The 53,920-nt window shown below is 72.7% G+C and carries 57 protein-coding genes and 1 pseudogene (1 of these 58 running past the window's edge); 31 read left to right on the forward strand and 27 right to left on the reverse strand.

Features of this window, described 5'->3' with window-relative positions; genetic code table 11:
- Positions 1–429: the 3' end of an MDR family MFS transporter gene (locus tag AAW13_RS21570; protein WP_052768458.1), read on the forward strand. The gene continues 1,044 nt to the left of window position 1, outside the view; the window shows 429 of its 1,473 coding nt (coding positions 1,045–1,473); its start codon lies off the left edge, out of view; its stop codon occupies positions 427–429.
- A 34-nt stretch (positions 430–463) separates the two neighbouring features.
- Here the strand turns inward: AAW13_RS21570 and AAW13_RS21575 are convergent, their stop codons facing one another.
- A complete protein-coding gene (locus AAW13_RS21575) occupies positions 464–1,189 on the reverse strand; it encodes an IclR family transcriptional regulator (RefSeq protein WP_046727298.1) in 726 nt (241 codons plus the stop codon).
- Between the two features lie 114 nt (positions 1,190–1,303).
- On the opposite strand from AAW13_RS21575, the gene AAW13_RS21580 reads away from it, so the two are divergent.
- From AAW13_RS21580 to dmpG, 3 genes are read left to right on the forward strand one after another with little or no spacing between them, the layout of a single operon-like run.
- Positions 1,304–2,182, forward strand: coding sequence for a 2-keto-4-pentenoate hydratase (locus AAW13_RS21580; RefSeq protein WP_046727282.1), 879 nt, complete (start codon positions 1,304–1,306; stop codon positions 2,180–2,182).
- Positions 2,179–3,174 (forward strand): acetaldehyde dehydrogenase (acetylating), encoded by a 996-nt coding sequence (locus tag AAW13_RS21585; protein WP_052768457.1) that lies wholly within the window; start codon positions 2,179–2,181, stop codon positions 3,172–3,174. The genes AAW13_RS21580 and AAW13_RS21585 overlap by 4 nt, the downstream gene beginning before the upstream one ends.
- Entirely contained in the window at positions 3,171–4,187 is a 1,017-nt protein-coding gene (dmpG, locus tag AAW13_RS21590) for a 4-hydroxy-2-oxovalerate aldolase (protein WP_046727281.1), read from the forward strand. Before AAW13_RS21585 ends, dmpG begins: the two co-directional genes overlap by 4 nt.
- Before the next feature lie 268 nt (positions 4,188–4,455).
- Here dmpG and AAW13_RS21595 read toward each other — a convergent pair whose 3' ends face one another.
- The 3 genes from AAW13_RS21595 to AAW13_RS21610 all read right to left on the reverse strand — a co-directional run bounded on the left by AAW13_RS21595 (position 4,456) and on the right by AAW13_RS21610 (position 7,129).
- On the reverse strand, positions 4,456–5,202 hold the full coding sequence (locus AAW13_RS21595) for a dienelactone hydrolase family protein (RefSeq protein WP_046727280.1): 747 nt from the start codon (positions 5,200–5,202) through the stop codon (positions 4,456–4,458).
- Between the two features lie 206 nt (positions 5,203–5,408).
- Positions 5,409–6,149, reverse strand: a complete 741-nt coding sequence (locus AAW13_RS21605) for a polyprenol monophosphomannose synthase (RefSeq protein WP_046727279.1) — start codon at positions 6,147–6,149, stop codon at positions 5,409–5,411.
- Between the two features lie 134 nt (positions 6,150–6,283).
- Positions 6,284–7,129, reverse strand: coding sequence for a CAP domain-containing protein (locus AAW13_RS21610; protein WP_338059057.1), 846 nt, complete (start codon positions 7,127–7,129; stop codon positions 6,284–6,286).
- 522 nt (positions 7,130–7,651) lie between these two features.
- Between AAW13_RS21610 and AAW13_RS21615 the strand changes: the two genes are divergently transcribed.
- The 4 genes from AAW13_RS21615 (at position 7,652) to AAW13_RS21630 (ending at position 11,532) form a co-directional block, all read left to right on the forward strand.
- Complete coding sequence (locus AAW13_RS21615) at positions 7,652–9,412, forward strand: hypothetical protein (RefSeq protein ID WP_107483379.1); 1,761 nt, start codon at positions 7,652–7,654, stop codon at positions 9,410–9,412.
- A gap of 41 nt (positions 9,413–9,453) precedes the next feature.
- Entirely contained in the window at positions 9,454–9,609 is a 156-nt protein-coding gene (locus AAW13_RS21620) for a hypothetical protein (protein ID WP_240528675.1), read from the forward strand.
- 65 nt (positions 9,610–9,674) lie between these two features.
- A complete protein-coding gene (locus AAW13_RS21625) occupies positions 9,675–9,881 on the forward strand; it encodes a hypothetical protein (protein WP_046727277.1) in 207 nt (68 codons plus the stop codon).
- A 157-nt stretch (positions 9,882–10,038) separates the two neighbouring features.
- Entirely contained in the window at positions 10,039–11,532 is a 1,494-nt protein-coding gene (locus AAW13_RS21630; protein WP_420855481.1) for a hypothetical protein, read from the forward strand.
- Positions 11,533–11,615: 83 nt separating this feature from the next.
- Here the strand turns inward: AAW13_RS21630 and AAW13_RS21635 are convergent, their stop codons facing one another.
- Positions 11,616–12,359, reverse strand: coding sequence for a TetR/AcrR family transcriptional regulator (locus AAW13_RS21635; protein ID WP_046727276.1), 744 nt, complete (start codon positions 12,357–12,359; stop codon positions 11,616–11,618).
- A 312-nt stretch (positions 12,360–12,671) separates the two neighbouring features.
- Here AAW13_RS21635 and AAW13_RS21640 point away from each other — a divergent pair, with 312 nt between their 5' ends.
- From AAW13_RS21640 to AAW13_RS21645, 3 genes are all read left to right on the forward strand, one after another.
- Entirely contained in the window at positions 12,672–13,334 is a 663-nt protein-coding gene (locus tag AAW13_RS21640) for a hypothetical protein (RefSeq protein ID WP_046727275.1), read from the forward strand.
- A 187-nt stretch (positions 13,335–13,521) separates the two neighbouring features.
- Positions 13,522–14,616 (forward strand): C40 family peptidase, encoded by a 1,095-nt coding sequence (locus tag AAW13_RS44255; RefSeq protein ID WP_046733239.1) that lies wholly within the window; start codon positions 13,522–13,524, stop codon positions 14,614–14,616.
- Between the two features lie 4 nt (positions 14,617–14,620).
- Positions 14,621–15,631, forward strand: a complete 1,011-nt coding sequence (locus AAW13_RS21645) for a hypothetical protein (protein ID WP_046733240.1) — start codon at positions 14,621–14,623, stop codon at positions 15,629–15,631.
- 24 nt (positions 15,632–15,655) lie between these two features.
- On the opposite strand, the gene AAW13_RS21650 is transcribed toward AAW13_RS21645, so the two are convergent.
- The gene (locus AAW13_RS21650; RefSeq protein ID WP_046733241.1) at positions 15,656–16,579 is read right to left on the reverse strand and encodes a class I SAM-dependent methyltransferase; all 924 of its coding nucleotides are present in this window, start codon (positions 16,577–16,579) and stop codon (positions 15,656–15,658) included.
- 230 nt (positions 16,580–16,809) lie between these two features.
- On the opposite strand from AAW13_RS21650, the gene AAW13_RS21655 reads away from it, so the two are divergent.
- The 3 genes from AAW13_RS21655 (at position 16,810) to AAW13_RS44980 (ending at position 19,021) form a co-directional block, all read left to right on the forward strand.
- A complete protein-coding gene (locus AAW13_RS21655) occupies positions 16,810–17,793 on the forward strand; it encodes an SDR family NAD(P)-dependent oxidoreductase (protein WP_046733242.1) in 984 nt (327 codons plus the stop codon).
- A gap of 180 nt (positions 17,794–17,973) precedes the next feature.
- Positions 17,974–18,720, forward strand: a complete 747-nt coding sequence (locus AAW13_RS21660; RefSeq protein WP_046733243.1) for a class I SAM-dependent methyltransferase — start codon at positions 17,974–17,976, stop codon at positions 18,718–18,720.
- A gap of 31 nt (positions 18,721–18,751) precedes the next feature.
- Positions 18,752–19,021, forward strand: a complete 270-nt coding sequence (locus tag AAW13_RS44980; RefSeq protein WP_240528676.1) for a hypothetical protein — start codon at positions 18,752–18,754, stop codon at positions 19,019–19,021.
- A 67-nt stretch (positions 19,022–19,088) separates the two neighbouring features.
- Here the strand turns inward: AAW13_RS44980 and AAW13_RS21665 are convergent, their stop codons facing one another.
- The 5 genes from AAW13_RS21665 to AAW13_RS21685 all read right to left on the reverse strand — a co-directional run bounded on the left by AAW13_RS21665 (position 19,089) and on the right by AAW13_RS21685 (position 23,656).
- The gene (locus AAW13_RS21665) at positions 19,089–20,090 is read right to left on the reverse strand and encodes an isopenicillin N synthase family dioxygenase (RefSeq protein ID WP_046733244.1); all 1,002 of its coding nucleotides are present in this window, start codon (positions 20,088–20,090) and stop codon (positions 19,089–19,091) included.
- A gap of 167 nt (positions 20,091–20,257) precedes the next feature.
- Positions 20,258–21,178, reverse strand: coding sequence for a homocysteine S-methyltransferase (gene mmuM / locus AAW13_RS21670; protein WP_071659630.1), 921 nt, complete (start codon positions 21,176–21,178; stop codon positions 20,258–20,260).
- Positions 21,175–21,924, reverse strand: a complete 750-nt coding sequence (locus AAW13_RS21675; protein WP_046733298.1) for an amino acid ABC transporter ATP-binding protein — start codon at positions 21,922–21,924, stop codon at positions 21,175–21,177. Before AAW13_RS21675 ends, mmuM begins: the two co-directional genes overlap by 4 nt.
- Complete coding sequence (locus tag AAW13_RS21680; RefSeq protein ID WP_046733245.1) at positions 21,924–22,754, reverse strand: amino acid ABC transporter permease; 831 nt, start codon at positions 22,752–22,754, stop codon at positions 21,924–21,926. Before AAW13_RS21680 ends, AAW13_RS21675 begins: the two co-directional genes overlap by 1 nt.
- Complete coding sequence (locus AAW13_RS21685) at positions 22,751–23,656, reverse strand: ABC transporter substrate-binding protein (protein WP_052768722.1); 906 nt, start codon at positions 23,654–23,656, stop codon at positions 22,751–22,753. The genes AAW13_RS21680 and AAW13_RS21685 overlap by 4 nt, the downstream gene beginning before the upstream one ends.
- Before the next feature lie 170 nt (positions 23,657–23,826).
- On the opposite strand from AAW13_RS21685, the gene AAW13_RS21690 reads away from it, so the two are divergent.
- Positions 23,827–24,654 carry an IclR family transcriptional regulator gene (locus AAW13_RS21690; RefSeq protein WP_063777105.1) on the forward strand — a complete coding sequence of 276 codons (828 nt, stop codon included), beginning with the start codon at positions 23,827–23,829 and terminating at the stop codon, positions 24,652–24,654.
- A gap of 23 nt (positions 24,655–24,677) precedes the next feature.
- Here AAW13_RS21690 and AAW13_RS21695 read toward each other — a convergent pair whose 3' ends face one another.
- The 4 genes from AAW13_RS21695 to AAW13_RS21710 are packed head-to-tail and all read right to left on the reverse strand — an operon-like array spanning position 24,678 to position 28,490.
- Entirely contained in the window at positions 24,678–25,427 is a 750-nt protein-coding gene (locus AAW13_RS21695) for an IclR family transcriptional regulator domain-containing protein (RefSeq protein WP_046733246.1), read from the reverse strand.
- A gap of 59 nt (positions 25,428–25,486) precedes the next feature.
- Positions 25,487–26,320 carry a carbohydrate ABC transporter permease gene (locus AAW13_RS21700; protein WP_046733247.1) on the reverse strand — a complete coding sequence of 278 codons (834 nt, stop codon included), beginning with the start codon at positions 26,318–26,320 and terminating at the stop codon, positions 25,487–25,489.
- Positions 26,321–26,322: 2 nt separating this feature from the next.
- A complete protein-coding gene (locus AAW13_RS21705) occupies positions 26,323–27,249 on the reverse strand; it encodes a carbohydrate ABC transporter permease (RefSeq protein WP_046733248.1) in 927 nt (308 codons plus the stop codon).
- The gene (locus AAW13_RS21710) at positions 27,246–28,490 is read right to left on the reverse strand and encodes an ABC transporter substrate-binding protein (RefSeq protein ID WP_206306263.1); all 1,245 of its coding nucleotides are present in this window, start codon (positions 28,488–28,490) and stop codon (positions 27,246–27,248) included. Before AAW13_RS21710 ends, AAW13_RS21705 begins: the two co-directional genes overlap by 4 nt.
- Before the next feature lie 164 nt (positions 28,491–28,654).
- Here AAW13_RS21710 and AAW13_RS21715 point away from each other — a divergent pair, with 164 nt between their 5' ends.
- A complete protein-coding gene (locus AAW13_RS21715) occupies positions 28,655–29,464 on the forward strand; it encodes a DUF427 domain-containing protein (protein ID WP_046733249.1) in 810 nt (269 codons plus the stop codon).
- A 36-nt stretch (positions 29,465–29,500) separates the two neighbouring features.
- On the opposite strand, the gene AAW13_RS21720 is transcribed toward AAW13_RS21715, so the two are convergent.
- Positions 29,501–31,462 (reverse strand): PAS domain S-box protein, encoded by a 1,962-nt coding sequence (locus AAW13_RS21720; RefSeq protein ID WP_079178898.1) that lies wholly within the window; start codon positions 31,460–31,462, stop codon positions 29,501–29,503.
- A gap of 230 nt (positions 31,463–31,692) precedes the next feature.
- Between AAW13_RS21720 and AAW13_RS21725 the strand changes: the two genes are divergently transcribed.
- A complete protein-coding gene (locus AAW13_RS21725; protein WP_046733250.1) occupies positions 31,693–32,718 on the forward strand; it encodes a 6-phosphofructokinase in 1,026 nt (341 codons plus the stop codon).
- Between the two features lie 76 nt (positions 32,719–32,794).
- Here AAW13_RS21725 and AAW13_RS21730 read toward each other — a convergent pair whose 3' ends face one another.
- The 4 genes from AAW13_RS21730 to AAW13_RS21745 all read right to left on the reverse strand — a co-directional run bounded on the left by AAW13_RS21730 (position 32,795) and on the right by AAW13_RS21745 (position 35,803).
- Positions 32,795–33,712 (reverse strand): universal stress protein, encoded by a 918-nt coding sequence (locus tag AAW13_RS21730; protein ID WP_240528677.1) that lies wholly within the window; start codon positions 33,710–33,712, stop codon positions 32,795–32,797.
- A gap of 130 nt (positions 33,713–33,842) precedes the next feature.
- Positions 33,843–34,544, reverse strand: a complete 702-nt coding sequence (locus AAW13_RS21735) for a response regulator (protein WP_046733251.1) — start codon at positions 34,542–34,544, stop codon at positions 33,843–33,845.
- Between the two features lie 84 nt (positions 34,545–34,628).
- Entirely contained in the window at positions 34,629–35,324 is a 696-nt protein-coding gene (locus AAW13_RS21740) for a CBS domain-containing protein (RefSeq protein WP_046733252.1), read from the reverse strand.
- A 14-nt stretch (positions 35,325–35,338) separates the two neighbouring features.
- Positions 35,339–35,803 (reverse strand): cyclic nucleotide-binding domain-containing protein, encoded by a 465-nt coding sequence (locus AAW13_RS21745; RefSeq protein WP_046733304.1) that lies wholly within the window; start codon positions 35,801–35,803, stop codon positions 35,339–35,341.
- Positions 35,804–36,078: 275 nt separating this feature from the next.
- Between AAW13_RS21745 and AAW13_RS21750 the strand changes: the two genes are divergently transcribed.
- The 5 genes from AAW13_RS21750 to AAW13_RS21775 all read left to right on the forward strand — a co-directional run bounded on the left by AAW13_RS21750 (position 36,079) and on the right by AAW13_RS21775 (position 40,430).
- Positions 36,079–36,990 carry a universal stress protein gene (locus tag AAW13_RS21750; RefSeq protein WP_046733305.1) on the forward strand — a complete coding sequence of 304 codons (912 nt, stop codon included), beginning with the start codon at positions 36,079–36,081 and terminating at the stop codon, positions 36,988–36,990.
- A gap of 143 nt (positions 36,991–37,133) precedes the next feature.
- Complete coding sequence (locus tag AAW13_RS21755; protein ID WP_046733253.1) at positions 37,134–38,201, forward strand: zinc-dependent alcohol dehydrogenase family protein; 1,068 nt, start codon at positions 37,134–37,136, stop codon at positions 38,199–38,201.
- Positions 38,202–38,220: 19 nt separating this feature from the next.
- A complete protein-coding gene (locus tag AAW13_RS21760; protein WP_046733254.1) occupies positions 38,221–38,895 on the forward strand; it encodes a helix-turn-helix domain-containing protein in 675 nt (224 codons plus the stop codon).
- A 182-nt stretch (positions 38,896–39,077) separates the two neighbouring features.
- A complete protein-coding gene (locus tag AAW13_RS21770; RefSeq protein WP_046733256.1) occupies positions 39,078–39,788 on the forward strand; it encodes a CBS domain-containing protein in 711 nt (236 codons plus the stop codon).
- A 12-nt stretch (positions 39,789–39,800) separates the two neighbouring features.
- Positions 39,801–40,430 (forward strand): Rv1733c family protein, encoded by a 630-nt coding sequence (locus AAW13_RS21775; protein WP_476756030.1) that lies wholly within the window; start codon positions 39,801–39,803, stop codon positions 40,428–40,430.
- Between the two features lie 249 nt (positions 40,431–40,679).
- Here the strand turns inward: AAW13_RS21775 and AAW13_RS21780 are convergent, their stop codons facing one another.
- The gene (locus AAW13_RS21780; RefSeq protein ID WP_046733257.1) at positions 40,680–41,345 is read right to left on the reverse strand and encodes a CBS domain-containing protein; all 666 of its coding nucleotides are present in this window, start codon (positions 41,343–41,345) and stop codon (positions 40,680–40,682) included.
- Between the two features lie 192 nt (positions 41,346–41,537).
- On the opposite strand from AAW13_RS21780, the gene AAW13_RS21785 reads away from it, so the two are divergent.
- Positions 41,538–42,389 (forward strand): universal stress protein, encoded by an 852-nt coding sequence (locus AAW13_RS21785; protein WP_079178901.1) that lies wholly within the window; start codon positions 41,538–41,540, stop codon positions 42,387–42,389.
- Positions 42,386–43,234: pseudogene (locus tag AAW13_RS21790) on the forward strand (glycoside hydrolase family 65 protein); the annotation flags it as partial. The gene AAW13_RS21785 and the pseudogene AAW13_RS21790, both read left to right, overlap by 4 nt.
- On the opposite strand, the gene AAW13_RS21795 reads toward AAW13_RS21790, so the two are convergent.
- Complete coding sequence (locus AAW13_RS21795) at positions 43,233–43,604, reverse strand: STAS domain-containing protein (protein WP_052768723.1); 372 nt, start codon at positions 43,602–43,604, stop codon at positions 43,233–43,235. The pseudogene AAW13_RS21790 and the gene AAW13_RS21795 sit on opposite strands and share 2 nt — an antisense overlap.
- Before the next feature lie 235 nt (positions 43,605–43,839).
- Between AAW13_RS21795 and AAW13_RS21800 the strand changes: the two genes are divergently transcribed.
- Together AAW13_RS21800 and AAW13_RS21805 are read left to right on the forward strand one after the other, a co-directional pair.
- A complete protein-coding gene (locus tag AAW13_RS21800) occupies positions 43,840–44,355 on the forward strand; it encodes a DUF2231 domain-containing protein (protein ID WP_046733308.1) in 516 nt (171 codons plus the stop codon).
- A 122-nt stretch (positions 44,356–44,477) separates the two neighbouring features.
- Positions 44,478–45,224 carry a phosphotransferase family protein gene (locus tag AAW13_RS21805; RefSeq protein WP_046733259.1) on the forward strand — a complete coding sequence of 249 codons (747 nt, stop codon included), beginning with the start codon at positions 44,478–44,480 and terminating at the stop codon, positions 45,222–45,224.
- A 76-nt stretch (positions 45,225–45,300) separates the two neighbouring features.
- Here AAW13_RS21805 and AAW13_RS21810 read toward each other — a convergent pair whose 3' ends face one another.
- Positions 45,301–46,080 (reverse strand): MBL fold metallo-hydrolase, encoded by a 780-nt coding sequence (locus tag AAW13_RS21810; protein ID WP_046733260.1) that lies wholly within the window; start codon positions 46,078–46,080, stop codon positions 45,301–45,303.
- A gap of 222 nt (positions 46,081–46,302) precedes the next feature.
- Here AAW13_RS21810 and AAW13_RS21815 point away from each other — a divergent pair, with 222 nt between their 5' ends.
- A complete protein-coding gene (locus AAW13_RS21815; RefSeq protein WP_046733261.1) occupies positions 46,303–46,713 on the forward strand; it encodes an alpha/beta fold hydrolase in 411 nt (136 codons plus the stop codon).
- A 158-nt stretch (positions 46,714–46,871) separates the two neighbouring features.
- Here the strand turns inward: AAW13_RS21815 and AAW13_RS21820 are convergent, their stop codons facing one another.
- On the reverse strand, positions 46,872–47,753 hold the full coding sequence (locus AAW13_RS21820; protein WP_046733262.1) for an SDR family oxidoreductase: 882 nt from the start codon (positions 47,751–47,753) through the stop codon (positions 46,872–46,874).
- Between the two features lie 89 nt (positions 47,754–47,842).
- On the opposite strand from AAW13_RS21820, the gene AAW13_RS21825 reads away from it, so the two are divergent.
- On the forward strand, positions 47,843–48,421 hold the full coding sequence (locus tag AAW13_RS21825; RefSeq protein WP_046733309.1) for a TetR/AcrR family transcriptional regulator: 579 nt from the start codon (positions 47,843–47,845) through the stop codon (positions 48,419–48,421).
- A gap of 89 nt (positions 48,422–48,510) precedes the next feature.
- Here the strand turns inward: AAW13_RS21825 and AAW13_RS21830 are convergent, their stop codons facing one another.
- A complete protein-coding gene (locus AAW13_RS21830) occupies positions 48,511–49,044 on the reverse strand; it encodes a GNAT family N-acetyltransferase (RefSeq protein WP_046733263.1) in 534 nt (177 codons plus the stop codon).
- A 241-nt stretch (positions 49,045–49,285) separates the two neighbouring features.
- Entirely contained in the window at positions 49,286–50,161 is an 876-nt protein-coding gene (locus AAW13_RS21835; protein WP_240528678.1) for an alpha/beta fold hydrolase, read from the reverse strand.
- A 209-nt stretch (positions 50,162–50,370) separates the two neighbouring features.
- Here AAW13_RS21835 and AAW13_RS21840 point away from each other — a divergent pair, with 209 nt between their 5' ends.
- A complete protein-coding gene (locus AAW13_RS21840; protein WP_046733265.1) occupies positions 50,371–50,943 on the forward strand; it encodes a TetR/AcrR family transcriptional regulator in 573 nt (190 codons plus the stop codon).
- A gap of 71 nt (positions 50,944–51,014) precedes the next feature.
- On the opposite strand, the gene AAW13_RS21845 is transcribed toward AAW13_RS21840, so the two are convergent.
- Entirely contained in the window at positions 51,015–51,584 is a 570-nt protein-coding gene (locus AAW13_RS21845; RefSeq protein WP_046733266.1) for a TetR/AcrR family transcriptional regulator, read from the reverse strand.
- Between the two features lie 305 nt (positions 51,585–51,889).
- Here AAW13_RS21845 and AAW13_RS21850 point away from each other — a divergent pair, with 305 nt between their 5' ends.
- Together AAW13_RS21850 and AAW13_RS21855 are read left to right on the forward strand one after the other, a co-directional pair.
- Positions 51,890–52,909, forward strand: coding sequence for an alcohol dehydrogenase catalytic domain-containing protein (locus tag AAW13_RS21850; protein WP_240528679.1), 1,020 nt, complete (start codon positions 51,890–51,892; stop codon positions 52,907–52,909).
- A gap of 86 nt (positions 52,910–52,995) precedes the next feature.
- Positions 52,996–53,832, forward strand: a complete 837-nt coding sequence (locus AAW13_RS21855) for an alpha/beta fold hydrolase (protein WP_046733267.1) — start codon at positions 52,996–52,998, stop codon at positions 53,830–53,832.
- Positions 53,833–53,920: the final 88 nt, after the last annotated feature.

The raw sequence follows: 53,920 nt of genomic DNA on the forward strand, positions 1-53,920 counted from the left end.
GTCATCGGCGGTCTGGCGGTCCTCACCGCCGTCCCGAACGCCCTCGTGCTGTACCCGGCGATGTACCTGCTCGGCGCATCCGTCGGCGTCCTCTTCGCGAGCGCCCAGAACGCCGCCTTCGTCACCGTCCCACCCTCCCGTACGGCCGACGCCACGACCCTCCTCAACGTGCAGCGGCAGACCGCGGGCGCTTTCGGGGTCGCCCTGGCCGGCACCCTGGCGGCATCCCTGCTCCCATCGGCCGGCCCCGGCGGTGACGGCACCTTCGCCTACCGCACCGCCTTTCTGACCTTGGCCGCCCTGTGCCTGGGCGCCGCGCTCCTCGCCCTCCGCGTGAACGACCGTCCCGTGCGGGAGGCGTACGCCGCGGCCGGCCCGGATCACCGCCCCGCCGACACGGAGCGGCCGGGACTGACCGCGGGTTCATGAGCACCCCGCGCCGCTCGTGGCGGGCGGGTGACGTTCACATGCCGCCGCGCAGCGTCCGGGACAGGCCCAGTGCGGCGGTGCGCACCGCCGGGGCCAGCCGGGCCGGATGGAAGCCGGCACGGGGTACGGCCACCGACAGGGCCGCGACCGCCTTGCCGCCCGCTCCGAACACCGGGGCTGCGATGCAGCTGACCCCCTCGGCGGCCTCCTGTTCCTCGTAGGCGAGGCCCGCCACCTGGGCCTGTTCGAGCGCCGTGCGGAGTCGGGCCGGGTCGGTCACCGAGTAGCGGGTCAGCCGGGGCAGCCGCGTCGCGAGCACCTCGTCGGCGAGTTCGGGGGGCGAGAAGGCCAGCAGCGCCTTACCCACGCCGGTACAGGTCAGGGGCAGGGTGCCGCCGATGCGGGAGGGAAGGGCCAGGGAGTCGTGGCCGTGGATCCGCTCGACGTAGACGACCTCGTGCCCCTCGCGCACACCGAGGTGCACCGTGGCGCGGGTCGCCTCGAACAGGTCCTGGAGGAACGGCAGCGCCGCCTCGCGCAGGTCACGGCGGCGCGGCACCAGCGATCCGAGTTCGAAGAGCCTGCCACCGAGGTGGTAGCCGCTCTCGCCGCGTTCGAGCAGGCCGAGTTCCACCAGTGAGCCGACCAGCCGGGACGTGGTGCTCTTCGAGAAGCCGGCCCGTGCCGCGAGTTCCGTGAGACGGAACGGACCACCACTCGGAATGAAGACATCGAGGAGGACCACCGCCTTCTCCAGCATGGTGCCGTTCGAGCTGTTCCGTGTCATGGAACGGATTTTGCCGCGCCCAGGGTCCGTCGTCTATCCAGGAGGTGCCGCATCCGATTGCCGCAGCCGCACGTCCGGAGGTCGCCCATGCCACCCCAGCCGCCCCACTCGTCGCGCCCGCCGTCCCCGGAGGCGGAGAAGACGGCCCACGTCCTCTGGGAGGCCGAGCGGTCCGGTACACCGTGTCCGCCCGTACGGGACCGGCTGCCCGCCGGAGACGTGAGCGCCGCCTACGCCGTGCAGCGCCTCAACATCGAGCGCAGACTCGCCCGGGGCGGCCGCCTCGTCGGCCGTAAGATCGGGCTGACCTCGTCCGCCGTGCAGGCGCAACTCGGCGTCGACCAGCCCGACTTCGGGGCGCTGCTGGCCGACATGGCGGTACCCGACGGCGGGACGGTACCGCACGGGCGGCTGCTCCAGCCCAAGATCGAGGCCGAGGTCGCGCTCGTGCTGGCGGCCGGCCTGCCGCACCCCGACACGACGGTCGTCGACGTACTGCGGGCCGTGGACTTCGCCCTCCCCGCCCTGGAGATCGTCGACAGCCGGATCGCCGACTGGGACATCGGCCTGGTCGACACCGTCGCCGACAACGCCTCGTCCGGCCTGTTCGTCGTCGGTGCCACCCCGGTGCCGCTGACCTCGGTCGACCTGCGCGCCGTGACCATGACGCTCAGCCGCGACGGCGAGGAGGTCTCGCACGGCACCGGTGCCGACTGCCTGGACGGCCCCCTCAACGCGGCCGTGTGGCTGGCTTCCACGCTGGCCCGGACGGGCGATCCGCTGTGCGCCGGTGACGTCGTGCTGACCGGCGCCCTCGGCCCCATGGCCGTCGCCACCCCCGGCAGCCGCTTCGAAGCGGTCATCGCCGGACTCGGCTCCGTACGCGTCGGGTTCGCTTCCGCGTCCGAATCCGCTTCCGCGTCCGAATCGGCGTTCGTGTCCGGCGGGAAGGCGGGGCAGCGGTGACCACCACGACGTCCCCTCCCCGTACCAGAGTGGCCGTCATCGGCTCGGGGAACATCGGCACCGACCTCATGATCAAGGTCCTGCGGCTCTCGGAGAGCCTGGAGATCGCCGCCATGGTGGGCATCGACCCCCGGTCCGACGGTCTCGCCCGCGCCAAGCGGCTCAAGGTCGCCACCACGCACGACGGCATCGACGGCCTGGTCGCCATGGACGAGTTCCAGGACATCTCGCTCGTCTTCGACGCGACCTCCGCCGGCGCCCACCGCCGTCACGACGAGGTGCTGCGCGCGCACCGCAGAACAGTGGTCGACCTCACCCCGGCCGCCCTGGGCCCGTACGTCGTACCGCCGGTCAACGGCGCGGACCACCTGGACGCCCCGAACGTCAACATGGTCACCTGCGGCGGCCAGGCCACGATCCCGGTCGTCGCCGCCGTCAACGCGGTCACCCCCGTGCACTACGGCGAGATCATCGCCTCCATCTCGTCCCGCTCCGCAGGTCCCGGCACCCGCGCCAACATCGACGAGTTCACCGCGACCACGTCCGGTGCCATCGAGAAGGTCGGTGGCGCCGCGCGCGGCAAGGCGATCATCATCCTCAACCCCGCCGAACCCCCGCTCGTCATGCGGGACACCGTGCACTGCCTGGTCTCCGACTGCGCCACCGAGGCCGTCACCGCCTCCGTCGAGGAGATGGTCCGGAGCGTGCAGGCGTACGTGCCCGGCTACCGCCTCAAGCAGAACGTGCAGTACGAGCGGGTGGCCGCCGACGACCCGCTGCGCGCCCTCGCCCCCGGCCGCGGCGACGCGCTGAAGGTCTCCGTCTTCCTGGAGGTGGAGGGCGCCGCCCACTACCTGCCCGCCTACGCCGGCAACCTCGACATCATGACCTCGGCCGCGCTGCGCACCGCCGAACGCATGGCCGCACTCCCGCACTCCCGGCTGTGCCCGAGCGGGGGGACCCCCAGTGCCCCGGAGGTGGCGTCCCGATGACCCGTCTGTACGTCCAGGACGTCACCCTGCGGGACGGCATGCACGCGGTCCGGCACCGCTACACCGTCGACCAGGCGCGCACCATCGCCGCCGCCCTCGACTCCGCCGGCGTGGCCGCCGTCGAGGTCGCCCACGGCGACGGCCTGTCCGGCTCCAGCATCAACCACGGCGTCGGCGCGCACACCGACTGGGAGTGGATCGAAGCGGTCGTGGGCGCCGTGCACCGGGCGGTCCCCACCACTCTGCTCCTCCCCGGCATCGGCACCGTCCACGACCTCCGGCAGGCCCACTCCCTGGGCGTCCGCTCGGTCCGCGTGGCCACCCACTGCACCGAGGCCGACATCTCCGCCCAGCACATCGCCGCCGCCCGGGAGCTGGGCATGGACGTAGCCGGATTCCTGATGATGTCCCACATGGCCGAACCGGCCGAACTGGCCCGCCAGGCCGAGCTGATGGAGTCCTACGGCGCCCACTGCGTCTACGTCACCGACTCCGGCGGCCGCCTCACCATGGACGGCGTCCGCGACCGCCTCCGCGCCTACCGGGACGTCCTGGACCCGGCCACGGAGCTGGGCATCCACGCCCACCACAACCTCGCCCTGGGCGTGGCCAACTCGGTCGTCGCCGTCGAGAACGGCGCCACCCGGGTCGACGCCTCCCTCGCCGGTCAGGGCGCGGGCGCGGGCAACTGCCCGCTGGAGGCCTTCATCGCGGTCGCCGACCTGATGGGCTGGGAGCACGGCTGCGACCTGTTCCCGCTGATGGACGCGGCCGACGACGTCGTACGACCGCTGCGGGACCGCGAGGTGCGGGTGGACCGCGAGACCCTCACCCTCGGCTACGCGGGCGTGTACTCCAGTTTCCTGCGGCACGCCGAGAAGGCCTCCGAGCGCCACGGCGTGGACACCCGGGCCATCCTCGTGGAGGTCGGCCGCCGCAGGCTGGTGGGCGGCCAGGAGGACATGATCACGGACATCGCCCTCGACCTGGCGTCCGAGGCCGAGCCGGCCTGACGACGGGGGAGCGGCGGGGCGGCCGGTCCGCGCGTCGTGCCCCGGGTCAGGGTCGCGCGGAGCAGGGGGTGCCGCCCTCGCGACGGGCGAGACAGGAGTCAGCGTGGCCGATAGATCGATAGGCCGATAGGCCGGTAGGTCGACAGGCGGAACGGTCGCCGGGGCCGGCGGGCCCCCGCCGGATCGGCAGGGGCCCGCGGCCGGGGCACGGAGGAGCGCCGGGACCTGCGGCACCCTCACCGTCCGCCGGTGGCCTGACGGCCGGGTCTCACCTCAGGTGCCGGCGGAAGAACCGCGCCGCGTCGTCCCCCGCGGACTGCGGGACCCCGGTGTGCCCGCCCATGTTGGCGTGCAGGGTCTTCTCCCTGGAGCCGAAGGCGTCGAACAGGTCCAGGGCCGCCTGACGGTCGTTCACCTCGTCGTCCCACTGCAACAGGACGTGCAGGGGAATGGTGACCTCGCGGGCCTGCTCGAGGATGGCGCGCGGCACGAAACTCCCGGCGAAGAGGCCGGCGGCCACGATGCGCGGCTCGACCGCCGCCAGTCGTACGCCGACGGAGATGACCCCACCCGAGTAGCCGACCGGCCCGCCGAGCCCGGGCAGCGGCAGCAGGGCGTCGAGGGCGACCTGCCATTCCGGGACCGCCTTGTCCACGAGCGGGAGGACGAGGGCGTCGATGATCTCGTCGCTGACCTGTTCGCCGGCTTCCACCGTCCGGCGCAGGTCGGCGCGGGCCTGGTCGATGGCGTCCCAACGGGGCCGGTCACCGCTGCCGGGGAGTTCGATGGTGGCCGTGGCGAAGCCGTCCGCCGCGGCGTGCCGGGCCCGCCCCACCAGCCGCGGGTACATCTTGCGCAGTCCGAGCGGGGGCTGGCCGAGCAGGATCAGTGGTGCCGGCTCCGGCGCGGGTGCGGACGCGGGTGTCCACAGGATGCCGGGGATCTCGTCGAGGGTGAATGCGCGCTCGAGGACGCCGTCGTCGAGGCGCTGTTCGGAAGTGAAGCGAAGGGCCATGGTCGTGCCTTTCGGGAGAGCTGCTGAACGGCGCTCCCGGACGACCTATCGCCCGACCGTGACCCCGGAGGAGAGCACCCACGTCGAAACGTTCACGGGTACCACCTCCTCTTTCTCTCGCACGGCCGCCGTGAAGGTAGCAGGGCCCGCCGCGGTCCGCCAAACGGTTTCCCGGGCGCACACCACCGCGAGGATCCTCCGGGGGCTCAACCGGGCGGCGTCCTGCCGAAGCGCAGCCGCCACGGAGTGAGGGCGGATTCGAGCTGCACCGCCAGGCTCATCTTCGATGCCCCTCGCGTGCGTTCCTCGAACCGGATCGGCACCTCGCGGATGGTCAGCCCCCGTCTGACGGTGCGGTAGTTCATCTCGACCTGGAAGGAGTAGCCGTTGCTGTGGACCGACGGCAGGTCGATCGCCCGCAGTGTCCCGGACCGCCATGCCTTGAATCCGGCGGTGGCGTCCTTCACGTGCAGGCGCAGGATCGCGTTGACGTAGGCGTTGGCCCAGGCGGACAGGGCCTTGCGGTGCCATGGCCAGTCGGCGGCGGTCGAGCCGCCGGTGACGTAGCGGGAGCCGAGGACGACGGCGGTGTCCGTCGTCAGCAGGGTGTCGACCATGGCCGGGATCACGGCGGCCGGATGCGAGAGGTCGGCGTCCATCTGGATCACGACGTCGGCGCCCTCGTCCAGGGCGCGGGTCATGCCGGCCAGGTAGGCGCGGCCGAGTCCGTCCTTGGTGGTGCGGTGCAGCACGCCGACGGTGCCCGGTGCCTCGGCGGCGAGTCCGTCGGCGACCTCGCCGGTGCCGTCGGGTGAGTTGTCGTCGACGACGAGCAGGTGCAGGTCCGGCACCGGCAGGTCCGCGAGCAGACGGGCCAGGACGGGCAGGTTGTCCCGCTCGTTGTAGGTCGGCACGACGACAACGACCTTGGGCGACTCGGCGGTCATCGGCAACTCCGGGGTCGGGCGGCCGGGACCGGTTCAGCGGTACCGGTCCCGGCCGAGATGGCGGGCGGACACAGCCTCGCGCATCTGACGGTGCCCGTCCCCTTGACGGTGCCCGTCCCCTCCCGCGCGGCCGATCAGCGGGCGGTGCCGAAGTCCTGGGTCCAGTAGCTGTTCGGCTGTGCGAGACCCACGCCGATCTCCTTGAACGCGCAGTCGAGGATGTTGGCCTTGTGGCCGGGACTGGCCATCCAGGCCGCCATGACCTGCTCGGGAGTGGCGTAGCCGTAGGCCACGTTCTCGCCGTAGGTGCTCCAGGTGTACCCGGCCCTCGTGATCCGGTCTCCGGGCGAGGAGCCGTCGGACCCGGTGTGCGACATGTTCTGGTGGGCCGCCATGTCGTCACTGTGCGCCTGTGCGACCTTGGACAGGGTCGCGTTCAGGGTCAGCGCCGAACAGCCGACCTTGGCGCGCTCGGCGTTGACGAGTTCCACGATGCGGGCGACGACTCCGGACGCCGTGGCGGTGGCCTTCGGGGTGCTTGACGGCTGGGGGACCGCGGAAGCGGCGGCGGCGGCGGTGGTGTTCCGGGTGCTGGAGGGCGCGGTCGTGGTGTTCCGGGTGCTGGGCGGCGCGGTGGTGGTGCTCGGCCTGGGAGGGGTGGTCCGCACGGTGTGCCGAGGCGCCGTGGCCTTCGGCTTCCGCTTGGGCTTCGGCGCGGTCGTCCTCCCCGCGCTCGCGGCGGCACGCGGCGTCCTCGTGACGCGCTGCGTCGGGGACGCGGTCCACGAGGGCTCACCGCTCTGGTCGGCGTTCCAGGGGCGGGCCCAGTTCGCCTCGTTCCACCAGTCCTGCCCGTTCTGGGGGTCCTCGGTGGCGCTGCTCGCGGCGCTGCGTTGTCCGCCGCTGCCGGGCCAGTCGGTACAGGCCATGGCGGCGGACGGTATCCCCACGGCGCCCACGGCGGCGGCAGCGATCACCATGCGCCGGTATTGCGTGTTCCTACGATGTCTACCCATGCGTAACCCGCTCCTGAGCTGCGGCGGCGTCTGCGGGTCGTCATTCTTAGGACGCCTTCACAAGGAGCGCAAAGGGCCTCGGCACTAACTCGGTTAGTAGGTCCGGGAGGCCCTTGCCAGGGGGGTGGGAGGCGCCGGTCCGGTTTCCCGGGGTCGCCGCGGAGTCCTGTCGCCCCGTCAGGACCCGTACGTGCGCGCAGGGGGAGACGAAGCCGACTCGCGGGCGGAAAGCCGTGGGACCGATCGCGATACCCGTGCGCCTCAAGCCGTACAAATCCCCTATGTCGTCAGAGTGTCCTCTACTATCCGGCACGCCTAGGTCCCGAATGTGCTGTGACGGACCTCACGGAATCGGGTCCGGCGGGCGATCCGCGGCGCGCTCCCGGGAATGCAACCCGGTTCCTGTCGCGCTCTCACCGTATGCCTACCTCTACATGATGTAGTTGCCGTTCGGGACGGGACCGGGAGGCGAGGGAGGTGGGCGTCATGGCCGACGCCTACGGTGTCGGCACGGGCGCCGGTACGGGGACGCGGTGGCCGCGGACGACGGGCCGGGTGGCGGCGTCAGCGGCTACCGTCGCCACTGGTTCCGGACCACGGCAGACGCACCGCGGGATGACGCTGCTGGCGACGATCAGCCTGTTCATCGGTACGCGTGCCGCCTGGACCACCGCGATGGGGTCCGCCCCGGCCGTCGCCGCGGTCATCTCCGCCTGCTACGCCTCGATCCTGGTCTGCGGGGTCCTCGCCCTGACGGTCCGCGAGCGACGCTCCCTGATCAGGGTGGACGCCCTCGTGCTGGTGACCGCCGTCGCCCTGGTGACCTGCGGCTACCTGCTCGACCACGCGGGCAGCGACGAAGGTGTCCTGACCGCCCAGGCCGCGAGCGAGATCCTGCGCGGCCACCCGGTCTACGGCCAGTCCTGGCCCTGGCTCTTCGGCACGGCACGGGTCGGCATCACCAAGACCATGTCCGGCGGCGCCGACTACACCTACGGTTATCCGCCGCTGACCGCCCTGCTCGCCGCCCCGGTGCACGCCGTCGTCCACTCGACGGCGGCCGCCACCCTGGTGACCACGGTGTCGCTGCTCGTCTCGTCGGTCCTGCTGTGGACCCTGCTCCCGGCGGTGTGGCGGTCCGCGGCCACGGCCGTCTGCCTCGGCTTCGGCCTGCTGCCCCAGTACGCGTACGACGGCTATCCGGCCGTCACGGCCCTCGCCCTGCTGGTCCCCGTGGTGGTCCGCTGGCCGGACACCGGCGCGGGCGGCTCGCTCGGCTCCCGGGGCATGCTGCGGGCGGCCTGTCTGGGCGCGGCCTGCGCGGCTCAGCAACTCGCCTGGTTCCTCACCCCGTTCCTGCTGCTCGGCCTGTACGCCGTCCGGCGCGGTGAACTCGGCGGCCGGCAGGCCCTGGCGGTCACCGCCCGCTACACCGCCACCGCCGCGCTCACCTGGGCCGCCGTCAACGCGTACTTCGCCGTCGAGGACCCCTCCGGCTGGCTGCACGGCATCCTGCTGCCGCTCACCCAGAAGGCGATCCTGCACGGCCAGGGCCTGATGGGCATCTCCTACTACTTCACCGCCGGCAGCAGCCGTCTCGACTACTACTCCTACGGCAGCACGCTGCTCCTGCTCGGCCTGCTCGGCGCCACCGTGCTGTTCGTCCGCCGGCTCGGGCCGGCCCTCACCGTCCTTCCGTGGACCGTGTTCTACCTCGCCACCCGTTCGCAGGACGGCTACTTCCTGACGATGACCCCGCTGTGGCTGGCCGCCGCGGCCACCGTCCCCGCCACCGCGTTCGCCACCGCCTGGCAGCCGGGCTTCGGCCGGCTGTCCGGCCGCCGGGCCAAGGCCGCCCTGGCGGCGGCGCTGGTCACCCCCGCCCTCCTGTGCGTCGTGGTGGCCGCCGCCGGCCCGCCACCCCTGCGCCTGACCCTCGCGGCGCGTCTCGTCACCCGCCACGCCCGTGTCGGTGTCACCGCTGTCGACGTCCGCGCCGTCAACACCACGGGGACACGCCTCGCCCCGCACTTCGCCAGCCGCACCGGCCAGGGTGCCTCCGACTGGTGGACGGTCGTGGACGGCCCCGCCACCCTCGGCCCGCACGCCACCGCCGAGTACGTGGTCACGCCACCGGGCGGGTTCCGCGCGCTGCGGTCCCGGACCTACCTCATCGCGGTCACCGGCACCCCGATGACGATCACGACGGCCCGCATGCCGTCCGCCCCCCTCGCGTCGGCCCGCTGACGGTCCCGGCCCGGGACGAGGCGTCGCACACCGCCCAGCGCATGCACTCGCTGCCGGAGGGCGGCTCCGACCGGCAGGCGGTGCTGGCCCGGTTCGTCTCGGAACTGTCCGAGCACGACGAACACCTCCTGCACCAGCTGTTGTCCGGAGACCCTGACACGCCCCCCGAGAGCAGGCGCCCGCGCGGGAAGCGCTGATCCGGCGCGGGTCGACTCCGCGTCCCGCTCCCCGGCACCGCCGCGCCGGACCCCTCCTGAGGCAGGTGGCCGTCGCGGCCGGCATCGCCCTGGAGCGCCGGGCCGAAGAGGAGACCGCCGAGCGGGTCGGGGACCGGCGGGCCGCCGCCCACGCCGTCGGCGCGGTGCCTCGGCCGGTACCCGCCCTCATGGCCCCGCCGCCCACCCGCCGGCGCCTGCCCGCGTGCGGCCCGCTCACCCCGTATGGCGGAAACCGGTCGTACCAGGGCTGAAACCGGTCGTACCGGAACTGAAACCGGTCGTGCCGGAGTGCCGTCGTGCACTGAGGGGACCGGTCCGCCGAGCATGGCGGATGCTCCCTGCGCGCCGTCGACACTACGCCGTGTAGGGTGGCGGTTGTTCTACATCATGTAGTAGACAGGGGGGTCCATGACCGGGACTTCGTACGACACGTCCGTCCGCTCCGTACGGCCGTACGATCACGACGGCGCGCGGTGGGACCGGAGAGGGGACGCGTGGCTCGCCGCGGTGGGAGTCGCGTTCACCGTGGCCCAACTCGTCCTCGTACGGCCGGGGATGGGGCTCGGCTGGGACGAGTCCGTATACGTCAGCCAGGTCAGCGGGCACGCCCCGGCCGCGTTCTTCAGCGCGCCGCGGGCCCGTGGCACCTCCCTGCTGGTGGCGCCGGTCGCCGCCTGGTCGTCGTCCACGGCCCTGCTGCGGGTGTACCTCGCGGTGCTGGCCGGCGCGGGTCTGTTCCTGGCACTCCGCGCCTGGCGCGGCCTGCTGGCGCCCAGGGTGGTCGTGCTGGGCGGAGCGCTGTTCGCCTCGCTGTGGGTGACGCTGTACTACGGCCCGCAGGCCATGCCCAACCTCTGGGTCGCGCTCGCCGCCCTGGCGGCGGTGGGCTGCTTCCTGCGGGCGCAGGCCGGCCGCGATCGTCGTCCCGGACCGCTCTGGGGGCTCGCCGGCAGTGCCGCGCTGCTGGCGCTGATGCGCCCGACGGACGCGGCCTGGGTGTGCCTGCCCCTGCTGGTGGCCGCGGTCGCGGTGCGCCCGTGGAGACACGTGTGGCCGCTCGTCGCGCTCGTCGGCGGACTGGCGGCGGGCGCCGCCGAATGGGTGATCGAGGCGTTCGTGTCGTACGGCGGCCTCGGCCGGCGACTCTCCGACGGCTCACGCATCCAGGGCGGGCTCGGCTGGCACGACGCCGTGGCCGACCAGCTGCGCAGCCTGAGCGGCCGGACGCTGTGCCGTCCGTGCACGGGGGCGATGCCGCACCCGGCCGTCACGCTGTGGTGGTACGTGCTGCCCGTCCTCGCGGTGCTCGGGCTGGCGCTCGCCGTCCGGGCGCGCCGCGCCGCCGCCACCGCGCTGCTCTGCGCCTGCGCGGCCACGGCGGCCTTCCCCTACCTGTTCCTGATCGGCTACGCGGCCCCCCGCTTCCTGCTGCCCGCCTACGCCCTGCTGTCCCTGCCGGTGGCCGAGGCGCTGATCTTCCTGGCGACCGCGCCGCGTGGCCGCCTGCGGCCGTTCGCGGTCGCCGCGGTGGCGGTCGGACTCGCGGGGCACCTGGCCATCCAGACGGTGGTGCTGGAGCGGCTGGTCGCTGGTGCGACCGCGGGTCACCACCGCTGGTCGCAGGTCGCCGCCGCACTGCACGACCAAGGCGTACGCGCGCCCTGCGTGCTCACCGGGAACGATCCGACGGCACCCGCGATTCCCATCGCCTTCTACGCCGGATGCGCCTCCGCCGACACCGGCGGCCACAACGAGAACACCACGGCCGCCGCCCTGGTGAGGACCGCGCGGCGGATGCCGGTCGCCGTCGTCACCGCCGAGGACGGCAGGCCGCCGCACTACGCCCGGGGCTGGCGGCGGGTCCATCTGGTCGACCGGGTGTACGCCTATGTCGCCCCGTGACGCGCCGCCCCTCGCCGTGACCGTCCCCCCGGCCGTACCTCCGCCACCGGCTCCCGGCGCACCGCTCTCGCCGCACGGGCGCCTCACGGCTCCGGGTTCAGGCAGGCCGGGAAGGCGCTGGTGGCGGGGAGCGGGTCGACCAGGCGGGCGGCGGCGCGCTCCGGGCCGAGGAACGGGGCGAGTACGGAGAAGGCCAGGGCGGGCAGCAGGGCGGGCAGTTCGGCGGTCCGGTCGGCCGCTATGCGACGGTAGATCGAGGAGTACACACCACCGACCACCGTGTCGACCAACTCCTCCTCGGAGATGGGGAGGTCGCGGTCCGGCAGGTCGGTGAAGTAGTCCCGGAAGCGGGTCAGCAGGTGTTCGCGGGCTTCACGCCCGGCGGGGCCGACCGCGTCGATCTCCACGATCGCCATCGCCGCGAACGCGGGTGCCTCGGCGAGGATCGCGAGCAGGGTGCCGAGTCCGGCGAGCACCTGTCCCGGCCAGTCCGCGGCCCGGGCGCGGGCCTCCTCCATCGCCGCGAAGACCTGGGAGGTGCCGTGCCGGTGGGCGGCGAGGAAGGCGTCCTCCTTGCCCTTGAAGAGCTCGTAGAAGACAGGCCTGGTCACGCCGGCCGCCTGGCAGATGTCGCTGACCCGGGTACGGGCGTAACCGACCTGGGCGACGGTGCGGACGAACCCGTCCAGCAACCGGTCCCGCTGGTTGGCGGCGACGGCCTCGGGCGAGGTGCGGCGCGGGCCCCGGCGCAGCGAACGCTCGGGGTCGCGTCCCTTACGGGTACCGGGCAGTACCAGCGGAGGTGACACCGGCGAGCCTGCTGCCATTTCGTGCCCTTTCTCGCGAACTCACGCAGCGTGCCTTGACGTTGAATACTCGTCAGGTTTACAACCTTCACAGGTTTTCTTCAGGTGCGGACCCGCGGCGAACGACCCGCTGGAGCCGTCAGTTTCACGCACCCGCAAAGCGCCAACAAGTGCACCGGCGTCCCTGACGCCGGATCAGTCATCAGCACCGCGCACCGGTCCGGCAGCCCCGCCATCCCGGGGGGCCGCCATGCCCGGGCCGCCGTTCCTCGCCATGCCCGGGACGGCCGCCCCTTCCTGGTCCCACCCGCACGCCCGAAAGAGGACTCCCGCATGCGCAGATTCGGTGTCTCCGCCTTAACCGTCACCGCCGCTCTCTCCGCCCTGGCCCTCCTCCCGGCCGGCTCCGTCTCGGCGGCCGGCTCCGTGCTCACCTACGGCAGCGCCGGCGGCAACGCGGTCTCCGTGGGCGACGTGCTCACCGCGTCCCTGGCCAGTGGCACCAAGGCCACCCTCGCCACCAGCAGCGGCGGCTCCACCGGCATCACCTGCACCGGCTCGTCGCTGTCCGCGACGGTGACGTCGAACCCCGCCGCTCCGGGAACCGCGACCGAGTCCGCGACCTCCCAGACGTTCAGCGGCTGCACCAGCAACGTCCTCGGCGTCACCGGCGTGCAGAGCGTCACCGTCAACAACCTGCCCTACACGACGTCCGCGGCCTCGGGCGGCGCGGTGACGGTGACCCCGGCCTCGGGCAGCACCATCCAGACCACAGTGGTCCTGTCCACACTGCTGGGCACCGTCAACTGCGTCTACCGAGCGTCCAGTCTGGCCGCGGTGAGCTCCAACACCGCCAACAGCCTGACCTTCACCAACCAGGCCTTCGCCAAGGCGTCCGGATCGGGTCTCTGCGCGTCCAGCGGATACTTCTCGGCCTCGTACGCGCCGGTCGTCGACGCCAGCGTCAGCGGTTCCCCCGCCGTCTACACCAACTGACCACGAACTCCCGGCTCCACGGCGGGCGCGGACCACTTCGGTCCGCGCCCGCCGTGGCCGTCGTGGTGGACGAGTTGCCGACGGGCCGGTGAACAGTGCCGGGGCGCGAGGGGTTGCCGTTCGTGGGGAGGTAATGTGTTCGGGACTTGAAGGCCGTCCGTCCGGGCGTCTGCACGCGACCCTGAAAATGGAGCTGATCAACGTGTCGACCGGCGGCGGACGGCTGTGGAGCCGGGCCACCTTGGCGGCCCTCTTCTGCACGATCACCCTGTTATCCGGCCCGAGTTACGCGACACCTGGCGCACCCGAGCCGCGAGAAGACAGGTCGATAGAGCAGATCCAGGGCGAACTGGACGGCCTCTACCGCGAGGCGGAGGTGGCCACCGAGGCGTACGACACCGCGGACGAGAAGGCGGCCGGGCAGGAGAGCCGACTGGCCTCGCTCCGCAGGGACCTGACCCGGACCGAGCAACGGCTGTCCGATCTGCACGACCTCGCGGGAGTCGCTGCCCGCACGCAGTACCGCGGCGGCAACCTCGACTCCACGGGCATCCAGCTGCTGCTCGGCGATCACCCCGGGGAAGCCCTGAACGAGGCGTCCCAGGCCCGCCAGGCGATGCGCGGTCTGGTCAACGTCGCCGAGACCCAGCGGACCGTCCGTGCCGAGCTGACCCGGCAGACCGACGCCGCCGCCGAGAAGTTGCGGGAGCTCAGGAACAGCCGGGCGGACAAGGCCGACGCGAAACGCAAGATCGAGAAGAAGATCGCCCAGGCCGAGCGGATCGAAGCGGGACTCAAGCAGGAACAGACGCGCCGGCTGGCCCAGTTGGAGAAGGACCAGGCGCGGGAGGCCGAGGCCAGATGGCAGGGCTCCGGGTCCGACGGCGGCGGCACGACGGCGACCGGCTCGGGCGGTGGCCGGGCCGGGGCGAGCGGTGCGGCCGCCAAGGCCGTCGACTTCGCGATGGCGCAGATCGGCAAACCGTACGTGTGGGGCGCCGTCGGACCCTCGTCGTACGACTGCTCGGGACTCACCTCCGCGGCCTGGGCGGCGGCCGGCCACCCCATACCGCGGACCTCGCAGGCCCAGTGGCAGGGGCTGACCCGGGTCAGCCTGGCGTCCGCGCGGCCCGGAGACCTGATCATCTACTACGACGCCACGCACGTGGGCATGTACATCGGGGCCGGGACGATCGTCCACGCCCCGCGGCCCGGACGCACGGTCACCACCGCCCCGGCCGCGTCCATGCCCGTCCTCGGTGTCGTGCGACCCGGAGTCTGAGCGGATGACCCACTCGCTGACACCCCGTGAGCAGCAGAACCTCCCCGCCCTCAGCGCACCGCCGCTGGTCCGGCTCGACGCCTATGTGGCCGAGGACGGGTCCACGGTGGTCAACGGCCATCTCCTGGAGATGGGCGGCATGCGACAGCCCAACGAGGCGATCCTGGACGCCATCGCCATGTTCGCCCGCACGCTGGGAGCCCCGGTCGCGGCCACCGTCATCGACCGCACCGTGATGCAGGTGGCACGCCTGCGCGTGTACCCCGACGGTTCGAGCCGGACCATCGGCGAGGACGAGGACCTGCCACCCGGGCGCGAACGCACCGCGGCGGAGGAGGAGGCGTTCCCTCCGCTGGCTCGCGTCGAGCGCATCATCCAGCACGCGCAGCGCGAGGAGCTGCACGCCGCGTTCGTGCTCGCCGGCGCGCTGCGCGAGCACCTCACCCTGCGCAGGGGCGCGGAGGACGAACTCGCCCTCGAAGCACGGGCGATCGAGGCGTACCTCGCCTTCCTGCGCGGCGACTACATGCACTCCACGGTCCTCGCGCTGACCGTCGCACGTATCCGCTGCCGTACCGACCTGAACCGGGCGGCACCCGAGGTGGCCCGCGCCACCGCGGCCTGGCAACGGCTGTGGGACGAGAGCCAGGTGGCCACCCGGGGGCAAGAACTGCTGCACATGTGGGAGCACCTGGCCGCGGCGGGCCTGCTGGTGGATCCGTCCCACCAGGCCATGGCCCAGGCCGTCCGGACCCGGCTCCGACACCGCGTACCCACCGCGTCGGCCGCGCCACCGGCCCTGCCCGCGGGCCTAGGGCCGACCGGTCAAGGGCCGACCGGTCAAGGGCCGACCGGTCAAGGGGCGGCCGGTCAGGGGCCGGCCGGTCAAGGGACGGTTGGCCGAGGGGCTGTCGGCCAAGGCCCGGTCGCTCCGGAGGACAAGCCCCTCAAGCCCACACGACGGGGACTGCGGCGCTTCACCCGGCGGCCCGGCCCGCCGCCCGCCGGGTCGTGAACCCGTGGGCCGGCGCCGACGGGCTCACCCCCGCCGGCACTCCGCGACGGCCACACGGCCGGACCGCAGGGACGACCGCCGCTCCACCGGGCCGCCCGACGCGTGCGCCAGGGTGAGGAGATCGTCGTCCGAGACCACCTCCAGTCCGTACGACGCCAGCAGCGCCGCCATCCGCGGCGGCCTCCACAGCGAGCGCCACGGCTCACCGGACGTCACGGAACCGCCGAGCACGCGCGCGAGATGACGCCCTGCGGTCGCCCTCGGCGACGGGGCCTGGTAGTTGACGACGAGCGTGCTGCCCGGTGCGGTCCGGGTGGCGAGCTCCGCCACCGTGGCCCGTACCTCGTCACGCGTGAGGTACGGCACGACCCCCTCCCACAGCCAGGTGGTCGGCGCCGACGGATCGTGGCCGGCCGCCGCCAGCGCCGCACCGAGCTCATCGACGGCGAAGTCGACCGGCGTGAACCGCACGGACCGGGCGACGGCCGCCGCCCCGACGCTGTCCGCGGCGTTCTCCCCGGGACCGCGGAGCAGGGGGGCGGCGTCGGCGAGACGGGCCCGCTTGTCCTGCTGTGAGGCCGGATGATCGACCTCCCACACATCGGTCCCCGCCAGTGCGGACAGCCGCCACGCGCGGGTGTCCAGACCGGCGCCCAGGATGACGAGCTGGCCGGTGACGTGGGTGCGCAACGCCTCGTCGATCGCGATCGTCCGCGGGACGACCACCTCCGCGCAGGCCCGCACACTCTCGTACGCGACCCGGGCCTGCCAGCCCTGCGGCACGCTGCCCGCGCGCACCTCGTCCACGGGCACCCGCTCCGCGGCGCGCAGCAGCCGTACCGCCACCGGATCCGTGAACCGCCCCGCGGCGGTCGTCCCGTCCGCCGCCGCCCGCCCCTGACAGACGAGCACCGCCGTCCGGCTCGCCGCACGTCCACTCACGCTCATGGGCTCGCATTCAACACCATGCGCGCAACCCCTCGGCCACCCTGCGCGGTCGGACCGGACGGTGCCCTGGCGTCCGGGACCTCGGGCTGTCGGTGGGATGTCGGTCGAGGCCCGGACCTGTCGGTGATCCGTCGGCCGTCTGTCGGTGCCCGCTGGAACCGTGGACACCGGGCCGCCCACCGGCGCGGTCCCGTCCACACCGTCTCCGGCAGCAAGGGAGCCCCGTCCTCATGTCGTCCCAATCCGCCCGTCAGCCTTGGAACGTGCGCCGTCTGCCGCGTGCCGACGGGCGTGTCTTCCTGGTCACCGGCGGCAACGCCGGGATCGGGTACTTCGTCGCCGAACAGCTGTCGACGACCGGGGCCACCGTCGTACTCGGCAGCCGTGACACCGCGAAGGCCGAGGCCGCCATGGCGTCGATACGCGCGCATGTCCCCGACGCGCGGGTACGGGCCGTACGGCTGGACCTGGCCGACCTCTCCTCGCTCGCGGCCTCGGTGGCGGCCCTGGGCGTGCGGCGCCTGGACGCGGTGGTCAACAACGCAGGCGTCGCGCTCGACGATCCGCCGCGCAGGGAGACGGCGGACGGCCTTGAACTCATGTTCGCCACCAATCATCTCGGTCACTTCGCGCTGACCAGATGGCTGATGCCGTTGCTCTCGGCCGCGCCGGCGGCTCGGGTGGTGACCACGGGCAGCTTCGCGGCCAAGTCCGAACGGCTCGATCTGGACGACCTACAGTCCCGCGAGGACTACCGGCCCAAGCGCACCTACGGACGCTCCAAGCTGGCGCAGATGTCCTTCGGCGTCGAACTCGACCGGCGGCTGCGGGCGGCCGGCAGTTCGGTGACGAGCGTGGTGGCCCATCCCGGCGGCGCACTGGACTCCCTCACCCCCTCTCGGCCTCCGGTCCACGCGCGCAGCGCAAAAGCCCGACTGGGCGGGGCACCCGCGGCCCTCCTCGTCCAGGGCAAGGACGCCGGCGCATGGCCGGCCGTCCGTGCGGTGCTCGACCCCTCCGTGCACGGCGGTCTGCTGTGGGGACCCCGCGTCTTCGGCCTGCGCGGCGAACCCCGTCCCGAACCGGTGTGGAGTCACGTCGCCGACAGGTCGGTGGCGGCACGGTTGTGGGACGCGAGCCGTGACCTGACCGGCGTCGACCCCGCCACCGTCCTCGGACAGCGACTTCGGAAAGTGCCTTCGGCGCTGCTCTGAAAGGTGCCGTGACGCCGTTCGGCGGGGGGAGGGACGGCCGCGCGGGCAGGGCCGTGAGCCTGGCCCCGGCCGGCCGGCCGTCACCTCCACGCCGGCCTTGCACGCCGTCGCGTCACACCTGATGAGCTGGGATTTCATACCGTCCGGCCGTAGTGTCACCCCATCGCGAAAGGGGGCCGGATGGACCGGAACATCCGCACCGTCGAGGACGTACTGACACTCCTTGACGACCTGTTCACACCCGACGCCGACCGCTGGACGGGCGACGCGGCCGACTGGTGGGACACCTTCTACGCCGACCGTTCCAGACCCGTGCCGTTCTTCCAGGCCAAGGCGGACGAGAACCTCGCCTCCTACCTCGCCCGCGGTCTCGTCCCCCCGGGCCGGGCGCTGGACCTGGGCTGCGGCCCCGGACGCAACGCGCTCCACCTGGACTCCCGCGGCTTCCAGGTGGACGCGGTCGACCTCTCCCCGGCGGCCGTCGGCTGGGCCGAGGAACGCGCCCGCGAGGCCGGAGCCCACATCAGGTTCCACCAGGGAGACGCCTTCACCCTCGCCCGCACCGAACTGGACGGACCCTACGACCTGATCTACGACTCGGGCTGCTTCCACCACCTGCCACCCCACCGCCGCGTCAGCTACCTCGCCCTGCTCGACCGGCTCCTCGCACCCGGCGGTCACTTCGCACTCACCTGCTTCACCGACGGAGAGCACGGCGGATCCGACCTGCCGGACGCGGCCTTCTACCGGGACGCCCGGCTCCACGGCGGACTCGCCTACACACCGGAGTCCCTGCGCCGGATCTTCGCCGACCTCACGGAGGTCGAACTCCGGCCGATGCGCGACGAACCGGCCGACTCCGCGTACTTCGGCGAACCCTTCCTCTGGACGGCCCTGTTCCGGCGCGCTGCCGTGGACGCACGCTGACGGATCGGCGATCCCGGTGCGCCCACCTGCCATGATCACCTCGGAGCGCGCACTGGGCGAGGCCGCGCAGGCCCTGCGGGAGCTGCGGCTCGACGTCCGGGTGGTCGGCGTTCCCGCCCCGGACCGCTTCGTGCTGGACGTCGGCAGCAAGGCCCTCGGCACCGACACGCCTCGGGGAGGTGCTCGCCGTCGTCCCCGACCACGTCCGCACGCCCGTGCACCTCGTCGACGAACTACTGGTCGCCGGGACCGCGAGGTCGTCGACCGCTGGCCGGTGACGGCCCGGGGCACCAACACCTGAGCACCGTTCCGGAACCCGAGGGCCGGCACCTGTGCCGGGCGCGCGGTGTCACACGTCACCGTACGCGTCAGGAACCAGCCGTGCGCGGGACGATCGTCAGCTCCGGATGATGCTTCCGCACCACCGCGGGATGGGCGCGGGCCCAGCCCTTGAGCTCGTTCCAGCCGAACTCCGCGAACAGCGGGTTGTCCGGGTCCTCCGTCACGCCCTTCGCGTCCGAGGCCCCGGGGAAGGGGAGCGGGGTGACGCGGGCGTCGAGCCGGGGGTTGTAGAAGAACGGTGCGGAGAAGCGCTCACGCGATCCCGGAGGAGAGACCACGCGGTGGTTCGTCGCCTTCAGGTAGCCGTTCGTCGCGACCTCCAGCAACTCGCCCAGGTTCACCACGAACGCGCCCGGCAGGTACGGCACGTCGATGAAGTCCCGCCCGTCCGGCGTCTCCACCTGGAGTCCCGGGACCTCGTCCGTCAGCAGCAGGGTCAGGAAACCGTAGTCCTTGTGCACGCCGACGCCCTGGTCGTCCCCCTGCGGGGCCCGCCCCGGGTAGCGGACCAGTTTGAGGTGGGTGCGCGGGTGGCCGGAGAAGGCGTCGTCGTAGAACTCCGCGGGGCCGCCGACGGCCGCGAGCAGCTCGTGCAGCAACCGGTGGGCGACCGCGCTGAGTCGCGCCATCCACGCCAGCGAGACCTCCCTGAGCGCGGGGAGGGCAGCGGGCCACTGGTTCGGCCCCTCCAGCCACCAGTAGGGCGGCTCGCCGGGGGCCGGCACGTGCGCGGGCAGCTCGTTGCTGATGTCGAGTTGGTCGCGCCAGTCGCGGCGGCCCTGGGTGTGCTCGTTGCCGATCCGCGTGTAGCCGCGGAAGTGGGGCGAGCCGAGATTGTCGAGGGCGTGCCGGTCGGCCTCGGGCAGGGCGAAGAAGTCGCGGGCGGCACCGAGCAGCCGGTCCTGTTCGGCGAGGCTGACGCCGTGACCGACCAACTGGAAGAAACCGACGTCGCGGGCGGCCCGGTGGAGCGCTTCGCGGTCGGGGGCGGAGAGGTCGATCACCGGGAGGGCGGCGGGCTGGGACATGGGTGGCGTTCCTTGCGCGAGGTGCGTGTACGAGGCGGAGGCGGGGGAGCGGGGGCGGGTCGGACGGGGCCGCCCTCGGGACGCTGTTCATCCGGGGTCGGCCTTGGGATGCCGTTCAGCCGGGGGCGGCCTCGGGATGGTGTGGCCGGGGTCGGCCGGGATGCTGTTCAGCTGTCGGCCGGCGCGATGCCGACGCGGTCGGCCAGCTCCCTGATCTCGGCGGGCCCGACCCGGCAGCAGCCGCCGACGAGCGCCGCGCCGGCGCCGAGCCAGGCGGGCGCGAGGTCCGCGATCTCGTCCCGAGCGCCCAGCCAGCCGCGGGCTTCGGGGTCCCAGGTGCCGCCACCGTTCGGGTAGACGACGCCGGGCAGGCCCGTGACCAGGGCCAGCGCGGCGGCCGCCGCGGCGGCGGGGGCGCAGTTCACGCCCGTGGCCACCACGGCTTCGCTGCCGCGGGCCAGCGCGAAGGCCTCGGTCAACGGCTGGCCCGCGCTGGTGGTCGTCCCGCGGACGCTGTACGAGAGCCAGGCGGGGATGCCTAGTCCGTCCAGGGCGGTGAGTACCGCCTCCGCCTCCCGCAGGTCGGGAATGGTCTCGACGGCGAAGACGTCGGGAGCCGCCTCGGCCAGGGCCTCCAGCCGGGGGCGGTGGAAACGGGTCAGCTCGGCCACGGTGAGACCGTAGTTCCCGCGGTATTCCGAGCCATCGGCCAGCATCGCGCCGTACGGGCCCACGGACGCCGCGACCCAGCGCCTCCCGACGGTCCCGGACTGGGCGGGCTCGGCGCTCTCCGCGGCCTCCCGGGCCAGGGACACGCTGCGGCGCAGCAGTGCCGTGGTCTCGGTGCGGGAGATGCCGAGCCGGGCGAAACCGTCGTAGGTGGCCTGGTAGCCGGCCGTGATGGCGACCTGCGCGCCCGCCGCGAAGTAGGCGCGGTGGACGGCCGCGATCGCGTCGGGCTCGTCGCGGAGCAGGCGGGCGGACCAGAGGGCGCCGCTCAGGTCGTGGCCCTGGGCCTCCAGCTCGTTGGACATGCCGCCGTCCAGGACGAGGGGGCCGGCGGCCAGGGCGTCGCGGAAGGTCGTCACAGCACTCTCGTCACGAAGTCGCGGGTACGGGGATGGTCGGGGGCGGTGAGGACGCGGCCGGGCGGTCCGGACTCCACGATCCGACCGTCGTCGAAGAAGGCGACCTCGTCGGCGACCTCGCGGGCGAAGCCCAGTTCGTGGGTGACGACGAGCATCGTCATGCCGTCGGCGGCGAGGCCGCGCATGACGTCCAGCACCTCGCCGACCAGTTCCGGGTCGAGGGCCGAGGTCGGCTCGTCGAACAGCATCAGCTTCGGGCGCATGGCCAACGCGCGGGCGATGGCGACCCGTTGCTGCTGACCGCCGGAGAGCTGGGCGGGGTAGGCGTCGCGCCGGTCGGCCAGGCCGACGCGGTCGAGGAGTGCCAGTGCCTCCTCGGTGGCCTCGGCGCGGGGGCGGCCCGCGCCGACCGGTCCCTCGACGACGTTGGCGAGGGCCGTCAGATGCGGGAAGAGGTGGAAGCGCTGGAAGACCATGCCGATGTCACGGCGCTGCCGGGCCAGGTCACGGCGGCGCAGTTCGCGCACCCCGTCCCGGTACGGCTCGTACCCGATCGGTTCCCCGTCCACCAGGATCCGGCCGCCGTCGGGCCGCTCCAGATGGTTCACGCACCGCAGGAAGGTGGACTTCCCCGAACCGGAGGGGCCGATCACACAGGTGACCGTCCCGCGCGCTACGCGAAGGTCGATCCCGCGCAGCACTTCCCGTCCGGCGAAGGACTTGCGGACACCGGTGGCCTCGATCATCATCGGCTGCCGCCCTTCGCGAAGTGACGTTCCAGGTAGTGCTGGCCGATGTTCAGCACGGTCGTGACGGCCAGGTACCAGATGCTGGCGACGATCAGCAGCGGGATCGTCTGGTAGGTGCGGGCGTACACGATCTGCACGGAGTACAGCAGTTCCGCGTAGGCCAGCACACTCACCAGCGACGTCGTCTTGAGCATGGAGATGGTCTCGTTGCCGACCGGCGGGATGATCACGCGCATCGCCTGGGGCAGGACGATCCGGCGGAGGGTCCTGCCCCGGGACAGTCCGAGCGCGTCCGCGGCCTCCAGCTGCCCGTGGTCGACCGAGACGATCCCGGCCCGGATGATCTCGGCGAGATAGGCGGCCTCGTTGAGGCCGAGACCGAGCAGGGCCGCGGTGAAGGTCGTGATGACCGAGTTCGCGGGGACGTCACCGATCGCCGGCAGGAAGGGCAGATGCAGCGAGAGTGTCGGGTACAGCGCGGAGATGAAGCCCCAGAACAGCAGCTGGACCAGCAGCGGGGTGCCCCGGAAGAGCCAGATGTACGCCCAACTGACCGCCCGGGCCACGGGGTTGTCCGACAGCCGCATGAGCGCCAGCGTGACGCCGAGCGCGAGCCCGATCACCATGGCGGCGGCGGTGAGTTCCAGGGTGGTCGCCAGGCCGGTCATCACCGTCCGGCTGAACAGCCACGCACCGACCGTGTCCCAGCCGAAGCGCCGGTTGGTGATCAGCGACCGGGCCAGGCTCGCGGCCAGGAGCACCACCACGAGGGTCAGCACCCACCGGCCCGGCCTGCGGCGCCGGTAGACCGGCAACTCGGCGCTCATGAGGCGGCGTTGATCTCGAACTTGCTCAGGGCGCCGGACTCCAGGCCCCACTTGGCGAGCACCTGCTGGTAGCCGCCGCTCGCCTTCAGGTCCTCGAGAGCCGACTTGAGCAGCGCGGTCAGCTCACTGTTCTTCGGTACGGCGATGCCGAAGGGCGCGTTGCCGTAGGAGTCGCCGGCGACCTCCAGCTTGCCGCCGGACCGCTTGGCGGCGTAGGCGGCCACCGGGGAGTCGGCCAGGGCGGCGTCGGCGCGGCCGCTGGTGACGGCCAGGTTCACACCGGTGCCGTCCGGAAAGGTGCTGACCCTGATCGGCGACGTGCAGCTCTTGGCGCGGGCCGGCAGGTCCACGAGCGCCTGTGTGGACCCCTTCGCCACGGCGACGGCCCGGCCGCACAGCGAGTCGCCTCCGGGCTCGAGCGCCTTCGGGTTTCCGGCCGGGACCAGAAGGGACGTGCCCGCGTCGAAGTAGGTGACGAAGTCGACGACCTTCTCCCGTTCGGCGGTGTCCGTGAAGGACGAGACGCCGAGCTGGTACTTGCCCGACTGGAGGCCGGGCAGGATCGAGTCGAAGGGCACGTTCACGACGGTCACCTTGACCCCGAGGACGGTACCCAGGGCCTTGTCGAGGTCGGCCTCGGCGCCGACGACCGTCTTGTTGTCGGCCGCGAAGAAGTCCATCGGCGGGTAGCTGACGTCGCTGGCGACGGTGATCCCGCTCGCCTTCAGCGCGGCCGGGACCTCGGCGGCGAGCGTGGCGTTCTCCGAGATCGCGGTGGTGGCGGCGGAAGAGGTGCCGGACGGCGTGCCGGCTGACGCACCGGCCGGCCCGGAGGGGTCGGCGCAGCCCGCCAGGAGCAGTATCGCGGAGCCGAGGAGTACGGGCGGGCGCAGAGCGGACAAGACGAACTCCTGAATGATCCTGGCGTGCGAGGGATGGCTGGAGACTATCTCCGGATGCGCAATAGACAAGTGCAGTTGCTCATCATGCACGCACCTTGCAATGAACCTGCAATGTCCGCGCAACGATGGCGCGCGGTGCCCCGACGGCCCGGCGCTATGCTCGGCCCGCGATGACCACCGACAGCAGCCTGAAACGCGGCCTGGCCGTACTCCGACTCTTCGCCCAGCACCCCGCGCGGGACCCGCACGGCCACACCGCCGCCGAGGTCGCGGCGCTGCTGGGCCGTGAACGCAGTCAGGTCTCCCGCATCCTGCGGAGCCTGGAGGCGGCCCGGTTCCTGCAACGTGATCCCGCGTCGCTGCGCTACTCCGTCGCCTGGGAGCTGTACGCGCGCGCCCAGCAGATCACCGAGGCGAGACTGCGCCGGGACGGCCGCACCGCGCTGGAGGGCGTCGCCGCCGACACGGGGGAGTGCGCCTACCTGGGAGTCCTGCGCGGCGCCAGCTCGGTGACCGTCCTGGAGTCGATGCCGCCGGCGCTGTCCTCGTTCGTGTCCTGGGTGGGCCGCGCCTACCCCGCCTATTGCAGCGACGCCGGACAGGCCCTGCTGTTCGACGCCGACGACGCCGAGGTCGCCGCCGTCCTCGCCCGCACCGCCTTCGTCCGCCAGGGGCCCAACACCCCGGCCGACCTGGACGACTTCCTCGCCCGTCTGGACGCGGCCCGCAAGCGGGGCTACTCGGTCGTCGACCAGGAGGCCGAGCCCGGTCTGTACTCGCTCGCGGCACCGGTCAGGGACTTCCGGGGCGAGGTCGTCGCCGCCGTACAGGTCGTCGGTCCGCGCCGCCGTCTGGAACCGGCGACGGCGGCCTGCGCGGAGTCGGTGGTGCGCTGGAGCGACTGGCTGACCGCCGCACTGCGCTCGACGGACCCGGAGCCGGACGAGGCGGCGGGCAAGACGGACCCGGCTCCGGGCCCGGAGCCGGACCGGGGCTGAGGGCCCGTGGCCCGGCCCGGGACTCAGGCGGGCGGCGAGGCCAGTCGCGCCGCCGCGTCACCGACCGCGGCGACGATCTCGTCGCGGTCGTCCCTGGCCGCCGCGTGCGGCACGACCGCGGTGACCGCCGCCACCACGTCCCCGCGCGCGTCCCGCACCGGAGCGGCGACCTCCAGCACGTCCTCGTCGTACTCGCTCTCGCACACCGCGATCCCGCGTCCGGCGTCCGCGGCGACGCGCGCCAGCAGATCATCAACGTTCCGCGGCGCGTAGGGGCCGCCCGCCCCGATGAAGTCCTCACCGTCCAGGAGCTGTGCCACCTCCGCCCGCGAACGGCCGAAGAGCAGCGCCCGCCCCGCCCCGGTGCACCAGACCGGCGTCAGCCGCCCCGCCCGCGCCCAGGCGAACTCGGCCCAGGCCGCCAGCTCGGCCCGCACCGAGAGCACCATCGCCCCGCGGAGCACGTCCACGTACGCACACGCCCCGAACCGGACCACCAGCGCCCGCAGCAACGCCCGGCTCTCCACTCCCCACGGGCCCGCCTCGGCCGCGACGGCCAGGAGATCCGCTCCGGCGCGGAACTCGTGCCCTTCCCTGGCGAGCGTCCCGGTGTTCACCAGATCCCGCAGCAGCCGCGATGCCTGCCCCTTGTCCAGCCCGCTCTCCGCCGCCAGCCGCACCACCCCGGGTCCACCGCGGCTGTCGAGCTCCCCCCGGATCACCCGCTCCACCAGCCCGAGCCCCCGAGGCAGTGCACCCGTCGCCAAGTCCATGCCCTGGATGCTACCGATGCCGGCGCGGGTCGGCGCAGCCCCGGCTGCCCCGCGCTCGTTCAGTCGATCCCGGACCGTTCGACGCCCGCCACGAGCCACCGCTGGAAGCAGAGGAACACCGCCAGCAACGGCAGGATCGACACCGCCGCCGCGACGAACAGCTCGTGGACCCTGACGACCTGGGACGTGGTGAAGGAGGAGAGAGCCACCTGCACCGTCCAGGCGTCGCGGTCCTGCCCGATCACCAGGGGCCAGAGGAAGGAGTTCCACGCGCCGATGAACACGATCGTCCCGACGGCGGCGAAGACGGGCCGTGCGTTCGGCACCACGATCAGCCAGTACGTCCGCCAGTAACCGAGCCCGTCGACCTGCGCCGCGTCCTCCAACTCCGTGGGGAAGCCCAGGAAGTACTGCCGGAAGACGAAGCAGGCGAAGGCCGGGAACAGGGTCGGGACGATCAGCCCCCGGTAGGTCGAGATCCAGCCCAGCGACGACACGAGCACGAAGCTCGGGACGAAGGTGACGGCGGCCGGGACCACCAGGGTGCCGAGGACGGCGTAGAAGACCTTGTTCGCGTGCCGGTAGGGGACGCGGGCGAGGCCGTATCCGGCGAGCGAGGCGAGCAGCAGTGTGCCGGCCGTCGTCGCGACGGCGATCAGCGCGGAGTTGAGGAGGGAGCGGGCGAAGGGAACGGAGGGGTCGTCGAAGAGCTCCTGTACGTTCGCCCAGCGCAACTCCGAAGGGAAGAACGCCCATTCGGGGGCCGTGACGTCCCGCTCGCTCGACAGCCCGTTGCGCACGAGGAGGTAGAACGGGACGAGGAAGAGCAGGGCCAGCACCACCAGCAGGACGAGCCGCAGCGCGCGGCCGACCCGTACCACCGCGTCCTCCATCGTCACTCCTCCCTCCCGCCCAGACCGAACCAGCGTGCCTGGCCCACCGTCACGACCACGACGACCAGCGAGAGGATCACCGCGCCCGCGCTGCCGAGCCCGAGGTTCTGTCCCTGGCCGAGGGCGAGGTAGTAGAGGTAGACCAGCGGCGGACGGGCGTAGGGCGGGTAACCGCGCGTGTCCGAAAGGAGGTTGTAGAACTCGTCGAAGGCCTGGAAGGCGTTGATGACGAGGAGCAGGACGACCGCGACCGACGTGGCGCGCAGCTGGGGCAGCGTGATGTGCCACAGCACCTGCCGGCCGGGCCGGGCACCGTCGACCGCGGCGGCCTCGTACAGCCCGGGGTCGATCCGCTGTAGCCCGGCCAGGAAGAGGATCATGTAGAAGCCCGTCTGGAGCCACAGCCGCACCGTCACGATCACCAGCCAGTACCAGGGCGGATCGGTGCCGGACAGCCAGGCGACCGGATCGCCGCCGAACCAGCCGAGCACGGTATTGGCGAGCCCGAACCGCACGCCGTTGAACAGGGACATCTTCCAGATGAGGGCGGCGACGACGTAACTGCACGCGGCCGGAAGGAAGAACACCGACCGGAAGAACGCGCGGGCCCGGCGTACCCGGTTGACCATCAGGGCGAGGGCCAGGGAGAACACGTACGTCGTGGGCACGATGAACGCGGTGAAGACGAGGAAGGTGCGGAGGCTGTCGACGAAGGCGTCGTCCGACAGCAGGGCCGTGTAGTTGTCGAGGCCGACGAAGTCGGTGGGCGTGACGGTGTTGTGGGCGTCGAAGAAGCTGAGGGCCACGCTCCACAGCAGCGGGACGTACGTGAACAGACCGAGCCCGACCGCGAACGGACCGACGAAGGTCCAGAACCAGAGCGCGCGGTTGCGTACCCGACGCCGGGCCGTGGCACCGTGCGCCGTCACGACTTCCTCCTCACCCGGTCGAGTTCGGCCGACACCTTCCGGACGACCGCCCGCAGTTCGCTCTCCGGGTTCGCCCCGCCCCGGATGATCCGGCTCAGCGCGTCCTGATACGCGGTCTGGTCGGCCGGGGTCCACAACAGCGGCTGGGCGTAGCCGTGTTCGGTGGTGAGACGGACGGCGTCGGCGGCCGCGCCCGTCTTCAGCCTGTCGGCCTTCTTCGCCAGCGAGATGCGGGCGGGGATGTGGAAGCCGTAGGAGAGCGCGAAGTCCTCCTGGTAGTCAGTGCGTTCGATCCACAGCCACTTCACGAAGTCCTTGGCCGTGTCCCGGTGCCTGCTGCGGGCGCTGACGGCGGCCCCGTAAGCGCCGACGGGGACGGCGGCCGCGCCCGGCCCGTCCCCGGGGAACGGCAGCACCCCGAAGTCATCGCCCAGTTCCTGCTGCACCCGGGGCAGCGCCCACAGACCGGACCACTGCATGGCGGTCAGGCCCTGGAGGAAGGCGGACGGGTCCGACCAGTCGGCGGGGGCCCCGAGGAGCAGGGACCCGCCGGCGTACAACCGGTGGAGCCTGGCGAGGGTACGGGCCGCGGCCGGGTCGTCGAAGCCGACCTTGCCGTCATCGGTCACCAGCCGAAGTCCCGCCGCGTACAGCGGAGTTCCGCCGAGGACGCCGGCTCCCCCGTCATTGCCGAGGAAGAGCCCCTTGACCTTCTTCGTGGTCAGTCTCGCGGCGGCGTCGACCAGGGCGTCCAGGGTGTCCGGCGGCCTCACCCCGGCGTCGCTCAGCAGGCTCTTGCGGTAGTAGAGCAGCTGCGTGTCGATGACCTGCGGGATGCCCCAGATCCGCCCGGCGTACGTCTTCGGGGTGAGCGCGGCGGGATGGAAGTCGTCCCTGACGCCGTCCAGCAGGTCGGTGAGGTCGACGACCTGGCCGCCCTGGATCTGGTCGAGGGTGGGACTGCCCTCGAAGACGTCGGGACCGGAGTCGGTGAGCAGCGCGGCGGCGGTCTGCTGGTCGTAGTTGCCGGGTCGCCACTGCACGCCGACCTTCGCCTTCGGGTACGCGGCGGCGTACCGTTCCACGGCCTGCTCGGTGCCCGTCTCGCCGTACTGGTGGTACCACTGCGACAGTCTCGGTCCCGCGCCGGCGTCGTCGCCCCGTCCGGTGTCGGACCCGCAGGCGGTGAGCAGTCCGGCGGCCGGCCCCGCGGCGAGCAGTGTCCTGCGGCTGATGGTCATGGTGCGTGCTCCTGACGATTGTCGTTGCACGGCCCAACGATCAATCATGGGGTGGGATCACGACGGGAGTGCGGTCTGTCCGAATCGAGAGGGCTGCCGCCTTCGCCGACGCCACCGTCCCGAGCCGACCGGAGGAGTACCGAGATGACCGGAGGACCACCGAGATGACCACGCACCCCACCCTCCGAGCGCTGCGGACCACCCCCGAAGGCCTCCTCTGGGAGCCCGGCGAACGCTGGGTGCGCGGCCGCAAGGGCGACGTCACGGTCGTCGACAGCCGCCGTCCCGTCCTGGTCTGGGAACCGGGCGTACCCGTCCCGCTCTACGCGTTCCCGCATTCGGACGTACGGCAGGACCTCCTGCGTCCGGCGGCGGACCCGCCGATCGGCACCCACACCGGCTCGCGGATCTTCTACGACCTCGACCTCGACGGCGAGCTGCTGGAGAACGCCGCCTGGACCTTCCCCGCCGCCGACCTGGCCGGGCACATCGCCTTCGAATGGTTCCGGCGCAGCGGCAGGGGCCTCGACCACTGGTACGAGGAGGAGGAAGAGATCTTCGTCCACCCCCGTGACCCGCACAAACGGGTGGACGCCATCCGCAGCAGCCGCCATGTCCAGGTGTCGGCCGGTGGCACGGCCGTCGCCGACACCCACCGGCCCGTGCTGCTCTTCGAGACCGGTCTGCCCACGCGCTACTACATCCCGCGCGAGGACGTCCGCCTCGACCTGCTGGAAGCGACCGACCACCACACCGGCTGCCCCTACAAGGGAACCGCCGCGTACTGGTCCTTGCGGGGCGGGGCGGAGGTGCCGCCGAACCTGGTCTGGAGCTACCCGGACCCGCTGGCCGCGGTCGCCCCGATCAAGGACCTGCTCGCCTTCTACAACGAGGAGGTGGACATCACCGTCGACGGCGAGCCTCAGGAACGCCCGGTCACCCACTTCAGCCGGACGTCCGGCCCGAGGACGTGACGGCGCGCGACGAGCGGCGCCGCCCACCGCACCTCCTCACAGCCGCAGGGTGAACCAGGTGGTCTTGCCCTCGTCCGTGGGCCGCACCCCCCAGCTGTCGGCGAGCGTCCGAACCAGCAGCAGGCCCCGGCCGGACTCCTCGTCCTCGGCGGCCTGACGGGGCCGGGGCAGCTGCGGGCTGCGGTCGCTGATCTCGACCGTGAGGTCGGTGGCGGTGCGGTGCAGATGGAGGCCGATGGGGCCCTCGCCGTGCTGGACGGCGTTGGTCAGGGTCTCCGACAGCAGCAGGAGCGCGTCGTCCGCGTCCGTGGCGCAGTCCCAGGCGGTGAGCGCCTTGTGCAGGAACGCCCGGCCCGCCGGCACCGAGGACGGGCAGGCCGGCAGATCGGTGGTCAGCACCGCCAGCGGCCCGGCCGGGAGCTGGGCCAGCAGCAGGGTGACGTCGTCGTTGTGGCTCTCGGCGTCGGGCAGCAGACTCGCCAGCACATGGTCGGCGGCGGTCTCCAGACACGGCGTGCCGGTGAAGAACTTCTCCAGGACGACGCTCAGTTCGGCGACCCGGCCCTCGATGTCACTGCCCGGGGTCTCGATCAGCCCGTCGGTGTAGAGCACGAGGGTCGCCCCGGGCGGGACGGCCGTACAGGACTGCTCGTAGAGGATGCCGCCCACTCCCAGCGGGGCGTTGACGGGCGAGTTCAGCATGCCGACCGTGCCGTCGGCGGCGCCCGCGACGAGTGTCGGCAGATGGCCGGCCGAACACACGGTCACCGTCCCGGAGTCGGGTGCGATGACCAGGTAGCAGCAGGTGACGAGCTGGTCGGGGACATCGAGGTCGGCCACGCACGAGTCCAGGGCCTGCATCAGCAGCCGGGGCTCCATCCCGGTCTTGGCCAGCGCGTGCGCCGCCGACCGCAACTGGCCCATGACGGCGGCGGCCTCCAGGCCACGGCCCATGACGTCCCCGATGAGCACGCCCACCCGGTCGGCGCCCAGCGGTATCAGGTCGAACCAGTCGCCGCCCACCCCGGCCCCCTGGGTGGCGGGCCGGTAGCGGCTGGCGGTGGCCAGGCCCGGCAGCGCCGGCGGGGTGCCCATCAGGCTGCGCTGGAGCGTCAGGGCGATGTGCCGCTGCTGCTCGTACAGGGCGGTGAGCTCGGCCTCCGCGCGCTTGCGGTCACTGATGTCCCGGACGATGGCGCACGCTCCGACGACCCGCCCCCGGGTGTCCCGCGTCGGCCACAGGGTGACGTCCACGTCGAGCAGCGTGCCCGAGCCGGTCACGCGCAGCGTCTCGAAGTGCTCGACCTTCTCGCCCTTGCGCAGCCGGGCCAGCAACGCGTGGATGTCCCCGCGGAGTTCGGGTGGGGCGAGCATGGAGACGTGCCGCCCGATGGCCTCCTCGGCGGTGTAGCCGTAGAGGTCCTGGGCCGCCGCGTTCCAGTACGTGATGTACCCGTCGAGGGTCTTGGCGAGGATCGCGTCCTGGGAGGACTCGACGAGGGCGGCGAGTTCGTTGATCCGGGCCTCGGCGGCCTTGCGGTCGCTGACGTCGCGCACGGCGGCGGACACCAGCAGCCCCTCCTCGGTCTCCATCGGGCTGAGGCTGATCTCGACCGGGAACTCGGTGCCGTCTCCCCGCAGTCCGTGCAGTTCCAGGCCGGCGCCCATCGGCCGGACCTGGCGGTTGGCCGAGTAGCCGCCCCGGTGCCGGGTGTGCTGGCTGCGGAAGCGGGTCGGTATCAGCAACTCCACCGGACGGCCCAGCAGTTCCTCGCGCCGGTAGCCGAAGAGCGCTTCTGTCTGCGCGTTGACGAGCTTGATGATGCCCGAGCCGTCGACGATGACCATCGCGTCCGGTGCGGCCTCCAGCAGCCCGCGGAAGCGTTCCTCCGCGGCGCCGTTCCCGCGCCCGGGCGCCCCCGAACGGCCGCACGAGCAGGGATGCGCCGACGGCGTGACGATCCCGCGCGTCCGTTCCCCTTCGATGGAGCCGGCCATGTCCGCCCCACCCCTTTCCCGCCTGTGAATGCGGTAATCCCAGCGCGTTCGGCGCGCTCGGGGGAGGAGAAGTCGTTTACTGGCCGTGACCGGCCGAACCTGTCTGGTGCGGCGCACTGGTTGGCCGTTCCGTGAGCGTGACCTGTGAGTCGCCGCCGGGAGTGCGGTCGCCGAGAATGGAGGCACGAGCGACGAAGAACCTCACCCGCGCACGGAGGGGGAGGGAGACCATGAAGGTAGGGGTACTGACCGGTGGCGGTGACTGTCCCGGTCTGAACGCCGTGATCCGCAGCGTCGTCCGCAAGGGCGTCCAGGAGTACGGCTTCGAGTTCGCAGGTTTCCGGGACGGCTGGCTCGGCGTGATCCAGGGCCGGGTGGTGCCGCTGGGCGTTCCCGAGGTACGGGGCATCCTGCCACGCGGCGGCACCATTCTCGGGTCGTCCCGCACCAACCCGTTCAAGCACGAGGACGGTGTCGCCCGGATCCGGGAGACCCTTGCCGGGCACGGTGTCGACGCGCTCGTCGCGATCGGCGGCGAGGACACGCTGGGCGCGGCGGCGGAGCTGGGGCGGCAGGGGATCCGGATCGTCGGCGTGCCGAAGACGATCGACAACGACGTGCCCGGTACCGACTACACCTTCGGTTTCGACACGGCGGTGGGTATCGCGACGGAGGCCATCGACCGTCTGCACACCACCGCCGAGTCGCACATGCGCACCCTGGTGGTGGAGGTGATGGGCCGGCACTCCGGATGGATCGCCCTGCACGCGGGTGTCGCGGGCGGTGCCAACGTGATCCTCGTCCCGGAACGGCCGTTCGACATCGACCAGGTGTGCGCGTGGGTGAAGAGCCGCTTCGAGTTCCACTACGCGCCGATCGTCGTCACCGCCGAGGGGGCCGTGCCCAAGGAGGGGCAGATGGTCCTGAAGGACCGGTCGCTGGACGAGTACGGCCATGTGCGGCTGTCCGGGATCGGGGAGTGGCTGGCCAGGGAGATCTCGCGGCGCACCGGCACGGACGCCCGTACGACGGTGCTCGGTCACGTCCAGCGCGGCGGCACCCCGAGCGCCTTCGACCGGTGGCTGGCCACGCGCTTCGGACTGCACGCCGTCGACGCCGTCAAGGACGGCGCCTTCGGGACCATGGTCGCCCTCAGCGGCACCAGAATCGTACGGGTCCCGATCCCGGGCACCGAGGCCAGGACCAAGCTGGTCGATCCGGCGCTGTACGACGAGTTCGGGGTGTTCTTCGGCTAGGGCGTGCTGCGAAAGTCCCGCCTGCCTCACGACGCGACACGCCCTCGCGGTGTGGCCCTTCCGGGGTGCCGGCGGCTCAGCCGCCGTACGGTACGACCGCCAGCGGGCGGGCGGTGTGGTGCAGTACCGCGTGCGTGACCGGACCCAGCCGGTCCCGGCCGCCGCCCCGGCCCACGACCAGCAGGTCGGCTCCCCGGGACGCGTTCAGAAGGGCCTCCGCGGGATGGAGCAGGACGACGTCCGCGCGGACCGTCACCTCCGGGTACTTCTCCTGCCGGGTGCGCAGGGCGTCGGACAGCCGCAGGACCTCCTCGTCCTCCCAGGCGGCCCGGTCCTCCGAGGCCACGAACAGGGTCCGGGGCGACACGGCCGCGGCGGGCAGGGCCCACGCCCGCACCGCCCGGAGCACCGCGCCGCGCGACCGGGCCGCCCCGAACGCGAAGTCCGCCACCCCGTCGGCCGGGCGGTGCGCGTCGAGACCCAGCACGACCCGCGGAACGGCGTCCACCGGGCGTACGCCGTTGCCGGGGGCGCCCGGCCGCGGTCCGGGCACCACGACGACGGGAAGGCCGGCCGCGGCCGCCACCCGAAGGGCCACCGAGCCCACCGCGAGGCCGTCGAAGCCGCCCGAGCCCCTGGCACCGACCACGAGCAGCCCGCAACCGTGCGCGGCCGACAGAAGGGCCTCGGCCGGGTCCTCGGCGCGCTGCTCAGCCGCCGTCCGCAGAGCCGGATGGCGGACCGAGAGGTCGGCGATCACCTCCTGGACGATGCGTTCGCCCACCTGGCGCAGCGTCTCCTCGGCCTGGCGGGGGACCACGTCGCCGGGAAGGGGCGGAGCGGCGTGCAGGACGTGCAGCGGGACGTCCCGCAGCACCGCTTCCCGCGCCGCCCACTCGGCCGCGGCGAGACTGTGCGCGGATCCGTCGACACCGGTCAGCACGGGGTGGCTCATCACGCCCTCCTCGGCCCCGGTCAGCACGGGGTGGCTCATCACGCCCTCCTCGGCCCCGGTCCCCGTTCACTCACGTGCTCTGCTCCTTCACTCTTCCACGGCGGCCCCGGTACGGCCCCGCAGGCGAGGTACCGCGGCCCGCCGCGAGCAGGGCCGCGGGCCGCCACCGTCACCTCGGCGGATGGCCACCGGACCCCGGCTGTTCGAGGTGGGAGGCGAGGACCGCGGCCTGGACGCGGCGCTGGACGCCCAGCTTGGCGAGCAGGCGGGAGATGTGGTTCTTGACGGTCTTCTCGGAGAGGTAGAGCTTCTTGCCGATCTCGCGGTTCGTGAGGCCGTCCCCGATGAGGGTGAGGATGTCGCGCTCGCGGGGGGACAGGCCCGCGAGCTCGGCCGGCAGGGCGGGCGTCTCGGCGGGGTCGGCGCGCAGCGATCGCATCAGGCGGGCGGTGGTCGCGGGGTCGAGCATGGACTGGCCGGAGGCGACGGTACGCACCGCGGAGACCAGGTCGGAGCCCTTGATCTGCTTGAGGACGTAGCCGGAGGCCCCGGCCATGATCGCGTCGAGCAGGGCCTCCTCGTCGTCGAAGGAGGTGAGCATGAGGCAGGCCAGGCCGGGCATCTGGTCGCGCAGTTCCCGGCAGACGGTGATGCCGTCGCCGTCGGGCAGGCGGACGTCGAGGACGGCGACGTGCGGGCGCAGCGCCGGGCCGCGGGCGAGGGCGTGCTGGACCGTGCCGGCGTCGCCCACCACCGAGATGTCGGGCTCCGCGTCCAGGAGGTCCGTCAGGCCACGCCGGACCACCTCGTGGTCGTCCAGCAGGAACACCCGGATCGGGTCCTGTTCCGTGAAGGTGCGTGACTGCGTCATGACGACCTCTCGTCCTCGCCGGGTGCCGCGGGACGGACCGCCGACCGCCCCGGGCCGATCATCGCGCCGCAGGGGCGGGGCACGCTAGGGCCGTCCGGCCCCACTCGCGGGTTCCGCGGCGGGCGCGGGCGCCGTGTTCGGGGACAGGCCGAAGTCCACGTCCACCACGCCCTCGACGGCCCTCACCAGCCGGGCCGCCACAGGCACCAGGGACGTGTCCGGGATCCGGCCCGCGAGCGTCACGACCCCGTCGTGGACGTCCACGCGCAGCGCCGAGCCGCAGAACGGGAACAACTGCGACACGATGTCCCGCCGGACCTCCTCGGCGATCTCCTCGTCGTCGCGCAGGAAGACCTTGAGCAGGTCGGCGCGGCTCACCACGCCCTGGAGGACGCCCACGGCGTCGGCCACCGGCAGGCGCTTCACCCTGGACCGTGCCATGATCCGCGCGGCCTGCGCGAGAGTCGCGTCCGCGTGGACGGTGACCGCGGGCGAGGTCATCAGCTCGCCCGCGGTCAGGGCACCTGCCCTCTCGGCCGGGCCGTGGAGCCGGGGCGGCTGCGCGGACCCGTCCTGGTCGCCGTCCCGGAACTCCTCCTCGTGCAGCAGGTCCGCCTCGGAGACGACGCCGACGACCCGGCCCTCGCCCTCGACCACGGGCAGGGCGCTGATCCGCCAGTCCCGCATGAGCCGCACGAGCTCCTTGAAGGGCGCCTCGCGTCCGACGCTCACGACGGTCGTCGTCATGACGTCGCTGACGGTGTGCGGCGTGCCGTGCATGGGGTCCACCTCCGTCAGTTGTTCGAGCCGGCGCCGTACGGGGCGTACAGGTCGAGCAGTCGGGTACGGGCCGCGCGCAGCCGGTGGGCCAGTACCCCGCCCACCCACTGGTCGACGGCGTTCGCCAGCGCCGGGTCGTCCCGGCACAGGGACCTGACGGCCTCCGCGTCGAACTGCCAGGCCCGCACCGGGGTCGTCGCCTCGGCGCCCAGTTGCCACACGTGCGGGCCGAACAGCCAGGACCAGCCGACCAGTTCGTTGGGGCCCAGGTTCTCGATGACGGCCGCCCGGCGGCCGGGCACATGCAGGTCCAGCTCGACCCGGCCGGTGCGGATGATCCAGAACCGGTCGGCGCGGCCCCCCTCGTCGAAGAGCCGGACCCCGGGGGCGAAGGACACCTCCCGAGCCGTCCCCGTCAGCCGCTCCCGGTACGGGGCCGGGAGCGCGCGCAGCACGCTGAGGGTCGGTGATGCGTTCATGGCGGCCTCCCGGCACAGGCGTACGTGGTCCTGGTGCCAGCGTGTGCCGCCGGCCGCGGTCCCGCCATGGGCCGAGTGGGCCCACCGCCACGGGACCATCAGCCCGCTCCCTCGGCGGTCGCCTCGTGCGCCCGGGCCGAACGGCCCCTCGTGAGGACCTGCGGCCCCTGCCGGACCCCCCGTCGCGGGACGACCCTCGTGCCGGAATCCCCGATCAGGAGGAACAGATCATGACCCGTACCGTCACCGTCGGCCTCGACCCTGAGGAGCACATCATGAAGGCAGCGGCCGTACGAGCTTTCGGTGAGCCCCTGGGCGTCCCGCCCGTCGTCGTCGCCGTCGACGGCTCGGAGCCCGGTCTGCGGGCCGTCGACTGGGCGGCCGACGAAGCCGTCCTGCGCGGCCTGCCGCTGCGGCTGGTGTACGCCTCGCTGTGGGAGCGGTACGAGGGCGCCCACCTCGGCGAGGGCCTTCACAAGCCGTCCGAGGAGCTCATGGCCGAGGACATCGTCGGCGTGGCGGCGCGGCGCGCCCGGAGCCGGCAGCCCCAAGTGCGGGTGACCACCGAGGTACTGGTCGAGGAACCCGAGTACGCACTGGTCCACGAGAGCCGGGACGCCACCCTGCTGGTGATGGGCACCCGGGGCCGCAGCGGCCTGGCCGAGGCGCTGCTGGGCTCCGTGAGCCTGACCGTCGCCGGGCACGCGCACTGCCCGCTGGTCGTCGTGCGCGGCAACCACGACAACCAGGCGGCGCGGCCGGTCCACGGCAGGATCGTCCTGGGCGTCGGCGCGCACGGCAAGGGGTCCGCGGCCGTGCGCTTCGGCTACGAGGAGGCGCGGCGGCGCGGGGCGGTCCTGGACGCCGTACGGGCCTGGCGCACACCCGCACACGAGACCACCGACCACCCCCTGATGTCCGGAGAACCGGCCCGGCTGCACGAGCGGCAGGCGGTGGAGGCCCTGGACTCGGCTCTGGAGAACGTCCCCGCCGACGTCGAAGCGCACCGGCACACGGTCGAGGGCGACGCGCGGCCGGTTCTCGTGGCCGCCTCGTACGACGCCGACCTGCTGGTCGTCGGAGCCCGGCGCCGCCCACGGACGTTCGGGCTCCAGCTGGGCCGGGTCGCCCACGGCGTGCTGCACCGCTCCGCGTGCCCGGTCGTCGTCGTACCCGAGCCGGCGTGACCTCGGTCTGGGCCCGTCGGCCGGCGCGGGGGCCGGACGGCCCAAGCGCGGGCTTCCCGAGCCGGGACACGATGGAGGCGCGGGGCAGCCGCGGCGCCGTCGGCGCCCGGCCCCGCGGCGGACCAAGGACGGTGAGCGACCCCATGAAGGCCCTCGTGTTCCACGGCCCCGGGCAGTCCGCCTGGGAAGAGGTCCCCGACCCCGCCGTCAAGGAGCCCACCGACGTCGTCGTGCGCGTGGACGCCGTCACGATCTGCGGGACGGACCTGCACATCCTCAAGGGCGACGTCCCCGAGGTGCGGCCCGGCACGGTCCTCGGGCACGAGGCCGTCGGCGAGATCGTCGAGGTCGGCGGCGACGTACGGACCGTACGGCCGGGCGACCGGGTGCTGGTCTCCTGCATCAGCTCCTGCGGGCGCTGCGCCTACTGCCGGGAGCGGATGTACGGCCAGTGCCGGGGCGGCGGAGGCTGGATCCTCGGCCACCTGATCGACGGCACCCAGGCCGAGTACGTCCGCGTCCCCTTCGCGGACCTGTCGGTCCACGCACTGCCCGCCACCCTCGACAGCAGGGACGCCGTGCTGTTCGCGGACATCTTCCCGACCTCCTACGAGGTGGGCGTCCGCAACGGGCACGTCCGTCCCGGCGACACCGTCGTCGTCGTGGGCGCCGGACCCGTCGGACTCGCGGCGATCAGCACGGCACGGCTGTTCTCGCCCGAGCGGATCATCGCGGTGGACCTGGCCCCGGCCCGGCTGGAGGCCGCCCACCGGTTCGGCGCGGACGCCGTGGCCGACATCCACGAGGCCCCGGCCCAACTGGTCGCGGACCTCACCGACGGGCTGGGCGCGGACGTGGTGATCGAGGCCGTCGGCGTGCCGGAGAGCTTCGAGTCGTGCGCCCGCATGGTGCGGCCCGGCGGGCACGTCGCCAACATCGGCGTGCACGGCAGGCCGGTGACCCTGCACCTGGAAGACCTGTGGAGCAGGAACGTCACCATCACCACCGGCCTGGTGGACACCCACTCCACGCCCACCCTGCTGCGGATGGCCGCGGCCGGCCGGCTGCCCACCGGGCAACTGGTCACCCACACCTTCCCGTTGGCGCGCATGGAGGAGGCGTACGACGTCTTCCGCCGGGCCGGCGAGACCGCCGCGCTCAAGGTCGTGCTCGGCGGTGAGCAGCACGAGGTCGCCATCCCCGCGGCCTGACGAGAGGACGTGACAGGCCATGGCCGAACAAGTGCACCCGGGCAGGGTGGAGCGGCCGCCGCTCGGTGACCTGGGCCGCCGGCTCATGACCCGCCGGCTCGAACTGGGCCTCACCCGCAGGGAGACGGCCGTCCGCGCCGGTGTCGCGCCCGGCTACCTCCAGTACCTGGAGGAGAACCCGCTCGCCGCACCCGGCACCGGTGCGCTGCTGCGACTGGCCGAGGTGCTGCACACCACTCTGACCCATCTCACCGGTGGCGACACCGAGACCCCGCCGGGCTCCGGACGGGCGGCACACGCCCCGGAGTTCGCCGAGCTGAGCCCCGCGCAGTGCATGACGCTGCTGGGCACCCACGGCGTGGGACGGCTCGGTGTGCCCACGGCCGGCGGGCCGGTGATCGTGCCGGTCAACTACAGCGTCGTCGAAGGCGCGATCGTCTACCGGACGGCTCCTGGGACGACCCCGGCGCTCGCCGCCGGCCACCGGGTGGCCTTCGAGACCGACCGGATCGACGACACGTTCAGCGAGGGATGGAGCGTGCTGGTCCAGGGCCGCGCGCACACCGTGACCGAGCCGGACGAGATACACCGGCTCACGGCGTCGGCGCACAGCACACCCTGGGCCGGGGGCCGCCGCGACCTGTGGATGCGCGTCGAACCCGACGTCGTGACCGGGCGTCGTATCAGGGCGTGATCCGGCGGTGCGTGATCCGGCGGTGCGTGATCCGGCGGTGCGGCAAGAGGCCCGCCGCCACCTGGGCACCCCGCCCGGGGAACCCCGGACCGTCGCCGAGGGCCGCCCGGCCCATGCCCCGAGCGGAGAAAAGGCGGAGGCTGGAAGTGTCGCAGGACGGCATCCCACCCCTGGAGGTCGCCATGACCGGTAACCCGTCCGTCGTGAGTGACGTGATGACCCGCACGGTGGTCGCCCTGCGCAGCGGCGCGGCCTTCAAGGACATCGTGAGGACCATGCGGAGGTGGCGGGTGAGCGGCGTGCCCGTGCTCGACGACGAGGGGCACGTCGTGGGCGTCGTCTCGGAGGCGGATCTGCTGCGCAAGGAGGAGTCCCGCGACGGCGTCACGGTCGGGGCACGGGCCCTGCCCCGCGTGGACGAACCCACGACGGCGTCCGCGGTGACCGCCGGCGAACTGATGAACACCCCGGCCGTCACCGTCCGCGCCGACGCCACGCTCCCGCAGGCCGCGCGGGGCATGGCACGGCACGGGGTCAAGCGGCTGCCGGTCGTCGACGCCCAGGGCGTGCTGGTCGGCATCGTGAGCCGGGCGGACCTGCTCAAGGTGTTCCTGCGGGACGACGAGGAGATCGCCGAGGAGATCCGGCGCGACGTCCTCCCGCATCTCTTCGCGCTGGAGGCCGAGCCTCCCCGGGTGTCCGTGCACGACGGTGTCGTGACCCTCACCGGCCGGGTCGGCGACACCGCGCTGGTGCCGCTGGCCACCGGCTGGGTGCGCAGCGTCGAAGGAGTGGTCGACGTCGACTGCGCGCTGGCCGGACCCCGCCGCCGCCCGGACCTCGACCCCGACCTCCCGGACGTCGGCGCGACACCGCGGACCCGCACCGCGTAGGGGGGCCGGACCGTGGAACGCGATAGCCGTCGGAAGCCGCCGAGCCGCGAAGGCCGCCGGGGGAGGAGCGGTTCGTGGTGCTGGCGCTGGCGGAGCAATCCGCTGCGGCGCCGAAGCGACGTGGTGGAGGCCTGGATCGTGCTCGGCCTCTGGTGCCTCGCCCTCGCCGGCGGGGTGCTCGCCGGCTGGGGCGTGGCCCGTACCGTCGACCGGACCTTCGCCGAGCGGCGGGCCGAGGTGCACACGGTGTCCGCGCGGCTGACCGAGGACGCGGCCGACGGCACGCCGGTCACGGCCGGCTACGACGTCGGCCTGACGTGGACCGCGGTCCGCTGGACGGCTGCCGACGGCTCCGTCCACACCGGCCGGGCCGAGGTCGTCCCCTCGGCCACGGCCGGCACCACCGTCCAGGTGTGGGCGAGTCGCGGCGGGAAACTGGTCGGCGCACCGGCGAGCGAGGCGGAGTCGGCCCTGGAGGCGGTCGCGGCCGGTGTCCTCGTGGGGCTGTCGACCCCGTTCGTCGTGTACGGCGGGGGCCGGCTGGTCCGCCGGCGGCTGCTCAGCCGGCGTCTCGCCGAGTGGGACGACGAATGGCGGCGCGTCGGACCTCAGTGGCGCGACTTCAGCGGCGGCAAGGGCTGACGCGACTTGCGACTTCGGCGGCGGCAAGGGGTGACGCGACTTGCGACTTCGGCGGCGGCAAGGGCTGACCGGAACGCGGACCGGAACGGCGCCCCCGTACGGCTGTCACACCGCTGCGTCTCCGTGACACCCGTGACACCCGTGCCACCCGTGACACCCGTGACACCCGTGCCACCCGTGCCGCCCGTGCCACCCCGTGTCAGTCCGTGCCACCCTCTGTCACCTGATGTCAGCTGACGTCAGATGACATCAACCGATGTCGTCCCGGACGGAGACCGGTGCCAGTCGGCAGCGCACGTCGACCACGCCCTCCACGGCGCGTGCCAGGCGTTCGGCGACCGGTACCAGCTCCGTCCCGTCGATCCAGCCGGTGAGGGTGACGACACCTTCGGCGACCTCGACCCGGATGTGGTCGGCGGAGAGCGGGAACAGGCGGTCGACGACCTCCCGGCGCACCTCCTCGGTGAGTTCCTCGTCCTCGCGGAGGAACACCTTGAGCAGGTCCGCGCGGCTGACGATGCCCTCCAGGACGCCCACCCCGTCGACGACGGGCAGCCGTTTGACCCCGCGCCGGGCCATGATGCGCGCGGCCTCGGCCAGGGCGGCGTCGGCGTGCACGGTGACCGCGGGCGCGCTCATCAGCTCACCGGCGGTCACCCCGCCGGCCTTGGCCAGGTCGGCGAGCCGCTCCCGTTGCACGAACCGGTCCGGATCGGCGTCCCGGAACTCCTCCTTGGGCAGCAGGTCGGCCTCGGAGACGATGCCGATCACCCTGCCGTCGCCCTCCAGCACGGGGAGGGCGCTGACCTTCCACTGGTCCATCTGCGTGACGACGTCCTTGAAGGGGGTGTCGCGGCCGACGGCGACGGCGCCGCGGGTCATCACGTCGCCGACGGTGTGCGGGCTGCCGTGCATGGTTGCCTCCTCGGTTCTCCCCTCCAGCGTGTGCTCGGCACGGCTCCGCCACCAAGGGCCGCCCAGACCCTTCCGAGGGGTGGTGAAGGGGCCGAGTGGCCCCTCCTGCGCTTCGTCCGCCGGTGCGACGGTGGAAGGACAGGCATCCGTCTGCCGCATGAGGTGGCAGCCCGAGGAGAGGCGGTGGGGACGATGACACTTCCCCTGGTCGTGGGCGTCGACGGTTCGGACGGCAGCCTTCAGGCCGTCGACTGGGCGGCGGACGAGGCCGCCCGCCACGATGTCCCGCTCCGGCTGGTGTACGCGTCCTTGTGGGAGCGCTACGAGAGCGGCGTACCCGGGATCCGCGAAGAGCGCCCTTCGGAGCGAGTACTGGCGGAGCACATCGTCGCCTCGGCGGCCGACCGTGCCGCTCGGCGTGCCCCGGACGTGAAGGTCACCACCGACATCCTGCCCGAGGACCCCGCGGACGCCCTCCTGCACGAGAGCAACAACGCCTGCCTGGTCGTCACCGGGTCGCGCGGCCGCGGCGAACTGAAGGGACTGCTCCTCGGCTCGGTGGGACTGGCGGTCGCGGGACGGTCGTACTGCCCCGTGGTCGTGGTGCGGGGGGACCCGGCGGGCTTGGCGGGCACCCACGAACGGATCCTGCTCGGCGCCGGCGGTCCGGCCTCCGGCGGCGCGGCCGCGCGGTTCGCCTTCCGGGAGGCGGCGGCCCGCGGCTGCCCCCTGGACGTGGTCCGCGCCTGGCGTCGTCCCACGACGGACGCGCCGGCCCAGGAGGGCGGCGCGCCGCAGGCCTCGGCCCTCCTCGACGAGCTGCTGCGCGAACCCGCGGCCGAGTACCCGGACGTCCGGGTACGCATGGTGACGGCCGAGGGGCCCGCCCACCGGATCCTCGTGCACCGCTCGGCCGCCGCCGACCTCGTCGTGCTGGGCGCCCCCCGCCGGCACGGCCACCGCGGTTTGCAGCTGGGCCGGGTGGTGCACGCCCTGCTGCACCGGGCGGACTGCCCGGTGGCCGTCGTACCGCAGGTCGGGTGAGCAACCCCGTGCGGTGGGAGTACGACGGTTACGTGCCCGCCGACGAGCGGCTCAGGGAATCCCTGTGCACGCTCGGGAACGGGTACTTCGCCACCCGGGGCGCGCTGCCGGAGTGCGCCGCGGACGACGTCCACCACCCGGGTACCTACGTGGCCGGCTGCTACGACCGGCTCACCTCCGAGGTCGCCGGACACCGGGTCGAGAACGAGGACCTGGTCAACCTCCCGAACTGGCTGCCGCTGCGGTTCCGCCCGGCGGGCGGCGACTGGCTCACCCCGGACACCGCGCCGGTGCTGGGACACCGGCAGGTCCTGCACCTGCCGGACGGGGTCCTGGAGCGGCGGACCCGTCACGGGCTCGGCGCCGGGCGGGCGCTGGACGTGCGCCAGCTGCGGCTGGTGCACATGGCGGACCCGCATCACGCCGCCCTGCGCACCGAGTTCACCGCCCAGGGCGTCGCCGGTGAGCTGGAGGTCGAGGCGGCGCTCGACGGCGATGTCAGCAACGCCGGTGTGCCACGCTACCGCGACCTGGCCGGCCGTCACCTGGCTGACGTCCGCACCGGAACCGCCTCCCCGGACACGGTGTGGCTCGGCTGCCGTACCCGCACCTCGGACATCCGGATCGGCATGGCCGCACGACTCACCGCGGACGCCCCGGTCTCGGCGGGGAACGGCCCGCTGCGAGCCGTACAGCGGCTGCGGCCCGTGCTGACGTCCGGCCGTACCCGCACCGTCGACAGGACCGTCGCCCTGCACACCTCCCGCGACCCCGCGATCGCCGACCCGCTGGGGGCCGCCGTCGACCGGGTCGGCGGCGCCCCCGGATTCGACGCGCTGCTGGTCAGGAGACTGCGTCGGCGACCGTCGGGCGGATGTCCAGGACCCGGTCCGCGCCGGTCAGTTCCAGCACCCGCTGGAACTGGCGGGCCGGCCTGGCCAGACGCAGACGGTGATCGCGGTGGAAGTGCAACAGCACGTTCAGCACGGTGGAGTCGGCGAAGGTCACCGCTGCCGCGTCCACGACGACCGTCGTGTGAGTGGTGGCCGCGTCCTGGAGGGCCGAGGCCAGCAGCGGAGCGGAATCGAGGTCGAAGGCGCCGTGGGCGGCCACCACCCAGGCACCCTCCTGCTCGTACTGGGTCAGGCGAGGCAGCGATGGCGCGTGCGACGTGGTCGGGTCCGGCCGGCTCTCGCCGCCGTTCGCGGGACTCATGCCGGTGAGTATGCCGTGAAGATCCGACAAGTGGGAGAGAACCCCGGGGACTGCGCGGGATAGGCCGATTTGTCATGAGCGATTCATGATGCAGGTGCCGGTCCCGGCGTGTGCGCGGGGTCCGGACCGGGGCGGCCGCGTTCAGAGGTTCCTGAGAGGTTCCTGTGCGACGCTGACGCGCCGTCGTACCGGCCCCCTCACCGACCCCCTCACCGACTCCTCCGAGGAACTGTCCATGACCCTGATAAACGGCCTGCCCGCACACGTCCTGCTCGTGCACCTCGTCGTGGTGCTCGTGCCCTTGACCGCGCTGGCGCTCGTGGCCGCGGCGGTCTCGCGGCGAGCCGCCCGCCGCATGGGACTGGTGCTGCCGGTGCTGGCGCTGGTCACGCTGCTCGGCGTGCCGCTCACCACGCAGGCCGGTGAGTGGCTGGAACGGCACGTCAGCGATGACGCCCTGGTCCGCCGGCACGCCGAACTCGGCGACGGCCTGCTCCCGTGGGCCGTGGGCCTGTTCGCTCTGGCGGCGCTGGTCTGGTGGGCCGCCCGTCCGGCCACGGCATCCGGTCCGGACTCCGCGGGCGGCTCCTTCTGGTCCACCACGCCGGTGCGCGTGGCGGCGGTCGTCCTGTCCCTGGCGGTGGCGGCGGGCGCCGTGGTGGACGTCTACCGCATCGGAGACTCCGGCGCGAAGGCGGCATGGCACGACGGCTTCTCCCAGTCGGCCTCGAACGGCGACGCGGCGCGCTGACCCACCCCTGACAGGAGCGGGGACCCGACCCGTTCAGGGGTCGGTGTCGCCCGCGAGACCCGGCGGTGCCGGCCGCGAAAACCCGGCGACGCCGGCGACCGTCCTCGGGATACTGGGCGTCCATGGATGAGGTCGAAGTCGTCGTCGCCCATTCCGAGCGTGCGACGCTGCGCGTCGGCGACGTGTTCCTGAAGGTGGACGCCGATCAGGCGCGCGTCGACGCCGAGGTCGAGGCGATGGCCCGCGCGCCGGTCCCGACCCCGAAGGTCCTGTGGCGCAGGCCGCCGGTGCTCGCGATCGCCGCACTCCCGGGGACGACGCTCGGGCGGCTTGGCGGGCCGTCGACCGGGTCGCCGGCGGCGTGGGCCGCGGCGGGCGCCGCCATCCGGAAACTGCACGAAGCGCCGTTGCCGCCACGGCCGGGCCGGGCCGGCCTCGGTGTCGTCGCGCTGGCCGCGGAACTCGACGCCGAATGCGGCCTGTTGGTGGCGAACGGCGTCCTGCCCGCCGACCTGGTCAGCCGCAACCGTCAGGTCGCGGAGGCCGCGCTCCGGCCCTGGACGCCGGCCTTCACGCACGGCGACCTCCAGATCGCGCACCTCTTCGTCGAGGGCGACGAGGTGACGGGCATCATCGACTGGTCCGAGGCGGGCCAGGGAGACGCCCTGTACGACCTCGCCACCTTCACGCTCGGACACGAGGAGCACCTCGGCGACGTCATCGCCGGTTACGGCACCGACGTCGACCTCGATGTGATCCGCGCATGGTGGTCGCTGCGCAGCCTGCTGATCGTCCGCTGGCTGATCGAGCACGGCTTCGACGCCTTCGCACCGGGCTGTGAGGTCGACGTGCTGAGAGCCCGGATGTGAGGCCGCGCGGTCGTCGCCGGTGCGGCCGAGAGGGCGGTGCCGCTCTGCGGGCTCGCGGACAGGTCCGTTCCGGGGCTCAGCGACCGGTCGGGAAGAGGGACTGGTTGGCGATGTCGATGAGGAAGGGGCCGACGAGCGACGGGTAGCGCTCCACGATCGCCTTCTTGTACGCCTGGCCGTCGTCGCCGAGCAGTTCGCGGGCGTCGGCGAGGTAGCGGCGGAGCTCCGCGTAGATCTCCGGGCCGGCGGGCAGGCCGTGGCCGGCGAGGATCGTGTCGTAGCCGGTCTGGGCGGCCAGCAGGTCCAGGGCCCGCTCCCAGCCGGTGATGTCGTTGTTGCCCAGGTAGAGGTGGACGTCGTGGTAGACGAGGTCCTGGGCGACGAGGACGCCCTGGTCGGGCAGCTTGACCAGCAGCTCGTCGGCGGCTTCACCGCCGGAGACGGCCTCCAGGACGAACGGGACGCCGTCGATGACCTCCGTACCCGGGACGAGGGGCACCGTCGGGGTGACGTCGCCGACCGGGATGACCAGGCCACCGGGCAGCCGGCTGTCGCCGCGCGCGACGATCTGCTCGCGCACCTGGGCCAGGGCGTGGACCGGTACGCCGAAGCGGGCCGCGCCGTTGTAGTGGTCGGGGTGGGCGTGGGTGACGATCAGCCGGTCCAGCGGCTTGCCGAGGCCCTTGGCGTAGGCGACCGCTTCGTCGGCGTACGCAGGCACCATCTGCGCGTCGATCGCGATGACCCGGGCCGGGGTCTCGATCAGCTGGGTGGTGGTGTGGAAGGTGTCGGCCGGCGACATGTAGCTGTGGACGCGGACCGCGCCCTTGTCGAGGACCGTGACGGTGCCGTTCATGGCAGTGCTCCTGGCGGTGAAGGCGACCCTGTGCCGCCTCGGCGACCTCCACTCTCGTCGTGAAACCGCAGGCAGACGAGATGCGCCGGAGACCAGGCATGGTAGATCGGCGACATTCGCAGGTCCTGCCTGTCAGGCCCGCTCCGGGTGTCGTCGTGCCACCGTCGTAGGTCGCTCTTCCGCCTTGCCGGGACGGCAGCCCCGATCGGAGGCTGGGACGCCATGAAGAAGCAGCGAACGAACCCCACAGTCCTGCTGGTCCACGGGGCGATGTACACGCCGTGGATCTTCGACAGGCCGCGCGAGCGGCTCACTGTCCGGGGGATCGGCTCCCACGCCGTGCAACTGCCCAGCAGCAACCCCGACAGCGGTGCCGCCGAAGGGCTGACGGAGGACGTCACCGTGGTCCGCGATCCGATCGCCGACATCGGCGGTCCCGCCGTGCTGGCCGCCCACTCCTACGTCGTGGCCACCGAGGATCCGGCGCTGCCGCCCGCGATCCAGTGGCAGTGGGCCGCGCGCCCCGGCCGCACTGTCGGCATCCCGTCCGGACACTCCCCGCACCTGTCCCACGCCGACGACGTGGCCAGGGTCCTGGCCGGAGCGGTCGCTCGCACCCGCACCCGGTCCTGACCTCAGCGAACCCGCGGACCCGCCGCCTGCACGGTCCTCTCGCCCGGTCGCCGGTCGCTCCTCTCACCAGGTCGCCGGTCGGCCCGCTCGCCAGGTCGCAGGTCGGCCCGCTCGCCAGGTCGGCAGGTCGTCGTTCGGTCCGCTAGTCCGGGCGCCGGTCAGCGGTGGATGTTCTCCAGGTCCTCCAGCAGACCCGGGTGCTTCGGCTCCCAGCCGAGCGCCCGCCGGGTGTGGGCGCTGGACGAGGGCTGGTCGGTCGCGAAGATCTGGCCGAGTGGGCCGAAGGTCTCCGTCGGCACCGACTGCACCGGCAGGCCCAGGCGGCGGCCGATGACCGCCGCTATGTCGCGCACCTCGTCCCCCTCGTCGGCCACCGCGTGCCAGGACGTCCCTGCCTCCGCCCGCTCCAGGGCGAGCCGGAAGAGGACTGCCGCGTCGAGCGCGTGCACGGCCGGCCAGCGCTGTGCGCCGTCACCCGGGTAGCCGGACACGCCGGTCCGGCGGGCGATGTCGGTCAGCAGGCCGGCGAACCCGCCCGCGCCCTGGTGGTGAACGGTGCGCGGCATGCGTACGGCCGTGCTCCGGACCCCGCGCGAGGCCAGGCCCAGGACCGCCGTGACCGCGCGCCCGCGCCCGCCCACCAGTCCGTCGGTCGGCAGCGGGTCGGCCTCGGTGGAGACGCGGCCCGGCACCCAGGGCGTGCCCGAGACGGTGACGAAGGGGCGGTCGCTGCCGACGAGTTCCTCGCCGAGGGCCGCGAGGGCGGCACTCTCCTCGGCGACCGACCTGGCGACGGCCTCGGGGCTGCTGAAGTCGTTGCCGAAGGCCAGGTGGATCACCCCGTCGGCGCGGGCGACGCCGGCCCGGAGGGTCTCCAGGTCGGAGACGGCTCCTCGGAGCGGCTCCGCGCCGGCGGTCTCGGCGGCGAGCGCGGACGCCTCGGAGCGGGCCAGCGCGAGGACGGTGTGGCCGTTGCGGAGCAACTCGGCGACGACGGCGGAACCGATCAGACCGGTGCCACCTGTGACGAAAACACGCATGGGAAAACTCCCGGACAAGTGATGGGACTCTTGTCCCATCACTCTAGCGCAGTGATGGGACAAGAGTCCCATCGCTTATGATGGCGACCATGGGCAGATGGGAACCAGGCGCGCGGGAACGCCTTGTGGTGGCCGCCGTCGACCTGTTCACCGAGCAGGGGTACGACGCCACGACGGTCGCGCAGATCGCCGAGCGCGCCGGAGTCACCAAGAGCACCTTCTTCCGGCACTTCCCCGACAAGCGCGAACTGCTGGTGGCCGGGCAGGAGACGCTGAGCCGACTGCTGACCGAGGGCATCGCCGAGGCGCCCGGTGACGCCAGTCCGCTCGAGGCGGTCGCCGCCGGCCTTGAGCGCGCCTCCGGAGCGATGGGACCCATGAACCGCGAGCTCGCTCCCCGACTGAAGGCGGCCGTCGCCGCGAGCACCGAGCTTCAGGAGCGTGACGCCCTGAAGAGCGTCAGCCTCGCGGCCGCGATGACGACCGCTCTGGTCGCCCGAGGCGTACCCGACGCGACCGCGGCCCTGGCGGGCGAGCTGGGCGTGCTCGCCTTCAAACGGGGGTTCGCCCAGTGGTCCGAGGGCGACCGGGGCGGCAAGCGGGAACTCGCCGGGCACACCCTGGCGGCGCTGCGTGAACTGCGCGCGGCGAGCGCGTCGCTGGGCTGACCGGCAGCGTCACCCGCGGCCGCGGGTGAGCGCAGGGCGGCGACGGGTCACGGTGCGGCGGCCCTGCGCTGATCGACGGTCCGGCCGGTCTACGCCGCGAACTCGGTCAGATCGATGGCGTGAACGCGGAGAGGGAAGCCGTACGCCGGGTGCACCGTCTCCCGCTCGGCCACCATGCCGAGCTTGCGGCTGACGTTCTCGGAGGCGCCGTCCCCCACCCGGTTGATGCTGATGACGCGGTCCAGACCGCGGTCCTGGAGCGCGAACTCCAGCGTGGCGTGCGCCGCTTCGGACGCGTATCCCTGGCCCCAGAACTGCGGGCCCAGCCGCCAGCTGATCGCCACGGCGGGCATCACCTCCGGCAGGAACCAGGGCACGGACAGTCCCGTGAAGCCGATCAGTTCGCCCGAGGCCAGCAGTTCGACGGCGAAGAGCCCGAAGCCCTCCTCGTCCCACTCCTCCTCCCAGCGCTCGACCGCCTCGGCCGTCTCGTCCAGGTCGCGCACCGAGCCGTCGTCGACCCACCTCATGACCCGCGGGTCCGCGTTGATGTCGGCCATGGGCGCCAGGTCGTCGTCGTGCCAGCCACGCAGGAGGAGACGGGGTGTGCGGATCTCGGTCATACGCCCATCCTGCCGGAGGCGGACGCCACCCGCGTAATCCGGTGGCCACCCATGCTGCCGCCCACCCGCGCGGCTCCGGCCGGGCCGCCCCGCCGCGGCCGCCGACGCCGCCGGACTTCCGAACCGACCGCCGTACTGGCACACGTGTGTCAAAGACACGAGAGGCCGCACCCGGCCTGCCGCATGCGCTCAACGCCTTCGTTCGGTTTGTCGAACACGTATCTATCTGTGCGCGGTGTCCTCAGCGCAGGAAGTCCAGGACCTCCCGCGCGAACTCATGGTGGTACTGGAACAGGAAGCCGTGTCCGGAGTCGGGGTACAGGTGTGCGCGGGCGTCGGGCAGCGAACGCGCGAGCAGCCGCAGTGCCGAGGGCGGGATGACCCGGTCGCTGTCCCCGCCCGCGACCAGTGTGGGCTGCCGGATACCGCCGAGTCTGCGCAGCGCGTCCCCGTCGGGCACGCCCCACTCGAGCATGGCCTCGCACTGGGCTTCCCGGGCCGCCGCGCTGACCGGCAGATCCCGGTCCCTCTCCCGCTCGATGTAACGGCCGAAGAATTCCAGGCCGCGGCGCTGGCTGGCCTCGGTGTGGTTGAAGAAGGTGTACAGGTAGTGCTGAGCCCGCGGTTCGCCGGAACAGGTGTGGCCGAGGACGTCGTCCCGCAGTCCGTGAATGCCCGGCGCGCCGCGCGGGGCGGTGGCCGCGAGGACGAGGCGGCGGACGACGTCCGGCTGGAGCAGGGTCAGCTCCTGCGCGGTGTACCCGCCCATGGAGAACCCGAGCACATCCACTTCCCGTACTCCGACGGCCCCGAGGAAGGCCATGGTGTCGAGGGCGGTGTCCCGGATGGTGCGGGGTGTGCTGCCGGTGCTGAGACCGACGCCGGCGTTGTCGAAGGCGATGACATCGCGCTCCGCCGCCAGCGCGTCCACCAGAGCGGGATCCCAGCTGTCCAGCGTGCCCCTGAAGTGTTGGAGGAGCAGCAGCGGAGGTTGCGAACCTCTCGGACCGCACCGACGGTAGGCGTAGATGATGCCGGGGGCCGCTCCGGCCCTGCGGTTCGGCGTCTCGTGGTACATGACGTGGACTCCTGCGCCGGTGAAGTGCTCACCGGTCATGCGATGAGCACAGGGACGGCGACGAGTCTGACGCCGGCCGCGGCGCAGGCCATCGGACATTTGACCGTACGCGAACCGCACCGCCCGCTGATCTTGCGGAACCGGCATGCAGCCGGGCCGCGCCCGAGCGCCGGTACGTACCCGCTTCCGCAGGAAACAGCAGGTCGGGGGCTTTTGACAATTTCAAGCAGACCGGCCATATTGGCCGTATGCCTCAGGTGAGCGTCGTGGGAAAGCTGATCGAGCACGCGGAGACCGTGTTCCGTCAGCAGGGGTTCAATGGCGCCAGCGTCGCGGACATCACCAATGCGGCGGAAGTGCCGAAGGGCTCCTTCTACAACCACTTCAAGAGCAAGCAGGAACTCGCCGCCGAGATCGTCCGCCGTTACAGCCGCGGGACGGACCTGAGCATGCTCGGCGCTCAGGACCTGTCGGCGCCGGCACGGCTGCGCGCACACTTCGCCGCCCAGGCCTCGCGCACCAACTCCACCGGCGTGGAGTACGGATGCCTGCTGATGACCATGGCGAGCGAGGGTCCGGCGGTCGGCGACGAGGTGGGGACGGTCGTCCGCCGCAGCATCGCGGCGTGGATAGGTGTGCTGACCCCGGTGATCGAGGAGGGGCAGCGAGCGGGTGAGATCACGTCCCAGGAGCCCGCGGGCGACCTCGCGGCCTTTCTGATCGACGCCTTCGAGGGCGCGGGACTGCGCGGCAAGGCGACCCGGGACGAGACTGCGGCCATGCGTTCCCTGGATCTGGCTCTCAAAGCGCTCAAGCCCTGACAGCGGGTTTCCCCGGTCCACAGCGGGCCCGGTGGCTGCTCTCACCGACGAAGCGGAACGCCGGCCCCGCCTCAGGGGCGCAGCGCTTCCAGGGCGATGTTCACCTCCTCGGCCATGAGAACGTGGTCGGCCGAGGTCCTGGCCCGCAGCGTGGCGCCTTCGAAGAGGTCCAGCAGGAAAGCCGCCAGCGTGGCGGCGGACCGCGCAGTGGTGATCTCGCCTGACGCCTGGCCGTCGGCGATCGTGGCGGTCAGCGCATCGGTCCAGCTGTCCAGTGCCTCCCGGACCGCCTCCCTGACCTTCTCGCCGGCGTTGGCGCCGTCACTGGCGAAGGTGCCGAGCAGGCATCCGAACTCGATTCCGGAGCCGCGGATACGCTCGACCTGCGCGATCAAATGTCCCCGCAGGCGCTCCAGAGCCGGTCCCTGCCCCTCGAGGATCGAGTGGTCGGCGGCACGCGCGTAGCGCAGGACGATCTCCACAGCGAGGTCCTGCTTGCTGCGGAAGTGGTTGTAGGCGGACCCCTTCGGTACGCCTGCCGCCTCTGTGACGTCCTGGATGCTCGCCCCACTGAACCCCTTGCGGCGAAACACGTCCATCGCGCTGTCGACCAGTCGTTCCCGGACACTGATCTGTGGCATGTTCTCCGCTCCTCGGCGGTGTGTGGCGGCACGAACGGCGCGCCCGCAAGATGATGGACCGGGCGGTCGGCGCGGCACTTTCGAGGCACGTGTGATCGTCCTCCCCGCCATGAATGTGTCCGGTCGTCTTGGGAAAGTCAAGTCAGCCCAGGAGCGCCGGTGTTCTCGTGCGCAGGGGCCGGCCTCGCGGTCAAGAGCGCAGCCACAAATATTCCACTGGCCCACGCGAAGCTGGCACAGACGCTCGCGGGGACACACACGGACGACCTGTTTCCGCATTCTCGTCTCCTCGAACGGAGTTGCTCATGACCACGTACCGCGCAGTCGAGGTCGCCCCGGACGGCGGCCTGCGTCTCACCGAGCGGGAACTGGTGCCACCGGGCCCGGGGCAGGTACGCATCAGGGTCGAGGCGTGCGGTGTCTGCCACAGCGACTCGATCGTGGTGCATCCGCATGAGGAGGGTGAGACCGGCCGGGTTCCCGGGCACGAGGCCGTGGGCCGTGTCGACGCCCTCGGCGGTGGTGTCGAAGGGTGGCGCGTGGGCGACCGGGTCGGTGTCGGTTTCCTAGGCGGACACTGCGGGGTGTGCGCGGCTTGCCGGCTGGGCGACTTCGTCGGCTGCACCGACCAGCCGTACACGGGCGTGCAGGTCGACGGTGGTTACGCCGAGTACATGTACGCCCGGCAGACGGGCCTGGTGGCCGTGCCGGAAGAGATGAGTGCCACCCGGGCGGCACCGCTGCTGTGCGCGGGGTTCACGGTGTACAACGCCCTGGTCGACCAGGTGCGGCAGCCTGGCGGCCTGGTGGCCGGGGACCTGGTGGCCGTGCAGGGCGTCGGCGGCCTCGGGCACCTGGCCCTCCAGTACGCGCGTGCCCTGGCGCTGCGGGTGGTCGCGATCGCGCGCGGTGCCGACAAAGAGGAACTGGCCCTCGGGCTGGGCGCGCACCACTACGTCGACAGCAGGACCACGGACGCCGCCGAGCGGCTGACCGGACTGGGGGGTGCCCGGATGGTGCTGGGCACCGCGGCGGGCGGAGACGTGAGTCCGCTGCTGGGGGGCCTGACCCGCCGGGGCCGGCTGGTTCTGGTGGGAGTGTCGCCGGAGCCGGTCCGGGTCACGCCGCGGCAGCTGATCTTCGACGCCGTGCAGGTGTCGGGCTCCCTCACCGGTACCGCGGCGGAGAACGAGCAGAACCTGGCCTTCGCCCTGGCGCACGACGTGGCGCCGATGGTGGAGCACACGTCGCTGACCGGCGTACAGGCGGCGTACGACCGGATGCTGACCGGCGAGGCGCGGTTTCGCATGGTCATCGGCGTCTGAGGGCGGCGTACGTCACCCGCCCCTCGGCCTCGGACCGCCCGACGGCCCCGGACCGGGGCGCCACATTTCATGAACAGGAGCCTTGCATGTCTTCTTACACGGCCGACTCGGCCGAGACCCGTTACGTCGAGGGGGCGCTCGGAGAGCGTTTCGCCTATCGCAGGTTCGGCAGGGCGGGCACCCGTCCCCTGGTGATGCACATGCGGCTGCGCGGCACCATCGACCACTGGGACCCCGCCTTCCTGGAACCGCTGGCCGCGGAACGGGAGCTCATCGTCTTCGACAACAGGGGTGTCAATCTCTCCACCGGCAACCCGCCCGCCTCCATCGAGGACATGGTCGAAGGGTCCCTCGCCTTCATCCACGCTCTCGGGCTGACGGACATCGACGTCCTGGGCTGGTCCATGGGTGGCATCGTCGCCCAGGGCGTGGCCCTGGCGGCCCCGGACATCGTCCGCCACCTGGTCGTGGCGGGCAGCTCGGCGGGCGGTGTCCCCGACCTTCCGCCGCCTTCGGCCCGTACCCGGCAGACCATGAGCCGGCCGGTCAACGTCGCCGAGGACTTCCTCTACCTCTTCTTCCCGGAGACCGAGCAGGCCACGGCCGCGGGCCGGGCCTCCCTGCAACGCCTGGAGCACCGTCTGAAGGACTCCGGGGCCGTCGTCGGCCCCGAGGCGGTACGCGGTCAGCTCGGCGCCATCAGCACCTTCGAGGGCTACTGGCATCGGCAGGAGGAGCTGACCCTGCCGGTCCTGGTCGCCAACGGCGCCCACGACGTCATGATCCACGCCTACGCCACCTACGCGATGTCGCAGAAACTCCCCGACGCGAAGGTGATCCTCTACAGCGACGCCGGACACGGCTTCCTGTTCCAGCACCCCGACGACTTCGCTCACGACGTCAACCGGTTCCTGTCCGCCTGAGGACAGGCCGTCACCGGGGGAGGCCATCAGAGAGGCCAGGTAGTCGCCGAGGAGTCCGACCTGGCGCCGGGGCGGGAAGGCCGCCGGG

This window comes from Streptomyces humi (assembly GCF_001005085.2).
Lineage (GTDB): Bacteria > Actinomycetota > Actinomycetes > Streptomycetales > Streptomycetaceae > Streptomyces > Streptomyces humi.

Bases quoted from the DNA above. Each gene is read 5' to 3' on its own strand.
- AAW13_RS21605 (WP_046727279.1), bottom strand. From the start codon at position 6,149: ATGACCGCCGAGTCGCCCAAGGTCGTTGTCGTCGTGCCGACCTACAAC.
- AAW13_RS21750 (WP_046733305.1), top strand. From the start codon at position 36,079: ATGAAGGCAGCGGCCGTACGAGCTTTCGGTGAGCCCCTGGGCGTCCCG.
- AAW13_RS21795 (WP_052768723.1), bottom strand. From the start codon at position 43,604: ATGAGTCCCGCGAACGGCGGCGAGAGCCGGCCGGACCCGACCACGTCG.
- AAW13_RS21755 (WP_046733253.1), top strand. From the start codon at position 37,134: ATGAAGGCCCTCGTGTTCCACGGCCCCGGGCAGTCCGCCTGGGAAGAG.
- AAW13_RS21660 (WP_046733243.1), top strand. From the start codon at position 17,974: ATGGACCGGAACATCCGCACCGTCGAGGACGTACTGACACTCCTTGAC.
- dmpG (WP_046727281.1), top strand. From the start codon at position 3,171: ATGACCCGTCTGTACGTCCAGGACGTCACCCTGCGGGACGGCATGCAC.
- AAW13_RS21840 (WP_046733265.1), top strand. From the start codon at position 50,371: ATGCCTCAGGTGAGCGTCGTGGGAAAGCTGATCGAGCACGCGGAGACC.
- AAW13_RS21580 (WP_046727282.1), top strand. From the start codon at position 1,304: ATGCCACCCCAGCCGCCCCACTCGTCGCGCCCGCCGTCCCCGGAGGCG.
- AAW13_RS21655 (WP_046733242.1), top strand. From the start codon at position 16,810: ATGTCGTCCCAATCCGCCCGTCAGCCTTGGAACGTGCGCCGTCTGCCG.
- AAW13_RS21835 (WP_240528678.1), bottom strand. From the start codon at position 50,161: ATGACCGGTGAGCACTTCACCGGCGCAGGAGTCCACGTCATGTACCAC.
- AAW13_RS21730 (WP_240528677.1), bottom strand. From the start codon at position 33,712: ATGAGCCACCCCGTGCTGACCGGGGCCGAGGAGGGCGTGATGAGCCAC.
- AAW13_RS21780 (WP_046733257.1), bottom strand. From the start codon at position 41,345: ATGCACGGCAGCCCGCACACCGTCGGCGACGTGATGACCCGCGGCGCC.
- AAW13_RS21675 (WP_046733298.1), bottom strand. From the start codon at position 21,924: ATGATCGAGGCCACCGGTGTCCGCAAGTCCTTCGCCGGACGGGAAGTG.
- AAW13_RS21575 (WP_046727298.1), bottom strand. From the start codon at position 1,189: ATGCTGGAGAAGGCGGTGGTCCTCCTCGATGTCTTCATTCCGAGTGGT.
- AAW13_RS21725 (WP_046733250.1), top strand. From the start codon at position 31,693: ATGAAGGTAGGGGTACTGACCGGTGGCGGTGACTGTCCCGGTCTGAAC.
- AAW13_RS21720 (WP_079178898.1), bottom strand. From the start codon at position 31,462: ATGGCCGGCTCCATCGAAGGGGAACGGACGCGCGGGATCGTCACGCCG.
- AAW13_RS21715 (WP_046733249.1), top strand. From the start codon at position 28,655: ATGACCACGCACCCCACCCTCCGAGCGCTGCGGACCACCCCCGAAGGC.
- AAW13_RS21850 (WP_240528679.1), top strand. From the start codon at position 51,890: ATGACCACGTACCGCGCAGTCGAGGTCGCCCCGGACGGCGGCCTGCGT.
- AAW13_RS21830 (WP_046733263.1), bottom strand. From the start codon at position 49,044: ATGACCGAGATCCGCACACCCCGTCTCCTCCTGCGTGGCTGGCACGAC.
- AAW13_RS21855 (WP_046733267.1), top strand. From the start codon at position 52,996: ATGTCTTCTTACACGGCCGACTCGGCCGAGACCCGTTACGTCGAGGGG.
- AAW13_RS21770 (WP_046733256.1), top strand. From the start codon at position 39,078: ATGACCGGTAACCCGTCCGTCGTGAGTGACGTGATGACCCGCACGGTG.
- AAW13_RS44255 (WP_046733239.1), top strand. From the start codon at position 13,522: ATGGAGCTGATCAACGTGTCGACCGGCGGCGGACGGCTGTGGAGCCGG.
- AAW13_RS21695 (WP_046733246.1), bottom strand. From the start codon at position 25,427: ATGGACTTGGCGACGGGTGCACTGCCTCGGGGGCTCGGGCTGGTGGAG.
- AAW13_RS21810 (WP_046733260.1), bottom strand. From the start codon at position 46,080: ATGAACGGCACCGTCACGGTCCTCGACAAGGGCGCGGTCCGCGTCCAC.
- AAW13_RS21620 (WP_240528675.1), top strand. From the start codon at position 9,454: ATGCACTCGCTGCCGGAGGGCGGCTCCGACCGGCAGGCGGTGCTGGCC.
- AAW13_RS21645 (WP_046733240.1), top strand. From the start codon at position 14,621: ATGACCCACTCGCTGACACCCCGTGAGCAGCAGAACCTCCCCGCCCTC.
- AAW13_RS21630 (WP_420855481.1), top strand. From the start codon at position 10,039: ATGACCGGGACTTCGTACGACACGTCCGTCCGCTCCGTACGGCCGTAC.
- AAW13_RS21615 (WP_107483379.1), top strand. From the start codon at position 7,652: ATGGCCGACGCCTACGGTGTCGGCACGGGCGCCGGTACGGGGACGCGG.
- AAW13_RS21735 (WP_046733251.1), bottom strand. From the start codon at position 34,544: ATGACGCAGTCACGCACCTTCACGGAACAGGACCCGATCCGGGTGTTC.
- AAW13_RS21665 (WP_046733244.1), bottom strand. From the start codon at position 20,090: ATGTCCCAGCCCGCCGCCCTCCCGGTGATCGACCTCTCCGCCCCCGAC.
- AAW13_RS21815 (WP_046733261.1), top strand. From the start codon at position 46,303: ATGAAGAAGCAGCGAACGAACCCCACAGTCCTGCTGGTCCACGGGGCG.
- AAW13_RS21690 (WP_063777105.1), top strand. From the start codon at position 23,827: ATGACCACCGACAGCAGCCTGAAACGCGGCCTGGCCGTACTCCGACTC.
- AAW13_RS21710 (WP_206306263.1), bottom strand. From the start codon at position 28,490: ATGACCATCAGCCGCAGGACACTGCTCGCCGCGGGGCCGGCCGCCGGA.
- AAW13_RS21595 (WP_046727280.1), bottom strand. From the start codon at position 5,202: ATGGCCCTTCGCTTCACTTCCGAACAGCGCCTCGACGACGGCGTCCTC.
- AAW13_RS21650 (WP_046733241.1), bottom strand. From the start codon at position 16,579: ATGAGCGTGAGTGGACGTGCGGCGAGCCGGACGGCGGTGCTCGTCTGT.
- AAW13_RS21805 (WP_046733259.1), top strand. From the start codon at position 44,478: ATGGATGAGGTCGAAGTCGTCGTCGCCCATTCCGAGCGTGCGACGCTG.
- AAW13_RS21800 (WP_046733308.1), top strand. From the start codon at position 43,840: ATGACCCTGATAAACGGCCTGCCCGCACACGTCCTGCTCGTGCACCTC.
- AAW13_RS44980 (WP_240528676.1), top strand. From the start codon at position 18,752: ATGATCACCTCGGAGCGCGCACTGGGCGAGGCCGCGCAGGCCCTGCGG.
- AAW13_RS21820 (WP_046733262.1), bottom strand. From the start codon at position 47,753: ATGCGTGTTTTCGTCACAGGTGGCACCGGTCTGATCGGTTCCGCCGTC.
- AAW13_RS21825 (WP_046733309.1), top strand. From the start codon at position 47,843: ATGGGCAGATGGGAACCAGGCGCGCGGGAACGCCTTGTGGTGGCCGCC.
- AAW13_RS21785 (WP_079178901.1), top strand. From the start codon at position 41,538: ATGACACTTCCCCTGGTCGTGGGCGTCGACGGTTCGGACGGCAGCCTT.
- AAW13_RS21745 (WP_046733304.1), bottom strand. From the start codon at position 35,803: ATGAACGCATCACCGACCCTCAGCGTGCTGCGCGCGCTCCCGGCCCCG.
- AAW13_RS21635 (WP_046727276.1), bottom strand. From the start codon at position 12,359: ATGGCAGCAGGCTCGCCGGTGTCACCTCCGCTGGTACTGCCCGGTACC.
- AAW13_RS21845 (WP_046733266.1), bottom strand. From the start codon at position 51,584: ATGCCACAGATCAGTGTCCGGGAACGACTGGTCGACAGCGCGATGGAC.
- AAW13_RS21760 (WP_046733254.1), top strand. From the start codon at position 38,221: ATGGCCGAACAAGTGCACCCGGGCAGGGTGGAGCGGCCGCCGCTCGGT.
- AAW13_RS21640 (WP_046727275.1), top strand. From the start codon at position 12,672: ATGCGCAGATTCGGTGTCTCCGCCTTAACCGTCACCGCCGCTCTCTCC.
- AAW13_RS21700 (WP_046733247.1), bottom strand. From the start codon at position 26,320: ATGGAGGACGCGGTGGTACGGGTCGGCCGCGCGCTGCGGCTCGTCCTG.
- AAW13_RS21680 (WP_046733245.1), bottom strand. From the start codon at position 22,754: ATGAGCGCCGAGTTGCCGGTCTACCGGCGCCGCAGGCCGGGCCGGTGG.
- AAW13_RS21740 (WP_046733252.1), bottom strand. From the start codon at position 35,324: ATGCACGGCACGCCGCACACCGTCAGCGACGTCATGACGACGACCGTC.
- AAW13_RS21610 (WP_338059057.1), bottom strand. From the start codon at position 7,129: ATGGTGATCGCTGCCGCCGCCGTGGGCGCCGTGGGGATACCGTCCGCC.